Source organism: Flammeovirga sp. SubArs3, assembly GCF_947387565.1.
GTDB classification, from domain to species: domain Bacteria; phylum Bacteroidota; class Bacteroidia; order Cytophagales; family Flammeovirgaceae; genus Flammeovirga; species Flammeovirga agarivorans.
Genome location: NZ_CANDOA010000012.1, coordinates 1 through 57,671, shown reverse-complemented (window position 1 = coordinate 57,671; position 57,671 = coordinate 1). Strand labels below are relative to the sequence as shown.

General features: G+C 34.8%; 42 protein-coding genes and 1 tRNA gene (1 of these 43 running past the window's edge). 15 read left to right on the top strand and 28 right to left on the bottom strand.

Features of this window, described 5'->3' with window-relative positions:
- The 4 genes from glgX to QL232_RS23835 form a co-directional block, all read right to left on the bottom strand.
- Nucleotides 1-50, bottom strand: partial view of a glycogen debranching protein GlgX gene (gene glgX, locus QL232_RS23850; protein ID WP_281616064.1) — the start only. Its footprint begins 2,029 nt before the window's first position; only the first 50 of its 2,079 coding nucleotides appear in the window; the start codon lies at nt 48-50; its stop codon lies beyond the left edge, outside the window.
- A gap of 98 nt (nt 51-148) precedes the next feature.
- Nucleotides 149-1,462, bottom strand: coding sequence for a UDP-N-acetylglucosamine 1-carboxyvinyltransferase (gene murA / locus QL232_RS23845; RefSeq protein WP_281616063.1), 1,314 nt, complete (start codon nt 1,460-1,462; stop codon nt 149-151).
- A 265-nt stretch (nt 1,463-1,727) separates the two neighbouring features.
- Nucleotides 1,728-2,366, bottom strand: coding sequence for a peroxiredoxin family protein (locus tag QL232_RS23840; protein WP_168881974.1), 639 nt, complete (start codon nt 2,364-2,366; stop codon nt 1,728-1,730).
- Between the two features lie 180 nt (nt 2,367-2,546).
- A complete protein-coding gene (locus QL232_RS23835) occupies nt 2,547-3,752 on the bottom strand; it encodes a chorismate-binding protein (protein WP_281616062.1) in 1,206 nt (401 codons plus the stop codon).
- A gap of 173 nt (nt 3,753-3,925) precedes the next feature.
- Between QL232_RS23835 and QL232_RS23830 the strand changes: the two genes are divergently transcribed.
- The 5 genes from QL232_RS23830 (at nt 3,926) to QL232_RS23810 (ending at nt 10,747) form a co-directional block, all read left to right on the top strand.
- Nucleotides 3,926-5,848, top strand: a complete 1,923-nt coding sequence (locus tag QL232_RS23830; RefSeq protein ID WP_281616061.1) for a DUF885 family protein — start codon at nt 3,926-3,928, stop codon at nt 5,846-5,848.
- A gap of 114 nt (nt 5,849-5,962) precedes the next feature.
- On the top strand, nt 5,963-6,718 hold the full coding sequence (locus QL232_RS23825) for an alpha/beta hydrolase (RefSeq protein ID WP_281616060.1): 756 nt from the start codon (nt 5,963-5,965) through the stop codon (nt 6,716-6,718).
- Nucleotides 6,719-6,894: 176 nt separating this feature from the next.
- Nucleotides 6,895-7,566: a CBS domain-containing protein gene (locus QL232_RS23820; protein ID WP_281616059.1), complete on the top strand. Its 672-nt coding sequence runs from the start codon at nt 6,895-6,897 to the stop codon at nt 7,564-7,566.
- Nucleotides 7,567-7,568: 2 nt separating this feature from the next.
- Nucleotides 7,569-8,468, top strand: coding sequence for an NAD kinase (locus tag QL232_RS23815; RefSeq protein WP_168881969.1), 900 nt, complete (start codon nt 7,569-7,571; stop codon nt 8,466-8,468).
- Nucleotides 8,469-8,614: 146 nt separating this feature from the next.
- Entirely contained in the window at nt 8,615-10,747 is a 2,133-nt protein-coding gene (locus QL232_RS23810) for a M3 family metallopeptidase (RefSeq protein WP_281616058.1), read from the top strand.
- Between the two features lie 85 nt (nt 10,748-10,832).
- Here QL232_RS23810 and recQ read toward each other — a convergent pair whose 3' ends face one another.
- The 6 genes from recQ to miaA all read right to left on the bottom strand — a co-directional run bounded on the left by recQ (nt 10,833) and on the right by miaA (nt 18,971).
- A complete protein-coding gene (gene recQ / locus QL232_RS23805) occupies nt 10,833-13,007 on the bottom strand; it encodes a DNA helicase RecQ (protein ID WP_281616057.1) in 2,175 nt (724 codons plus the stop codon).
- Nucleotides 13,008-13,295: 288 nt separating this feature from the next.
- A complete protein-coding gene (locus tag QL232_RS23800; RefSeq protein ID WP_168881966.1) occupies nt 13,296-14,348 on the bottom strand; it encodes a response regulator in 1,053 nt (350 codons plus the stop codon).
- An 11-nt stretch (nt 14,349-14,359) separates the two neighbouring features.
- The gene (locus QL232_RS23795; protein WP_281616056.1) at nt 14,360-16,012 is read right to left on the bottom strand and encodes an ATP-binding protein; all 1,653 of its coding nucleotides are present in this window, start codon (nt 16,010-16,012) and stop codon (nt 14,360-14,362) included.
- Between the two features lie 21 nt (nt 16,013-16,033).
- The gene (locus QL232_RS23790) at nt 16,034-16,462 is read right to left on the bottom strand and encodes a response regulator (protein ID WP_211093230.1); all 429 of its coding nucleotides are present in this window, start codon (nt 16,460-16,462) and stop codon (nt 16,034-16,036) included.
- A 52-nt stretch (nt 16,463-16,514) separates the two neighbouring features.
- Nucleotides 16,515-18,038 (bottom strand): PAS domain S-box protein, encoded by a 1,524-nt coding sequence (locus QL232_RS23785; protein ID WP_281616055.1) that lies wholly within the window; start codon nt 18,036-18,038, stop codon nt 16,515-16,517.
- A 27-nt stretch (nt 18,039-18,065) separates the two neighbouring features.
- A complete protein-coding gene (gene miaA, locus QL232_RS23780; RefSeq protein ID WP_281616054.1) occupies nt 18,066-18,971 on the bottom strand; it encodes a tRNA (adenosine(37)-N6)-dimethylallyltransferase MiaA in 906 nt (301 codons plus the stop codon).
- A gap of 134 nt (nt 18,972-19,105) precedes the next feature.
- Here miaA and QL232_RS23775 point away from each other — a divergent pair, with 134 nt between their 5' ends.
- The 3 genes from QL232_RS23775 (at nt 19,106) to QL232_RS23765 (ending at nt 23,544) form a co-directional block, all read left to right on the top strand.
- Entirely contained in the window at nt 19,106-19,708 is a 603-nt protein-coding gene (locus tag QL232_RS23775) for a thymidine kinase (protein WP_168882098.1), read from the top strand.
- Between the two features lie 63 nt (nt 19,709-19,771).
- Complete coding sequence (locus QL232_RS23770; RefSeq protein WP_281616053.1) at nt 19,772-23,014, top strand: PAS domain-containing protein; 3,243 nt, start codon at nt 19,772-19,774, stop codon at nt 23,012-23,014.
- Nucleotides 23,015-23,073: 59 nt separating this feature from the next.
- Complete coding sequence (locus QL232_RS23765; RefSeq protein ID WP_168881960.1) at nt 23,074-23,544, top strand: peptidylprolyl isomerase; 471 nt, start codon at nt 23,074-23,076, stop codon at nt 23,542-23,544.
- Between the two features lie 151 nt (nt 23,545-23,695).
- Here QL232_RS23765 and QL232_RS23760 read toward each other — a convergent pair whose 3' ends face one another.
- Together QL232_RS23760 and glgP are read right to left on the bottom strand one after the other, a co-directional pair.
- Entirely contained in the window at nt 23,696-24,037 is a 342-nt protein-coding gene (locus tag QL232_RS23760) for a hypothetical protein (protein WP_281616052.1), read from the bottom strand.
- Nucleotides 24,038-24,140: 103 nt separating this feature from the next.
- The gene (gene glgP, locus QL232_RS23755) at nt 24,141-25,799 is read right to left on the bottom strand and encodes an alpha-glucan family phosphorylase (protein WP_168881958.1); all 1,659 of its coding nucleotides are present in this window, start codon (nt 25,797-25,799) and stop codon (nt 24,141-24,143) included.
- 706 nt (nt 25,800-26,505) lie between these two features.
- Between glgP and QL232_RS23750 the strand changes: the two genes are divergently transcribed.
- Both QL232_RS23750 and QL232_RS23745 read left to right on the top strand, forming a co-directional pair.
- Nucleotides 26,506-29,547, top strand: a complete 3,042-nt coding sequence (locus tag QL232_RS23750; RefSeq protein ID WP_281616051.1) for a PD-(D/E)XK nuclease family protein — start codon at nt 26,506-26,508, stop codon at nt 29,545-29,547.
- Nucleotides 29,548-29,652: 105 nt separating this feature from the next.
- Nucleotides 29,653-30,918, top strand: a complete 1,266-nt coding sequence (locus QL232_RS23745) for a tol-pal system protein YbgF (RefSeq protein ID WP_281616050.1) — start codon at nt 29,653-29,655, stop codon at nt 30,916-30,918.
- A gap of 417 nt (nt 30,919-31,335) precedes the next feature.
- Here QL232_RS23745 and ppk2 read toward each other — a convergent pair whose 3' ends face one another.
- The 3 genes from ppk2 to QL232_RS23730 are packed head-to-tail and all read right to left on the bottom strand — an operon-like array spanning nt 31,336 to nt 33,357.
- On the bottom strand, nt 31,336-32,136 hold the full coding sequence (ppk2, locus tag QL232_RS23740) for a polyphosphate kinase 2 (protein ID WP_281616049.1): 801 nt from the start codon (nt 32,134-32,136) through the stop codon (nt 31,336-31,338).
- Between the two features lie 31 nt (nt 32,137-32,167).
- Nucleotides 32,168-32,815 carry a ribonuclease H family protein gene (locus QL232_RS23735; RefSeq protein WP_281616048.1) on the bottom strand — a complete coding sequence of 216 codons (648 nt, stop codon included), beginning with the start codon at nt 32,813-32,815 and terminating at the stop codon, nt 32,168-32,170.
- A gap of 29 nt (nt 32,816-32,844) precedes the next feature.
- Nucleotides 32,845-33,357: a GNAT family N-acetyltransferase gene (locus QL232_RS23730; protein WP_281616047.1), complete on the bottom strand. Its 513-nt coding sequence runs from the start codon at nt 33,355-33,357 to the stop codon at nt 32,845-32,847.
- Between the two features lie 217 nt (nt 33,358-33,574).
- On the opposite strand from QL232_RS23730, the gene QL232_RS23725 reads away from it, so the two are divergent.
- The gene (locus QL232_RS23725) at nt 33,575-33,721 is read left to right on the top strand and encodes a hypothetical protein (RefSeq protein WP_168881947.1); all 147 of its coding nucleotides are present in this window, start codon (nt 33,575-33,577) and stop codon (nt 33,719-33,721) included.
- Between the two features lie 83 nt (nt 33,722-33,804).
- On the opposite strand, the gene QL232_RS23720 is transcribed toward QL232_RS23725, so the two are convergent.
- Together QL232_RS23720 and QL232_RS23715 are read right to left on the bottom strand one after the other, a co-directional pair.
- On the bottom strand, nt 33,805-34,425 hold the full coding sequence (locus QL232_RS23720; RefSeq protein WP_168881946.1) for a response regulator transcription factor: 621 nt from the start codon (nt 34,423-34,425) through the stop codon (nt 33,805-33,807).
- Nucleotides 34,426-34,612: 187 nt separating this feature from the next.
- Nucleotides 34,613-37,579 (bottom strand): two-component regulator propeller domain-containing protein, encoded by a 2,967-nt coding sequence (locus QL232_RS23715; protein ID WP_281616046.1) that lies wholly within the window; start codon nt 37,577-37,579, stop codon nt 34,613-34,615.
- Between the two features lie 188 nt (nt 37,580-37,767).
- On the opposite strand from QL232_RS23715, the gene QL232_RS23710 reads away from it, so the two are divergent.
- Nucleotides 37,768-39,087 (top strand): MFS transporter, encoded by a 1,320-nt coding sequence (locus QL232_RS23710; RefSeq protein WP_281616045.1) that lies wholly within the window; start codon nt 37,768-37,770, stop codon nt 39,085-39,087.
- A 64-nt stretch (nt 39,088-39,151) separates the two neighbouring features.
- On the opposite strand, the gene QL232_RS23705 is transcribed toward QL232_RS23710, so the two are convergent.
- Both QL232_RS23705 and QL232_RS23700 read right to left on the bottom strand, forming a co-directional pair.
- Nucleotides 39,152-40,240 carry a transglutaminase-like domain-containing protein gene (locus tag QL232_RS23705; protein ID WP_281616044.1) on the bottom strand — a complete coding sequence of 363 codons (1,089 nt, stop codon included), beginning with the start codon at nt 40,238-40,240 and terminating at the stop codon, nt 39,152-39,154.
- Nucleotides 40,241-40,437: 197 nt separating this feature from the next.
- Complete coding sequence (locus QL232_RS23700) at nt 40,438-42,123, bottom strand: zinc-dependent metalloprotease (RefSeq protein ID WP_281616043.1); 1,686 nt, start codon at nt 42,121-42,123, stop codon at nt 40,438-40,440.
- A gap of 132 nt (nt 42,124-42,255) precedes the next feature.
- On the opposite strand from QL232_RS23700, the gene pyrH reads away from it, so the two are divergent.
- Nucleotides 42,256-42,960: a UMP kinase gene (gene pyrH / locus QL232_RS23695; RefSeq protein ID WP_168881941.1), complete on the top strand. Its 705-nt coding sequence runs from the start codon at nt 42,256-42,258 to the stop codon at nt 42,958-42,960.
- 47 nt (nt 42,961-43,007) lie between these two features.
- On the top strand, nt 43,008-43,571 hold the full coding sequence (gene frr / locus QL232_RS23690) for a ribosome recycling factor (RefSeq protein WP_168881940.1): 564 nt from the start codon (nt 43,008-43,010) through the stop codon (nt 43,569-43,571).
- Nucleotides 43,572-43,641: 70 nt separating this feature from the next.
- Here frr and QL232_RS23685 read toward each other — a convergent pair whose 3' ends face one another.
- The 6 genes from QL232_RS23685 to mfd all read right to left on the bottom strand — a co-directional run bounded on the left by QL232_RS23685 (nt 43,642) and on the right by mfd (nt 53,800).
- Entirely contained in the window at nt 43,642-44,418 is a 777-nt protein-coding gene (locus tag QL232_RS23685) for a TerC family protein (RefSeq protein WP_281616042.1), read from the bottom strand.
- 112 nt (nt 44,419-44,530) lie between these two features.
- Nucleotides 44,531-45,454 (bottom strand): universal stress protein, encoded by a 924-nt coding sequence (locus QL232_RS23680; protein ID WP_168881938.1) that lies wholly within the window; start codon nt 45,452-45,454, stop codon nt 44,531-44,533.
- Between the two features lie 101 nt (nt 45,455-45,555).
- Nucleotides 45,556-46,380 carry a purine-nucleoside phosphorylase gene (locus QL232_RS23675; RefSeq protein WP_168881937.1) on the bottom strand — a complete coding sequence of 275 codons (825 nt, stop codon included), beginning with the start codon at nt 46,378-46,380 and terminating at the stop codon, nt 45,556-45,558.
- Nucleotides 46,381-46,446: 66 nt separating this feature from the next.
- A complete protein-coding gene (locus QL232_RS23670; protein WP_281616041.1) occupies nt 46,447-48,723 on the bottom strand; it encodes a Tex family protein in 2,277 nt (758 codons plus the stop codon).
- A gap of 325 nt (nt 48,724-49,048) precedes the next feature.
- Nucleotides 49,049-50,278, bottom strand: coding sequence for a gliding motility lipoprotein GldJ (gene gldJ, locus QL232_RS23665; RefSeq protein WP_168881935.1), 1,230 nt, complete (start codon nt 50,276-50,278; stop codon nt 49,049-49,051).
- Between the two features lie 153 nt (nt 50,279-50,431).
- A complete protein-coding gene (mfd, locus tag QL232_RS23660) occupies nt 50,432-53,800 on the bottom strand; it encodes a transcription-repair coupling factor (RefSeq protein WP_281616040.1) in 3,369 nt (1,122 codons plus the stop codon).
- 202 nt (nt 53,801-54,002) lie between these two features.
- Here mfd and QL232_RS23655 point away from each other — a divergent pair, with 202 nt between their 5' ends.
- On the top strand, nt 54,003-55,868 hold the full coding sequence (locus QL232_RS23655) for an LTA synthase family protein (protein WP_281616039.1): 1,866 nt from the start codon (nt 54,003-54,005) through the stop codon (nt 55,866-55,868).
- Between the two features lie 60 nt (nt 55,869-55,928).
- Here the strand turns inward: QL232_RS23655 and QL232_RS23650 are convergent, their stop codons facing one another.
- The 3 genes from QL232_RS23650 to QL232_RS23640 form a co-directional block, all read right to left on the bottom strand.
- The gene (locus QL232_RS23650) at nt 55,929-56,570 is read right to left on the bottom strand and encodes a phosphatase PAP2 family protein (RefSeq protein ID WP_168881932.1); all 642 of its coding nucleotides are present in this window, start codon (nt 56,568-56,570) and stop codon (nt 55,929-55,931) included.
- A 56-nt stretch (nt 56,571-56,626) separates the two neighbouring features.
- A complete protein-coding gene (locus QL232_RS23645) occupies nt 56,627-57,520 on the bottom strand; it encodes a diacylglycerol kinase family protein (protein WP_281616038.1) in 894 nt (297 codons plus the stop codon).
- A gap of 77 nt (nt 57,521-57,597) precedes the next feature.
- Nucleotides 57,598-57,671: transfer RNA gene (locus QL232_RS23640), tRNA-Pro, on the bottom strand.

Below are 57,671 nucleotides of genomic sequence, written 5' to 3'. Positions count from 1 at the left end.
ACAGTAGCTCCTAAAGGGTAGCTCGAACCTTTGGAATGTTTAATGCTCATCGCACAATAATGTTTTAGTTAGTAATTGAGGCGCTTCTTATAAAAACGCCTCAATAAATATTTAGATAGCAAGTTTTATAATTGAATTTTGCTACTTCTTATCTTCTTTCGATTTTAGCTCCAAGAGCTTTTAATCTTCCTTCGATATCTTGGTATCCTCTGTCGATTTGATCAATATTAGAAATAACAGAAGTACCCTCAGCAGAAAGTGCCGCAATTAATAATGCCACACCAGCTCTAATATCTGGAGAACTCATTTTGATCCCTTTAAGATTTGACTGTCTGTTCATACCAATAACAGTAGCTCTATGAGGATCATTTAAAATAATTTGTGCACCCATGTCAATCAGTTTATCAACGAAGAATAAACGCGATTCGAACATTTTCTGATGCACAAGAACAGTACCTTTGGCTTGAATGGCAGTTACCAATACAATACTTAAAAGGTCTGGTGTAAACAATGGCCAAGGACCATCTGCTACCGTTAGAATAGAGCCGTCGATAAAACGATCTAATTGATAAGATTCTTGAGAAGGAATATAGATGTCATCACCTCTAAATTCCATTTGAATACCCAAACGCTTGAATACGGTTGGAATTTGTCCCAACTCATCAATACGACAGTTTTTGATAGTAATCTCAGACTGAGTCATGGCAGCTAAACCAATGAAACTACCAATTTCGATCATATCAGGAAGCATAGTATGAGTAGTGCCGCCTAAACATTCAACACCTTCAATAGTGATAAGGTTAGAACCATAACCGGAGATGTTTGCCCCCATTCGGTTCAACATTTTACACAACTGTTGGATGTAAGGCTCACATGCTGCATTGTAAAGAGTAGTTTTCCCTTTCGCCATTACAGCACCCATAATTACATTGGCTGTACCTGTTACAGATGGTTCATCCAATAAGATGTATGTACCATGCAAATCGGTAGCATCAATTTTAAAATACCCATCTTCAGTATATTCAAATTTTGCTCCTAGCTTTTTGAAGCCTAAGAAGTGAGTATCTAATCTTCTACGACCAATTTTATCCCCACCCGGTTTAGGGATTTTACCCTGTCCGAAACGAGCTAATAATGGACCTAGTACCATAATAGAACCTCTTAATCTTGAAGCCTTTTGTGAATAGTCTTCAGAATGTAAGTGGTCAATATTTATATCTTTGGCTTCAAATTCATAAGAACCTTCACCTAACTTTTCAACTCTTACTCCAAAATCTGCAAGGATGTCAATTAATTTCATGACATCAATAATATTTGGAATATTATGTATAGTCACTTTTTCTTCGGTAAGCAGTACCGCACATAGAATCTGTAGTGCTTCGTTTTTTGCACCTTGAGGAGTAATCTCACCGCTCAAACGGTGTCCTCCCTCAACAATAAATTCTCCTTGTCCTGTTGACATAGTAGTTTATAATTATTTTGAGATGATATCGATTTCAATGAAAATTTGATGAGAATAATGATCTGAATAGGACTCCTACTACTGGGTGAATAGAAAAGAGTACAATCATTATTTATATCAATTTTCTTAGGTTTCTTCTAAACAAAAATGTGAGATACTCAACTTAACGAATATCTCACATCAATATTAATCAATTCATCAATAAAACACTATTTAGTGATTTAAACTTTTAACGAATTCACTCAAAATGTTTAATGTCTTCCTTTTATTCTGATGTTAATGCTTGTACAATGGCTGTAGGCGACATTCTGACAGAATATTGAGGGTTATATTGCTTGGCTATTATTTTCTGATCTTTTCCAATAATATATGTGGCAGGTACCGGCAATGACGCTTGATGTATCGCATTGTTTGCCGCGATATCGGTAAATAAAAAGGTCTTAATTTTCTTCTGATATTTTTCAGTTACTTCGAACGTGACTTTATAGTTGTTCATGATACTCATGTCAACATCTGAGATCATCGGAAAAGTAAAGTTTTTCTTTTTAGCAAAGGCATCTAGGCTTTCTTTTTCTTCAGGACTTACCATAATTATTTTAGCACCAGTAGCATAAATATAGTCTAGAGAATCTCGAATACTTTTAAGATGTTTATAACAAGATGGACACCAACTACCTCTAAAGAAATTGACCACAACAGGACCTTCTTTAATGGCTTCTGATAAGGTAAAAGTATTTCCATCTTGATCAACTCCTGTAAAATCAGGTGCTATATCTCCAACTTCTAATCCTGGTTGTAATGTTTCTACTTCAATTCCATATTTAGCATAAATATCTTTTTCTTGTGCATAAGTAGAATATGTGAAAAGTAATGATAGTAAGATAAACTTGAGTAGTACTTTCATGATCTATGTCTTTAATCTGAATATTTAATGTAGGCACATAATTTATTTATCAATTGACTTAGAAAGATAAATAAAAAGAACCGTAAGTATTAGTTAGACAACTAAAACCACGGTTCCTTACAAAATATCTTGAAATTTATTGATATAAAATATCAACGATCTGATAATCATGATTTAGGATTATGCATTCAAATGCTTGAGCATAGTATCCATTTTTAATTCTGTCTCCTTCCATTCTTTCTCTGGATCTGAGTCAGATGTAATACCTGCACCAGCATAAAGTAATGCATGATCTGTGAATAATTGAAGACACCTTAAATTGACAAAAAGATGCTGCTTATTTTCTAAACCAATAGGCCCAATATATCCACTATAAATGGATCTATTGTAATGTTCATTGTCTAGAATAAACTGTGTCGCAATATCTTTTGGCATACCACAAACAGCAGAAGTAGGATGTAGTAAATCTAACATCACTGTGCCTAATTGTGGGAAGTTTGTAGCTTTTGTATCTACTTTAAAATCCGTTTTTAAATGAAGTAAGTGAGCCGCAGCAACAGTACGAGGCCCTTTTTCTTCAAATTCTCTTAAACGTATTTTCTTAAAACAATTGATGATGTATCTGCTTACTAATGCTTGCTCTTCAATTTCTTTACTCTTCCAAGAAGCGTCCCTTGGGTGTATGCCATTACTTGCTTGAGTACCTGCTAGAGCTACAGTACGGAAAATACCATTTTCGTCAACACTAATTAATGTTTCCGGAGATGCTCCCATCCACAGTCCAACATTAGGAATATAGCACATTGATATAAATGCAGTCGGATAAGCTTCACTTAATCGGTGAAAGAAATCGATAGGGGAAAAATCATCTTTTAATCCAGCTTCTTTTGTTCTTGACAATACTACTTTTAAGAACTCTTCATTTTGCATTGCTTTGACACTCTCACCAACAATATTTACAAAATGTTCTTTGGAGGTTGGTGGGAAATGCTCTTTTAGCATGTTTCTTTTCCACTTTCTAAGTGGCTTAGAGGGATCAAAAGTGTTGATTGCTTTCTCTACTCTAACTTTGGTATCGTAATCATAATCGTTAGAAAAATCGATATGATCCATTTCAGTGGTATAGTAGATGTCAGCGGGGATCAAATAAGCTTTTTTACTTGTATCATGAAAAGGATGTGCTAAAAAACCATTCGGTAACTCTTCTAGATCGGGAGTAACTCTCATGGCTTCCTTTTGCAATGAGACTACGATGCTTTTTGTATTTTCGTTGGGCATTTTCCAAGTAGCAAAGGGCTGTCCACTTTCGAGTGCAACGGATAATAAACTATCGAAGTCTAAAGTCTTTAAAACTATTTGATCTGTATGATGATAACTCTTTTTCAATTTCTTAGTAACGAAGTTCTATATTATTGTAACTTATAATTAATCTATAAGTTCAACTGATTTAAGAATTATTAGCCTAGTATTTGCAAATGTATTAGAATATCATCGATTATTGCTGATGAATCCTTCAATTCTTGTTAATCATCTACAGGATAAGAGTTTTTTAAGAAAAAATGAAATTCAATAAAATATATAAAGAGTTTTACTGGGAAAAAATTAGATTTCATTTCAGAAATCATTGGTTAAGGTATCTTCAATCTGCAATTCTTGTTTTTCTAATTGTATTAGTAAGTGACCGTATTAATACTTGGTTTTTCCGCCCATCCAAGATGTATACTTTATTGGATCGCTTCTTTTATGATTATACATTATCTCATCCTGAACTATTAACAAAAACGAAAGCATTTAAATGGCCTTATGCTTCTTCTTCTTTAGAAGGAAGCTTAAACAATGAGTCATTAATTCAGACTGAAAAAGATTTTGAATACCTGAAAGATGAGTTGGAATTCTTATCAAGATATGACAGAAAAAAATTAACGAAAGACGAAAAACTTTCAAGAGATATATTTGAGTTTTTAATGGAGGTCAATATTCTTGACCGTTGGATTTATGAGCATGTAAAATACCCAATTGATCATATTGAAGGCATTCAAGTCCAATTACCTCTTTTCATGATCAATTGTCATTCCATCGAAAATGTAAATGAAGCTTACAACTACATTTACCGTTTGGAGGAAGCTCAAGATAAAGTTTCAGAATTGATCTCTGGGAAGCCTTTGTTTCCTAGCGAGGTTGAAAACCGACAAACTTCAAAAGGAATTCTCTATAGAAGGGAAAATGAGTCGTTGGAAGAGGCAATACATCACTTTAATATTAACGAAGACCATGCTTTGCCTCCAAAAGTAATCCTAGCTTTAATTCACAAACAATTAGAGGCATTTCTAAGTGTACCATTAGAAGAGAATATCTTTTATAAAGATTTTATGTCTAAAGTGACACAACTGGATAATGATGATATCAAACAGAAACTTCCTGAGCTAGAATATCAATTGAAAAAGGCTATTGAAGGTAGTGTTATTCCCTCTTTTGATGCTTTAATGAGAACTGTCGATGAGGTGTATATGCAAGCCGAAGAAGAAATCACATTAATGCGATTTGAAAAGGAAGGAGATGATTATTACAGACATTTGATACAATATACTTGTGGCCTAAACCAAGAGGAAATTGAAAATGATTTTCGTCCTAGAAACCTTAATTATGAAGCAAGAAAATTAGTTTCTAGAGAAAAGAAAAAATTAGGCGTTTTATTCGATTCTTTAGGCTTAGAAGGAACGACATTGAGAGAGCAATTTGAGTCCTTTTATCAAAAGCAAAATATCGATCAGAAATGGTTTGTCTACAATGATTTTCAGAAGTATTTTCAAGCTGCTCCCTTTATCAAAAATCAACACAAACCAATAGAAATTCGAAGACTCCCTCATTTTATGAGCAACTTCGATCTTGAACCTTTTTACTATGAAGGTAGTTTTGATAGTAGTAGAGCAGGTAGAGTTTATCTATGCGATTCACTGAGTAAATACCAAGAGATGATGATGCCTGTTTTTGCAATATCTTCTGCAGCCCAGGACGAATGGTCAAAGTATAGATTAGAGAATAAAAAACTACCACTTTTTAGAAGAGAATTAAGTTTTAACTACATCGTTGAATTTTGGAAAAATATTTATCTATCCACATATTATAAAAGTGCAACGTTAGAAGAGAGAGCACTTTATCAAATTTGGAGATTAAATAATGCTATCATGATGCGTTGCGATTTGGGTATCCATCACTTTTTATGGACAAAAAGAGAAGCGGTAGAATATGTTTTTGAAAACTCAATATTAAATTTCAGAGATTCTGAAAAAATTGTAGAAAAGTCTACATCTCTTCCTGCAAGCTTTGTTGCTAAAGGCTTTGCTATGAAATTGGTAGATCAGGTTTGTAAAGAACGCAATATATATATTGATAATCAGATAGGTAGAGAGGTAATGAGTGAGTTGTTTATTCAAGGAGGATTAACATATAGTAGCTACAAAGAAATTTTAAAAGCAGAGTAGCTCAGATGATTGTCATCATATTCTTTTTGTCCTATTGATAAATAGTTCACAACTTAAAATTAAATCGTATCTTTGCACGTAATTTTTTAAGCAACGATTACAGTAAGAATTAATATGAATTTAACTGTTCGAGAAAAACACGGATTTAAATATATAGATGAAGGCGAGGGAGAAGTATTAATACTTTTACATGGCCTGTTCGGCGCATTGAGTAACTGGGCAGATGTATTAAGTTACTTCTCAGGGAGATACCGTGTACTCATTCCTATGTTGCCTATCTACGATTCACCAAGAAACGAATCTAATTTAGAAGGACTTGTAACTTACACTGAAAAGTTTGTTGCTGATTTCGAATTGGAAGAGTTCTCATTACTAGGCAATAGCCTAGGAGGACACGTTGCTTTAATGTATACTTTAGCAAATGCTGATAAAGTAAAGAAGTTAATTCTTACTGGATCATCAGGTTTATATGAATCAGGTATGGGATTATCATATCCTAAACGTGGTAGCTACGATTTTATTAAAGATAGAGTAGCTTATACTTTCTATGATCCTGAAGTAGCAGCTAAAGAATTAGTAGACGAAGTGTATGAAGTAACTTCAGATAATGCAAAGTGTTTACGTATTGTATACTATGCAAGATCTGCTCAGAAGCACAACCTTCGTGATGAATTAAAAAACATTTTGTGCCCTACATTGTTAATTTGGGGACTGAACGATACAATTACACCTCCTTCGGCAGGGCATGAATTCAACCGTTTAATACCAAACGCTGAATTACACTTTATTGATAAGTGTTGTCATGCTCCAATGATGGAACATCCGAACAGATTCAACATGTTAGTTGATGATTTCTTGAGAAATAACTAACAATAATGTAGTTTAGAGAAACCTTCACTCGATTTCTCTGGATTTACATCTTGAAATAGAGTCTGTGAGGAAACTCATAGTTTAAAATGGGAGGTAAATGTTGATGTATTTCAACACATTTATCTCCCATTTTACGTATATACACATATCTTTTCATCAAACTACTTATAGATGATATGCAAATAGCGAAAGATTTGTTGACAACGACATTACCAAGCATTACCCCAGATACGAGTTTGGAGTGTGTGTTTTCATATTATGAAGAATTAAATATTCTATCACTGCCGGTTATTAAGGATGATAAATATATCGGTATGGTGATGGAGCAGGATTTCTTTGACCTTGATTTATCTGAAGGAGTAAAATCTGTTAAACTACCATTATCAAACGAAGAAGTATCTGTTTTACCGACAACACATTTGTATGACTGTCTAAGAATAGTTGATGAATTTGATGTAGAAATCATCCCTGTTGTCGATAAAGAAAATAAATACCACGGCACCATTATCGTAAAAGATATGATGGACGAAGTGGCAAGAATGCATGCTGACCAAATTGAAGGCAGTGTTGTAGCATTAAGAATAGAAGCTATCCATTACTCATTGGAAGATTTGAGTAGATGGGTGGAATCAAACAATGTAAAAATATTGTCAGCTTTTGTTGAAGTTGATACAAACGATGCCAAAATGGTAATCGTTACTTTGAAATTAAATACAATGAATGTAGAAGCTGTATTGGCGACATTTGAGCGTTTTAGCATGAATGTGATATTCTCTTCTGCGTTTGCTGAAGGAAAAGACGAAGGTCGTGATCGATTGGACAACCTGATGCGATACTTAGAACTGTAAAAATGAGAATTGCTTTACACAGCCGTAAACTAGAAAAAGAAAGAAGCGAATTTTTAATCAATTCTATTTATGAGATTATTAATCGTCCTGAATTGGAATTAATGATTTCTGATGGATTAGCACTCTATCTTGAAAAAATAGAACCTGAACTTTTCAAACAGCTTGAAGTTTTTAGTACTACAGAAGAATTGAGAGGAATAGATTTCATGATCTCAATTGGAGGTGATGGTACTTTGCTGCAAGCACTTACTTATGTTCAGGAATTGGAAATTCCAATAGTAGGTGTTAATGCAGGTAGATTAGGCTTCTTGGCTTCTATCAGAAGAGAGAATTTTTCTCAAACGATTGATGCTTTGATTAATGGTTATTACTCCATTGAAGAAAGAACAATGCTTACAGTGGTCAGTGATAGAGAAGATCTTTTTGGAGGCATTAAATTTGGTCTAAATGAGTTTACGATTTTAAAAAGAGATACCTCTTCAATGATCGTGGTACATACTTACCTTAATGGTGAGTATCTTAATTCTTATTGGGCTGATGGATTAATCGTATCAACACCATCTGGTTCAACAGGATACTCACTAAGTGTAGGAGGACCAGTAGTAATTCCTGGATCGGAAAACTTTATTATATCACCAGTTTGTCCCCATAACCTAAATGTAAGACCATTGATTGTATCGGATCAAAGTGTAATTTCATTTGAGATCGAAGGACGAACGAAAAACTTCTTAGTTTCATTGGACTCTCGCTCAGAACCGGTAGATGCTACCATTGAATTGGCAGTAAAAAAATGTCCATTTAAAGCAAAATTGGTTAATACTGGCGGAGGTGAAAAATTCTTAGATACCTTAAGGAAAAAACTAAACTGGGGATTGGATAACCGAAATTATGCAAAAGAATAGGTAGATATTACCTGAATGATAATAAAAAAACGAGAAAGAGTCATCTATTATTTATTATGGATGACTCTTTTTATATTCGCCTTATAATCTTTAGTAGATTGAAGTAGCAAACAACCATCGAAACTTATTTTATTATTTAAACCATCATGAGAAAATCAATTTTATCTCTCATTGGAGGCGTGGCTTTGGCATGCTTAACAATAGGGTGTAGTGATCAACAAGAAAATCAGCATTCATCGAACAATATTCTATTACAAGAATGGAAAGGTCCGTATGGAGGTGTACCTGCTTTTGATAAAATGCAGTTATCTGATCTAAAAAGTGCGATTGAAGAAGGAATGGAAATGAAATTGGCAGAAATAGATGCAATTGCCAATAGTACAGAAGAACCTACTTTTGAGAATACCATAATCGAAATGGAAAAGTCGGGGGCAGCATTAGATAGAGCCTTTACTTATTATGGTATTTGGAGATCTAATAAATCCACTCCTGAGTTAAGAAAAATCAGTAAAGAATTAGCACCAAAGATCTCAGCATTCTCCTCTAAAATCAGTCAAAATGAACAACTCTTCAAAAGAGTGAAAGCGGTGTATGAAGCAAGTCAGAAAAAACCTTTAGAAGCAGAAGCTCAAAGAGTAGTAGAGCTTACTTATAAAGGGTTTGTAATGAGTGGTGCAGATCTCGATCCTGCAAAGAAAAAACGTTATGCTGCCATTCAGAGTGAGTTGTCAACTTTGTACACAGACTTTTCTAATAATGTATTAGCTGATGAAGAAAACTATGTTGTTTATCTGAACAAAGATCAATTAAGTGGATTGCCTGATTCATTTATCAAGTCATCAGCAAAGCAAGCAGAAGATAGAGGCCATAAAGGAGAGTATGCAGTACCAAATACAAGATCTTTCATGGAACCGTTCCTTACGTACTCTGACGAAAGAGCTATCCGTAAAGAAGTTTGGACCAACTATATCAAAAGAGGCGATAACAGAGATGAGCATGATAATAATGCCATCATTGCAAAAATCCTTAAGCTAAGAGATGAAAGAGTAAAGCTGATGGGGTATAGTAATTATGCTACATGGCGTTTACAAGATCGTATGGCAAAAACTCCTGATAATGCTATGGATTTGATGGAAAAAGTATGGGAAGCCTCAGTAGAGACAGTTCATCGCGAAGTGGCCGATATGCAAGCTGTAGCCAATAAGAGAGGAGATAAGATTACAATTGAACCTTGGGATTATCGCTACTATGCAGAAAAGGTCAGAAAAGCTAAATATGATTTGGACTCTGATGAGGTAAAACAATATTTACAGCTGGAAAAACTAAGAGAAGGAATGTTCTTTGTCGCAGGGGAGTTATTCAACTTTAATTTTAAAGAACTTCCAAAAGGAGAGATTCCTGTATTTGATGAAGATGTTCGTGTTTGGGAAGTAAATGACAAGTCTTCAGGTAAAGTAATTGGCCTTTGGTATTTAGATCCATATGCAAGAAAAGGTAAACGTTCTGGAGCATGGGCAACAACATACAGAAGTTTTACTTCTTATCAAGGAGAGAAGATTGTATTGGCATCAAATAACTCGAACTTTATTAAGCCAGCACCAGGTGATGTGGCGTTAGTTTCTTGGAGTGATGCAGAAACATTTTTCCATGAATTTGGACATGCACTGCACTTCTTATCAGCAGATGTGAAATACCCTACATCAAATAGCGGAGTAAGAGATTATACAGAGTTCCAATCTCAATTATTAGAAAGATGGTTACCGACTGATAAAGTTATCAATGGTTTCTTGACGAATGTAAAAACAGGTAAACCAATGCCTCAATCATTATTAAAGAAAATTGAAGCAGCATCTACTTTTAATCAAGGGTTTTCGACAACGGAGTATTTGGCATCAGCTTTAATGGATATGAAATATCATACAACAGATCCTAAAAATATTGATCCAGTTACCTTTGAAAAAGAAACATTAGAAGCACTAGGTCTTCCTAAAGAAATTGTAATGCGTCACCGCTCTACGCAGTTCGGTCATATTTTCTCAGGTGAAGGATATGCAGCAGCTTATTATGGATATATCTGGGCAGATGTGTTAACAGCAGATGCTGCAGAAGTGTTTGAAGCATCACCAAATGGATACTATGATAAAGAAATTGCAGATCGATTAGTGAAATACTTATTTGCTCCTAGAAATGCAATGGATCCTTCAAAAGCATACCGTTTATTTAGAGGTAGAGATGCTGATTATAAAGCATTAATGCGTGATAGAGGGTTTATGAACTAAGAATCAATTCAGTTTATATGAAAAAGAGTTACCAATCAATGAATTGGTAACTCTTTTTTTATATTTCAAGAGGTTGAAATTTCTACTAGTTTGCAACTTCAGATAAGAACTTAACACGTACTAGTCGAATTTCATCTTCTCCAATATCTTCATCTAGCTCATCAAAAGCATCATCAATAGAATCGGATTCAGCAGACATGAAATAATCATAAATCTCCTCAATTCGATCATCGTCCATGATGGTTTCTATATAGTAATCAAGATTTAATTTTGTACCAGAATCACAGATGTTTTCAATCTCATCCAATACATCATCAAAAGATACTTTTAAGGATTCGGCAATATCTTCAATATCTTGTTTTCTATCGATTTGCTGAATGATAGCAATTTTAGATTTTGACTTATTGACTGTTGACTTTACTACTACATCTTTTGCCGTAGTAATCTCATTTTGCTCAACATAGTCTGCAATGATATCAATAAAAGGTTTACCAAACTTTTTAGCCTTACCTGCACCAACACCATTAATTTGCATTAATTCTTCATTCGAAACAGGGTAAGTCGTTGCCATTTCTTCCAAAGAAGGTTCTTGGAAAATAGCATAAGGTGGAATACCTTTTTGGTGTGCTAACTTCTTACGTTTTGCTTTTAATAAGTCGAATAACTCTTTATCGAAAGCATTGGTAACAATGGCTTCTTCATTTAAAGCTTCTAACTCTGAAGGCCACTGATAATCCTGAGTGTAATCAATATCAAAAGGACTCTTTTGGAATTTCTTTCCTTTTTCAGAAACCTTTATGATAGTAACATTATCAACATCTTTTCCCATGAAACTGTTGATCATGGATTGTCGGATGATGGATTCCCAATATTGTATATCATGATCGCTTCCTTTACCAAAAGTTTCAAGCTCATCATGATGATAACTGGTTACATAATCCGATTTAGTTCCTGTGATAACATTACAGATATGTTCAATTCCAAAACGTTCTTCTGTTTCCTGGACAGCTTGTATTGCAATAAGGATTTGTTCCTTAGCATTAAAGGAAGCATGTTTTGTTTTACAATTATCACAATGTCCGCAATTGTGCTCCACATCTTCTCCAAAGTAATGTAGAAGTTGTCTAGTACGACAAACAGAAGAGTTTGCATAGTAACTCATTTCCTGTAGGAGTATATGCACATTTTCTCTTTCAGTAACAGATTTGTCTTTGTGGAACTTCTCTAACTTAGAGATGTCATCAGGGCTAAAGAGCATCATACAGAAAGACTCTAAGCCGTCTCTACCTGCTCTACCTGTTTCCTGATAATAACCTTCCAGAGACTTCGGTGCGTCGTAATGTACTACGAACCTCACATCCGGTTTGTCGATACCCATACCAAATGCAATCGTAGCAACTACAACATCACAGTCCTCATTAAGGAAGGCGTCTTGATTCCCCATCCTCACAGAAGATTCCATACCGGCATGGTAAGGAAGTGCATTGATACCATTGATTCTTAAAAATTCAGCTACTTCTTCAACCTTTTTACGGCTTAAGCAGTAGACGATTCCTGATTTATTCTGATGTTTCCGAATAAATTTAATCAGTTGAACTTTAGGATCTTTTTTCGGGTGAACCTCATAATAGAGGTTGTCTCTATGGAAAGAAGATAGGAAGATGTTAGCATCCTCCATCTTTAAGTTTTTCTGAATATCAGCCCTCACTTTAGGAGTTGCTGTAGCGGTTAAGGCAATAATTGGAAAATCACCAATTGCTTCTATTATTTGCTTAATCTTTCTGTATTCAGGACGGAAATCATGTCCCCATTCAGAGATACAGTGAGCTTCATCAATAGCGATAAATGAAATCTTAGACTTTTTAAGAAGTTGAATGTTGTCTTCTTTTGTTAAAGATTCGGGAGCAACATAAAGTAGCTTAGTTTTTCCTTCTAGTGTCTCTTTCTTAACTCTGTTTGCTTCACTTTTTGATAAAGTAGAATTAAGAAAACTAGCATGCACACCTAAAGCTTGAAGTTGGTCTACTTGGTTCTTCATTAATGCAATCAAAGGAGAAATCACAATTGCGGTTCCTTCTTTCATCATTGCAGGAAGTTGGTAACAAAGTGATTTACCAGCGCCAGTAGGCATGATGACAAAAGTATTTTTACCTTCAAGTATGTGCGTAATTATTTTTTCCTGATTACCGCGAAATTGATTGTAACCAAATACTTCCTTCAGTTTATCTTTTAACTGTGATTGTACCTTAGTACTAGCCATATAACTTCGTTGTCAATGAATTATTTGGCAAATAAACATAAGCCAAAATAATTGAATGTCTAATAGTTGTAAGTGGAATAAAAGTGTATTTTTTCTATAATTTCTTCATCCCGCATATGAATATACAAAATCAGTATTAGTTTTCATAGCAGATAATCTTAACCATTTTGAATAGTTGATTTTTTGTTTTGTTAACATTGCCGTTAGTTTAGAAAATGAGAGAACATTAAAAAAGGCTTGTGATAATTATTCACAAACCTTTTTGCTACATCAAATATAATGAAATTATTAATGACTTAGTCTTTCTAATTTCGCTAAATCGATAATTGTAATATTTTTATCCTTGATTTCAATAAGACGCTCATCTTTAAAATCAGATAAAGTACGAATCAACGTCTCTTTTGCTGTACCAACGATTTTAGCCAAATCATCTCTAGTAATCGACATTCTTTCGTTTGGTCCTTGCTGATATCTTTTATCTAATTGAAGTAAAACTTCTGCTACACGTTGTCTTACAGAACCGTAAGCTAACTTTAAAAGTTTTTCTTCTTGCTCGATCACTTCTCTAGTTAATAGTTTAATGAAAGAGTGAGATACGTCTCTATTATTATGAATCAATGAGAAGAAATCTTCTTTTGGAATCATAGTGATTTCACATTCTTCCAATACCATGGCAGACTCTGGGTAAGGAACATCTTTTAGTAATGCTACATAACCTAGGAAGTCGCCAGGTCCATGAATACCTGTGATATATTCTTTACCGTCTTCGTTCGTCTTATAAGTTTTAACTTTACCACTTACAATCTGAAGTAATGCGTTCGGGTGGTCACCTTCATAGAATAAAACACTTTTCTTTTTGTAAGAACGTGATTTTCTATTTTCAGAAAGTTTTTCCAAGTTATTCATACCGCGAGCATCGCTAATAAAAGAGTCAAACCCATCAGCAGACTGCTCGTAGCGTTTTTTCACTATGTCACTTTTCTTTAAACGGCTTTCAATAGCATCTAATAATTCAACATCATCAAAAGGTTTTGAGATGTAATCATCAGCACCATGGCTCATGCCTTTTCTGAAATCAGATTTTTCAGCTTTAGCCGTTAAGAAAATAAATGGTATACTCGCTGTATTCGGATCTTTACTCAAAGCAAAAAGAACACCGTAACCATCTAATTCTGGCATCATAATATCGCAAATAATTAAGTCAGGGTTGGTTGTTCTAGCTCTTTCAACACCCACTTTTCCATTCTCTGCCGTAATAACATCATAATTAGATAACTCCAGAATCTCAGATGTATTCTCTCGCATTTCAGGGTTGTCCTCTATCAGAAGTATCTTTTTCATTTTTATATTAATTAATTCGGTATTTGTATAGTGAAAGTTGTTCCTTCATCCTCTTTGCTTTCAAAAGAAATGTCTCCATTCAGCATTTCGAGATATTTAAGAACAATATTTAATCCTAGGCCAGTTCCTTGAATATTGATGGCATTTTCAGCTCTAAAGAATCGAGAAAATAAGTGTACTTGATCTTTTTTCGGAATTCCCATTCCCTCATCTTTAATACTGATTTTTATGTTGTCCTTACCCATTTCAGAATGAACCCAAATACGGTCACCTATGTTGGAGTATTTTATGGCATTTGACAATAGGTTGATGATAATATTTTTTAGAATTTGAGGGTCTGTTTTTATACTCGATCCTCCTTCATGCGAAATGAGAAATTTTTGCCCTTGTTTAGTCACAGGAATCATCTCATCACAGATACCATCTAAAAATGTATCTATCTGAACAGTTGATAAATGTACCTTTGCTTTTCCTTCCTCTAATTTACTAATAGAAAGGAAATCATTCAAAATTTGTGTAAGATTGTTAACGCTTGATTTGATACGTTTGATATGTTTCTCTCTTTTCTCTAGATGTGACTCTGAAGTATACCTAGAAATCAGTGAAACTGACGATAAAATCGTACTTAAAGGAGTTCTAAATTCATGAGATGCCATTGATACAAAACGACTTTTCAACTCGTTGAGCTCTCTTTCTTTTTTGAGTGATTTTAGAATTTCTGTTTCTGCTTTTCTTTGCTGAGTGATGTTCAACATCACTACCAAAAGTTGTTTAGTTTGTTTCCTACTATTTTTAATAGGAACGATGATCGCAGAATAATTTAGGTCTTTATATCCAAATTCAAAAATGGTTTCCTCACCCGTGGTGATCACATCTTTAGCAAGGAAAAACTTTTGTTTGTATTCTTCTTTTTTAGAAGGGTCGTTACTGCTTAGGAATTGGAAAAACTGTGCACCAATAATTTTTTCACCATCCAATTCAAGGTCTTTAAATCCTTTACCGTCTGCGAAAATGTATTTCAAGTTTTCATCAAGAACAGCAACAATACCGTATGGGAAATTATGTGCGATAATTTTATAGATCGCCTGGCTTTTCAGTAATTCTTCTTCTGCTTTTTTTCTTTCGCTGATTTGAAGCTCAAGATCTTCATTTGAGCGTTGTAAAGTCTTAATGGCTTTGTCCAATTGGCGGGTTCTGTCTTGAACACGTTGTTCCAATTGTTCATTAAGATCTTTAATATGATTGATGTGCTGACTATGTAAAATACTGTGACGAATAGCTCTCTCTAATTGTTGAGGAGTCATCTGTCCTTTTACTAAATAGTCTGAAGCACCTGCATTCATGGCTTCTTCATCCACTTTTACATCACCCTGACCAGTAAGTAAAATAAAAGGGACATGTTGTTCTCTGTCTGACAAAGACTCTTTGATCAGGTCTAAGCCACTTTTCGCACCGAGTAAATAATCAACAACATATACATCGTGAGCACCTTTTTTAATGTACTCTAGTGCCGTTTCATAATTAGAAACCCAATCAAGATGGTATTCTCGATAGGGGATATCGTCCAAAATATCCTCTGTGATGATGTAGTCATCTTCATCATCGTCAATAAGGAGTACTCGAATGGTCGAACTCGGGTGCTCTATTAAATTAGAAAAAGGCATTTATAGTTATCTTTCTTTCAGTTATTTGTTTGGTAATCGAACGATCTGAAACCAGTACTGATTCAAGGATTTAACAATATCAACCATTGAATCAAATGTTACAGGTTTTGTGATGAACGAACTGACCCCTAAGTTATAAGTTTTTAGGACATCTTCTTCATTATTTGAAGTTGTTAATACAACAATTGGAATATTTTTTACTTCCTCGATTTCCTTTATTTCTTTTATACATTCTCTACCATCTTTTTTGGGCATATTCAAGTCCAAAAGAATCAGGTCAGGAAGTGGATATTCTTTTGTATCACTATATTTTCCTTCGTGATTAAGGTACTCCATTAATTCCTCTCCATCCTCTACAAAAAAGAGTTGAGATGCTAATTTACTTTCTTCGAAGGCCTCTTGTGTTAACATTCGATCTTCGGGATCGTCATCAGCATAAAGTATTGTCATTAGATTTTGTGAAAACATTATGAGGGTATATTTAAGTGTAATATTTAAAAAATTATGCGTTAATATCCAGGTTCTGATTCTCCAGGTCTGTTCTTAACGTAATATAAAAAGTGGTCCCTTTTCCTATATTGCTTAGTGCAGTGATATCACCACCATGTCGTTGTGCAATTTTTTTACAAATGGCTAATCCTATTCCTGAACCATTGTATTTTCTACCTTCTAATCGTTGGAAGATTTGGAAAATTCTGTCGCTATATTTCTGATCAAAACCAATCCCATTATCTTTCACAGCAATTTGAATAACGTCTTCACCATGATCTTCTGGTAAGTACTTTACCTCAACAATTGGTTTGGCATCATCTCTTTTGAATTTAATAGCATTGGAAATGAGGTTTTGGAACAATTGTCTCAGCTGAGTACTGTCTCCTTTTAGGTTAGGTAAGTGATCGATACGAATTTCAGCTTCTGCTTCATTAATTGCAATTTCAAGATCAGAAATAACATCAGTTAACACATTGTTGAGATTAATCTGTTCGAAATCTTTGGCTTTTGAAGTGATTCTAGAAAAGCGTAATAAGTCAGAGATAAGTTGTTGCATTCTCTCTGCAGAACTCAACATTCTATCTATATAATCTTGTCCTTTCTCAGAAAGCTTTTCTTTCTCTTTTGTTTTTAGACGATCACCAAAAGCACGGATTTTTCGAAGTGGTTCCTGTAAATCGTGGGAACTCACATAAGCAAAATCTTCTAGCTCTCTATTTTTTGCTATAAGCTCTTGAAGGTAGAGTTTTACCTTCTTCTCATTTTCTACTCTTTCTGTCACATCCTCAGCAAAAACAATAATGCCGCTAATTTCGCGATCATTATTATACCAAGGGTGTGCTTGCCATTCAATACAGGCCGTTTTATTGTCTCTTCGCTTTACATAGTCAAGTTGGATACCTGATTTTTTCCCTTTGACCACTTCTTCAAAAATAGGAATCCATTCTTGAGAAAAATATTCTATAGGATCAAAGATCTTCTTTCCAATTATTTCTTCATTGATGTCCCCTAAAAAGGTTTTTTTCCAACGCGTACTGGCTACAAGATATCTAAAATCTTTATCCAACATCGTAATCGCCGCCGGAGCATAGTCAGCATAATATTCTAAAAGCTGTCTTTGTTCGATTACTTCTTTCTCCGCTTCTTTTCTTTTAGTGATATCATTGATAAACGCAGCAACATGTAATTCTCCATCTAACTGTAATGAACTGATGCTTATTTCAACAACAAACTGATCTTTGTTTTTTCGTTGAGCTAAAAATTCTTTTCCGAGTCCTTTTGTTCTAGTCTTCGGGTTTTTAATATATCCATCTCTTAATCCGACATGCATTTTTTTCATACTATCGGGTAAAAGAATTTCTAATGGTTCATTGATCAACTCACCATCTTCATAACCGAAAATTTTATCGGCCATAGGATTGGCTGTGACAATGATTCCTTTCTTATTACAAATGATAATTCCTTCAGATGCAGCGTTAAATAAAGCTGCTAATGGGTTTGAATCTTGATTAAAAATTGATTTAATGTCGCTCATTATTCAGTGATTGATTTCGTTTATTTATTAGGCTTTGTGGATAAACTCGATAGTCTCTTTTAATTGGTCTGGATGTACCCAAAATGTATTTTCATCTCGTCTAAACCAGGATAATTGTTTTTTAGCATATCTTCGACTGTTTCTTTTAAGTAGCTCAACAGCCTTGTCCCAATCGTGTTTACCATCCCAATGGTCAAATATTTCTTTATACCCTACAGTTTGTAGCGCGTTTTTATCTTTATGGGGCAACATACTTTTTACCTCTTCTACCAAACCATTGTCTAGCATTAAATCCATTCTAAGGTTAATACGATCATATAATTCTTGTCGATCACGATCTAAACCTATCTTGATGATTTTAAAAGGTCTTTTAGCAATGTAAGTACTTCGTTGGCTAGAGTAAGGTTCTCCAGTTATAGCCATTACTTCTAGTGAACGGATAACTCTCTGGTAGTTGGCCCTGTCTACTTTATCGTAATATTCAGGATCTTTTTCTTTAAGCTCCTTTAGTAGCGGTTCTAGTCCTTCTTCCTCATGCTTTTTGTTATAAGCATTTCTGATTGCAGGATCACTAGTTGGCATCGGATCGATACCTTTACACACAGCATCTACATACATACCAGAACCACCAGAAAGTATAACATATTTATGATGTTGGAAAAGTTCTTCTAATAACGCTAAAGCATCTTTTTCATAATGTCCGAAACTGTATTCTTCGTCGATAGATAAGTGTCCAACAAAGTGATGAGGAACACCTTGCATTTCCTCTATAGTTGGCCTTGCTGTTCCGATTTGCATTTCCTTAAAAAATTGACGGGAATCAGCATAAACTACCTCTGTTTCTAATGATTTTGCTAACTGGACACAAAAATCTGTTTTACCTACCGCGGTTGGTCCAACCACTACGACTAATACATTTTCTTTATCTGACATTTAATGTGATTTGATACTGGATTTTTATCATCACACAAAGTTAACAATAACTAGGAAAGCATTTACAAATAATGTGAGGATTGATGCAAACAAAAGTGTACCTTTGCCCACTGAATTTTCAAGATATTAATACTATGTTTGTAGAACCTAGATTCCAAGACCGTACAGAAGAAAAGCAAATAGGTTGGATAGAAGTTGTTTGCGGATCTATGTTTTCTGGTAAAACAGAAGAGTTAATCAGAAGAGTAAATAGAGCAACAATTGCTAAGCAAACGGTTCATATTTTTAAACCTGCAGTCGATACCCGTTACCACGACTCAAACGTCGTTTCTCACAACTCTAATTCAATTATTTCCACTCCGGTTAAAACTGCTGACGAGATTACACAATATGTTAGCGAAAATGAAGTTATAGCTATTGACGAGGCACAATTTTTTGATAACAAACTCGTAGATGTTTGTGTTGAATTAGCCAACAAAGGTCATCGTATTATTGTATGCGGTTTAGACATGGATTTTCAAGGAAAACCGTTTAAACCAATGCCAGAACTTATGGCAATTGCAGAATACGTTACAAAATTGCACGCTATTTGTGTACAATGTGGTGAGCCGGCGTTGTATTCTTATCGCCTTTCTGCTTCAAAAGAACAAGTACTTCTAGGGGAAACAGATTCCTACGAAGCAAGATGTAGAAAGTGCTATCAAAAAGGAATGTCATCACGTCAAGCAGAATCATAATTGCAGAGTCTCAGTTTTCTACCTGATGACTCTACGTTATCAAGCTGAAAAATAGACTTCTCAATGAGAAAACAAATTGATAAAGAGACGCTTAGACGTCAGATAATACGTTATTTTAGTTTTAGGACAATCCAGGGTAGAAATGTGCTATTAACCGCATCCTACCTTCTGATTTTGATCACTTTTACTATTCTTGTAGTTTATCAAAATAAATTGGTAAGTGATGTTGGTGATAGGGTAATTCAAACCAGAAACCCTATCACTGTCATGACTTCAAGAATAAATGCAGGTCTGGATCGTGTTTCTGCGGCTCAAAGAGGTTATTTTCTTACAAAAGACGATAGCTACAAAGATGAAAGAAACTCACTTTGGGATACTGATATCCTGCCAGCATTAGAAAAACTCGAAGAATTAGGAAAACAACTGACTTCACAAGACCGACGTTCAATTGATGCCCTTGGTATCTTATTGAAAGAATACAAACACGGTCAAGATGACTTGGAATTATATTTTGAACAGCATATCACAGATTTTGCTGCTATTCAAGAAGACGTTGAGGAATTAGATTCCTTGACCTTAAGGCTCAAACTAGAAAGTTTTAAAAAGAAAACAGAAGTAGACGAATACATTGTAGACTACCTGTTAAATAATATCTCCCCACTAAAAGCAGAAATTAGAGAATATCTTGGTCCATTATCTCAACAGCAGCAAAAAGCCATGTTGGACGATGTTAAGAGAATTAATGAAGATATCGATAGTGCGAACTCATCGATTGCTTTTGTTACTGCATTCTTCGCTATTTTGGCCATTGGATCATCACTTTTAGTAATCAGAACATTAAATACCTCACTCCAAAAACCAATCGATCAGTTGGATAGATTGTCCGTTGGTGATTTAGGTGAATCAATTGATGAAACCACTGATGAGATGAATGATATCATTCTATCATCTAATAAACTGAGAGATAACTTGGATAGAGCCTCAGCATTTGCATTAGATATTGGTGAAGGGAATTTCGAAGCTAATTTCAATCCTGCTAGTGAGCATGATATGCTAGGTAATGCTCTTGTGCAGATGCGTAGTCGTTTGAAAGATGTAGCTGATGAGGACGAAAAGCGTAACTGGATTACAAAAGGTATGGCTCATTTTGGCGATATTCTTCGTCAGAATTCAGATATTAAAGAATTATCAAATTCCATCATTTCAGAATTGGTAGGTTATTTATCAGCCAACCAAGGAGAGCTTTACTTCATGGAAGAAACGGATGAGGGAGAGCACTTTCTGAACCTTGAAGCCACTTATGCTTTCGAGAGAAAAAGAATTATTGAAAAGAAAATACATATTGATGGCCGTTTTGCTGAAGGTTTACTAGGTCAGTCTTACCTTTTAGGCGAAACTATTTACCTCAATGATGTACCACAAGGATATACAGACATTACTTCCGGCTTAGGTGATGCAACACCAAGAGCAGTGCTTATCGTTCCATTGAAAATCAACGATGAGGTAGAAGGTGTTCTTGAAATTGCGAGCTTTAAAGAAATCGAGAAGTTCGAAGTGGAATTTGTTGAGAAAGTGGCAGAATCAATTGCTTCTACATTAAGAACAGCAAAGAACAACGAAAGAACTAAGACTTTACTACTTTCTTCTCAAGAGCAAAGGGACCACCTAAGAAGCCAAGAGGAAGAAATGAGACAGAATTACGAAGAACTTCAGGCGACTCAAGAAGAAATGGAGCGTCGTCAGAAAGAACTTGAAACACTTCGTAATAATCTTCAAGAGCAGGTAAAAGAAAGAACGACAGAGCTAGAGAAAACATTAGAGCGTTTTGATCTTGCTTTACAAGGAACAACAGAAGGTATTTGGGATGCAGCTTTAATTAATGGAGAGCTAAATAACGATACGCAATTCTGGTGGTCATCAAGATTTGAAGAATTATTGGGTTATGAAGAAGGTGAACTAGAAAATAGCTTGGAAACCTTTATTTCTAATATTCACCCATTAAATAGAGATAAGACTTTAAAAGTATTTAATAGCTTAATTGCAGACCACCTTGGTATTGCACAAAATGCTATCGATGTAGAACTGAGAATGAAAGATGGTACGTATAGATGGTTCCATATTTCAGGAGCAGTAAAACATGATGAAGATGGCAAAGCAACTCGTTTTGCAGGTGCTATTAATGATATTTCTTCGACCAAAGAATTAGAACATAGTCAGAAATTACTTTCTATCAGAGAAGCGAACTTGAAAGCATTCTTGGATGTAACTCATGATTATGTATTAGCAATAGATCAGAAGATGGTCGTTACCTTGGTAAACAATGCCATGAAAGAGGCATTGAAATCAAGAGGCTTACAAATTGTTGAAGGAGAAACAGTAATATTAGATATGGTACGTCCAGAAAATAGAGACAGATACCATACGAATATTAGAAAAGCATTAGACGGTAATATCTTTACCGATGAAATGATTATTCAGGTAGGAACGTCTAAGCAAATTATGGATACAAGATACTATCCAATATATGCTGAAGATGGTTCTATTGTTGGAGCAACAGTAATGTTCCATGATATTACAGATACGAAAAATAGAGAAAGCGAATTAGAAGAATCAAGACGTCAGTTAAAGGCAATTTTTGATACTTATGATGCTGAAGTGTATATGAAAGATCTTGATGGTAAATACATCATGGCAGATCAAACCTATATACAATCTATTGATGTTGATTTTGATATCATTGGAAAAACAGATGTTGAGATCTTTGGACCAGAGAAAGGTGAAGAGATTTGGGAAATTGATGAAGCTATTTCTGAACAAGAAACAGAGATTTCATTTTTAGACTCTCGAGAAGATGGCACAAAATACAAATGTGTGAAGTTCCCAATGGTGAATAGTGCAGGTAAGATTTATGCCATCTGTAGTATTGCTTCTAAGCTGGAATTTGAAGGATCTATGGATTCTGGAGTAGAAAAAGTACCAGTACCAATTATATATAGAGATTCAAATAATCCATCACACATTGTGAAAAATGGTGGTTCTTGGAAAAACTTTTTTGGTGAAGACACTACTTTAGATAGATATGTTTCCTCTAAAGATCAGTTGAGATATGAAGTAGCGATGAATAATATAGCAACTGCAATAGCAAATGGTAAGTCATACTTTGAAACCTACACACTGACTTTAGATAATAATGATAGAATCTTAGTATTGGAAAAAGGAAATTCTGTAGAAAGAACATATGATGATCAGAATGTTGTTGTTTCAGCAATGATTAACATCACACCTTTACGACCAAACCATGGTTAAGCGGTAGAATTTATTACCTTTGCAACGCTATTTTATTAATCATTTATAAAATTTTAGAAATGAAAGCAATCATCAAGACTGAAAAAGGAGACATGACAGCTGAATTGTTTGTGAACGACGCTCCAAACACAGTAGCAAATTTCGTAGATCTTGCAGAGCATAACTTCTATGATGGTTTAAATTTCCATAGAGTAATCCCTAACTTCGTAATTCAAGGTGGTTGCCCTAACGGTGTTGGTAATGGTGGTCCTGGTTACAGAATCGCATGTGAATTAGATGGCGATAACCAATATCACGATAGAGGTGTTCTTTCAATGGCACATGCAGGTAGAAATACAGGTGGTTCTCAATTTTTTATCTGCCACAGCCGTGACCAAACTTCTCACTTAGATCGTAACCATACTTGTTTCGGTAAAGTAATTGAGAATGTAGACATCGTTGATGATGTTCGTCAAGGAGATAAAATTCTTTCTATCGAAATCGTAAGAGAGGAAGGAGATCCTGAATTAGGAGAAGTAAAGAAAATGTAATATCAGCTTATTGATATATCATAAAGATATGAAAGCCGTCTCATTAGAGATGGCTTTTTTTATTTCAACTTATCAACATAATACAACTTATTCACAATTAAGAAAGTGTAAATTGTTTGTGATTTTGTTGATTTTAAAAAGTTATCAACATTTAGAGGTGTTTAAGCCATGAAAAACGATTCCTTGTTGAAAAATAATTGATATTCCCCTCATTTTTGTAAGCTTCTCTTTCAAAACTAATATTTCTGTAAGCCTCATTAGAATTCTTGTGGATAACTAATCGAATGAAATACTCAATGACATACCACAAGTAGAAAAATATCAACAGTAATTCTTTTTGTTGTTCAAAATGTATCTTCTCATGTCTGATAAGTATTTGCCAACGCTCAGAGTGTTGATAACTTTTACACTCTGAACGGACAAATATAAAAGGATAAACAGCCATTGCGGCAAAACCCTTTACAGGAATAAGTTTGTTAAAAACTAAGAACATTTTTCAATTGGGCTGCGAATATAAAAAAAGCGAGCCTAATAAAATAGACTCGCTTAATATTAATAACAAATTGTACGATTTTAGCTTAAAAAACTAATAAATCTTACTCATTGTATAGTTTTTCATAGTACTGTAACGCCATACGGTTAGCGTCGAAGTAAGGAAGAACATCACGCATAGAGTTTTTCACGCGCTCGTTCCACTTTTCTGGCTCATCATAATACATAGGAATGATTTCATTCTCTAAGATATCTAATAAGCTATTTAAATCTTGTTCGTCTTGTTCGTGAACAGGTGCATTCAAGTCAGCTAATGGAAGAACGAATGAGTTCTCACCGTTAGCAAATTCAGGAATCCAACCATCATCAGTAGAAAGGTTGATACCACCGTTCATTGCTGAAGTCATACCCGAAGTACCAGAAGCCTCACGAGGTACACGAGGGTTGTTCAACCATACATCAGAACCTTGCTTTAACTTACGAGATAATTTCAATTCGTAACCTACTAATACAGCCATGTTACCATAGTCCTTAGAAAGGTGTACTAATTGGTTAAATACTGAAACAGCACCGTAGTCCATAGGGTAAGGCTTACCTGCCCAAATGATTTGAACTGGACGATCAGGGTTGTTCATGATACGGTTGAAACGCTCTTTATCACGAGTGATTAAATCAGCACGCTTATAAGCAGCGAAACGACGAGCCCAAACGATAGTTAAGACCTTAGGGTCCATTAATTTACCAGTTTGGTCAGCAACAGTTTCGAATAATTTCGATTTTAAGTATTGCTTACGCTCGATTAATTTATCGTCATCTTCTTTGTGAAGTGCAGAATAAAGTTGCTCATCAGCCCAGTAAGTACGGTTTTGAGCGTTTGTGATAGATGTGATACGGCAAATGTTACCATATTTGTTCCACATATCGTTAGATACCTCACCGTGTAGTTTTGATACACCGTTTGCAACTCTTGCAAGACGAAGACAAGCTAATGAGTGATCAAAAGTATCGCCATCGATGCCAGTAATACGTCTTACTTCATCTAAAGAAATACCATTGAAGTATCCTAATTTATTAAGGAAGTGGATATCGTGCTTTTCGTTACCCGCTTCTTCTGGAGTATGCGTAGTGAATACTAATAAGTCTTTCACTTTTTGCATATCACCATCAAATTTCTTTGTTAAGTGGAATGCAGCAGGAAGAGCGTGAGCCTCGTTGAAGTGGTATACTTCAGCGTTGTACTCTAACTCATCTAATAATTTAGCACCACCTAAACCAAGAAGCATATATTGAGCTACTTTCGCAGATGCATCAGCGTCATAAAGACGGTGAGAAATTGATTGCGATAAGTAATCGTTTTCTGGAAGGTCAGTTGTTAAGAAGAACATCGGCACAGTATTGAATACGCCTGGACGTAAATACTTAGCTGTAACCCAAACTGGGTGACCGTTTACTTGAATAGTAAACTTAATGTTTGTGTCTTCTAAGAAGTTGTTGATTTTCTCTTGGAAAAGAGCATCCATTTCTTGGTTACCCTTACGAACTTGATCGTAGTAACCATATTTCCAAAGGATACCAATTCCGATAAAGTTTTGGTTTAATTCAAAAGCAGAACGCATGTGTGAACCTGCAAGGAAACCAAGACCACCTGAATAGATTTTAAAAGGTTGATCAATGGCAAACTCCATACAGAAATAAGCTACACGCTTTTTATACTTTGGATCGTATGCATATGGGTGTTTGAAGTTTTCTTCGAAACGTGACATATTATTTGAATTAGATGATTTTATGATATTACAAAACAAATTTTGCTAAGAGTTGTCGATTTGACATCTCTTAATGCACTTGCAATTTTTATAAATTTATTCTCTAATGTTATGATGTAGGTCACCAAAAAAAGAAAGATTTCCTGTAACCGGTTGCGAAACCGTTGTAATGTTGAAATACAAACATTTTTTCTAGAAAAATTTACATTTTTAAACATTAACATGATAAAAATTACAAATTTTAATTAATTGGAAATTTATAAATAGATGGAAAATGACATGTATTCACAATCTATTTATGAACTTTTTATTAATACTGGGATTTTTTCATTTTTGAAAGTGGATTGATAGAAGGATTTCACTCTAAAAACTAGCCCAATAATTAAAGCAAGTGTTGTCATAAACGTCCAAGCTACCATTTTCAAAATGTAGTTGATTATATAGTATACAATTCTAAAGATTGGAAGAAGTAGAAAAGATGCAATAACAATGATAATGCTACCTATTATTGTGCTTAAGTTCATGCGATAAGTGAGATGTCATAGTGATTATTAAAGAAACACAATTTTTAGAACGTATATATTTAATTAAAGTTTGGTTTTTTATACAATTTGTTACAAAAATTTAAATCCTTTCCTTTTTTAACTTCAATTCCGGTTCGTATTTTCGATGATTATTTAATTGAAAGACCTTCATACGAATCGATATGTCTCAACCTTATCAAATTCCATTTTTACAAACCGTTGCTCAAAAGATTCTAGATAATCACTCGGGAAATCTAAACAATATCCTTGTTGTGTTACCTTCTAGAAGAGCTGGAATGTATTTTAAGCAGTACTTTGGAAATGTAATTACGAAAGTGACTATAGCTCCTCCTGTTTTATCGATGGAAGGTTTCGCCGAAAGGTTTTCGAAATTGGTAAAGGCAGATAATGTGACCTTACTGTTTGAACTTTATAAAGTATATAAAGAAGAAAATAAGGATATCACAATCGAGAAATTTGCTCCTTTAGGAAAATCATTGCTTTCCGAATTCAACATGATTGATAATAACATGACGGAGGAAGAAGCTCAGAAAATGTTTGAACATTTAAATGAGTCAAAAGCGATAGATCATTGGGCAGAGGGACTTTTAGAAGATGAAGCAGAATCGTTTAAAAAGAATTGGAAAAACTCTAATTCATCGATGACAGATTTTTTAGCCTTTTGGCAAAATTTGTCTTCTTCTTATACCAAGTTTAAAGCGTCATTAGCAGCAAAAGGGATTGCCTATGGAGGCATGCTTTTTAGAGAAGCTTATGACCACTTAGAAGAGAGAATCAATGAGTTAGGAATTGATAAAGTAATATTTGCTGGTTTTTCTCAAATGAGTGGTATTGAACAGAGCATTGTTCAGTATCTAACAGATTTAGGGAAGGCCCAAACCTATTTTGATACAGACAAAAGGTATCATCACTCTAATAAGAAACATGAGGCAGGTTACTATTTAAGAAGGTATGTTAATGGTTTTGCAGCCCAGCACCCTGATTATGCTGTCGATCAATTTTCATCGCATGAAAAGAAGGTCAATTTTAAGGCGGTGAGTAGTATTGTTGGTGAAGTGAAATTTGCAGGAGAATGGCTTGCTTCATTATTAGATACCCCAGATAAAAGAAAAGAGTTTGTAGCAACATTAAATCATACAGCGATTCTTTTACCTGATGAAACGGTTTTACCTGCGTTGCTAAAATCTCTACCTGATATACCGTTTGAGAATGGTAAAACGCTAGCAGAACTTACTAACATCACAATGGGTATGAGTTATGAAAAAACTCCTTTCTTTGATTTGATTACAGAGATTTTTAAGTTAAAAGAAAGAGTGATTTTTAAAGATGGTCAGTATTGTGCTTACTTTAAAAATGTACAGAATATACTCCGTCACCCATTCTTTAATAGTAATTACAGAGAGATTGACGTGATTACAGGTAGCATCCTTGAAGACATCACAAAGAAAAACTATATCAACGTACCTTTAGATTATTTGGTGGAAGCTTCGGGTAATCTTGATATTTTTAAAGTAGTCTTTAAAAATTGGGGTAACGACTATGTCAGTTACATTGAACACTTCCAAGAGTTGATCAATGCATTATTAGAAATGTTTAAGGATGTTTTAAAAATAGAAGCTCCAGATCCTTCTCGATCAATCAAGATTTCTGATTCTACATTTAGTTATGAAGAAGAGTTGTTAAGTATTCTGTATGATCACCTTAAGCATTTGTACAGAGTGTTGCCTGCATTCTTTCCAGAAAAGAAAGAGCTACCCATTTTTGTCTTTAAAACATTACTGATGGAGTTATTACGAGGAACTAAAGTACCTTTTACAGGGGTTCCAATTGCTCCATTACAAATTATGGGTATGCTAGAAAGTAGAGCACTAGATTTCAAAAATGTACTGATTTTATCATGTAATGAAGGAATACTGCCTACCAAAAAATCTGTAGAAGCAATTATCCCATTTGATGTTCGAGCACAATACGGTTTACCAACGTATCAAGATAAAAACGCAGCATTTGCTTATACTTTTTACCGATTATTCCATCGCTCAGAAAATCTAATGTTTAGCTATCTCGATGCCAATGCTGGAAACGACATTGGAGAAATGAGTAGGTTATTATTACAGGTAAAAGAAGAAATGTTGGATGATCCTCAATTTCGCCTAACTACTTCAGATACATCTGCCGCATGGATGTTGGCAAAAGCAGATAAAACTATGGGAGCCCCTGTAGAAATTGTCAAATCCGATGTATTGAAAGAAAAGATTCTTCGACGATTGAAAAGAGGTGTCAGTCCATCTGCCATAAATTCTTTTATTCGAAATCCGCTAACATTTATCGATGAAAAAGTAATTGATCTAAAAGAAGAAGACGAAATCGAAGAAGACTTGGACAACCGTAGTTTTGGTAATCTAATTCACTTGTCTTTGGAATGGGGATTAAGAAGAATGGCAGGGCTAGACGATAAAGATGAAAACACCCCTTTTGTTTTAAGAAAAGAAGACTTTGATAAAGCATTAAAGGATAAAGAGTTTATTCCCAATGTAATTCAAGCAGCAGCTTTAGAAGAAAAGGTGGAGTTGGTGAAAGGGCAGAACTTATTACTTAAGGCTGTAGCAGAGAATTTACTCCAAAGGTATTTTAAAAAGCAAATTGAAGAGATTGAAAAATCGACCTCAAAAGCTATAGGAATTATAGGGCTAGAAAAATACGTGACACATATCTTAAAGGTTGATGTGGAAGGCGAAGAAATTGAAATTCGTCTTTCAGGTATGGCAGATAGAATCGATGTTATAGACGGACAATTAAGAGTGGTCGATTATAAATCTGGGGGCTATCAAAGATCAGATATGGACGTTAGTGATTGGAATGATATTTTGGAGGACGATCATAAGGGTAAGTTTTTACAGCTTTCATTATATCAATATTTGTTGACATCCGCATCGACTGATAAATCTAATGAGGATTTTCATAAATTAATTGGTGCAGCAAACCGTATTTTAGTAAAGAATGGGCTTCCAGAAGTTGACCTATCGCTAGCCATAAAATCAGGTTTTTACTTTTTCAGAAAAATCAATGATGGTTTGATTGTTTGTAAGGAAGGACAACCTATTGGAGGCGAAGAAATGGAGTTTTTACCTAAAACAGAGAAGCTCCTTGAAAATTGGACAAAAAGACTACTTGACACATCATCTATTATAGAAGATGTAATTTGAATTGTAAAAAAACTTAAAATATGACGGGTAGAGGAGGCAATTTTACTTGATTATTGTTTTAAGAATATATCTTGAGTAAGTCTTTGTAGTGACCATCTACCTAATATGTCTTCTATACCTATCGATACATTAAAATGTAAGTATAGTTTTGTCATCTATCTCATCACTTTTCTTGGTGTTTTTTCCTTCCAAGAAGCCAAATCGCAGACGAGTTTACCTGCTTTGGAAGATGTAGACATGCTAATGACGAATTTAACGGTGCAATTAGAAATTACATCGGGTATTGATGCTATGTACAACTTTGACTTTAAAGTTGCAGAAGGACAATTCCATTGGCTAAAAAGCCATTATCCAGAACACCCCCTCCCATACTTTTTATTAGGACTGACTCAATGGTGGAAAATTGTTCCAAATATTGAGAATACGGCCTATGACGAAGCATTTTTTACTTATATGGATTCAGCTATTTATTATGCTGATATCATGTATAAAAAAGACAAAGATGATCCTGAAGCTTTATTTATCCTTGCAGGTACATGGGCTTTTGAAGGACGCTTAAATGGTGAAAGACATAATTGGACTAAGGCAACGTTTTCAGTTCGTAAGGCACTGAATTATTTTGACAAGCTGAAGTCTATGCCTAAATCCGAACTCACACCTGAGCTTTTATATGGTGATGGTCTCTATAATTATTATGTAGAGTGGATTAAAGAAAACTACAAAATGCTTCGAGCAGTAATGTGGATGTTCGATAGTGGAGACAAAGAATTAGGTATCGAGCAATTAGAAACTTGTGGTAAAGAAGCATTTTATACCCGAATAGAAGCGATGTATTATTTAATGAAAGTACATTCTTCGAAAGGAGGAAAGATGATTCGAGCGATTCAGATTTCAGAATACTTGCATGAAAAATATCCCAATAACCCTTATTTCCAAAGGTATTATGCTAGGCTACTTTACTACAGTGGAAGATACCCTCAATTGTATAAAGTGAGTAAATCTTTATTGGAGAGAGTCGAACAACATCAGGTGGGTTACGAAGAAATGAGTGGTCGTTATGCTTGTTTCTATTTGGGTGCTTATTACAGGGACTACCTCGGAGATAGAAAAACGGCAGCAGAATATTATAGAAAAGCCATTGAGTATGTTGAGGCCATTAAAGATTATGGCTCGGGTTATTATCATTATTCATTGGCAGCTTTAGCAAGAGATGCTAAAAAAGATGGAGACTTTGAATTGGCCAATGAATACTATTCTAAACTACAAATGTATGCCGTAGGTAGAAAGAAACTACAAACAGAGGCTAAACAGTTTAAGAAAGAGTATAAGAAGCTTAGAAAGCAAAGAAAAAAAGAAGGGAGGAACAGCTAGTTTATTATCATTTAAATTAGCTGTTTTTTTTATTGATCAATCCACATTTTAAAATGTATTAGCCTTTAATCGGCTTATCATAATTTCGGGTTGTTCTTTTGTCGTTAAAAATACAGCCAACTTACCTCCAAAATGATTTTCGAAACTCTTAATACTTTGAATATTCACAATACAACTTCGGTTAACTCTAAAGAAATCTTATTATAAATGCTCCCATTAGTAGTAATCCAAGTATTTTTTTCATGATTGATATTTTTTGATCTGTCAATATGACGTCTCAAAAGTATCTGAATAGAGGGGAGTATTTTTTTGAAATTCACTGAAGTGATAGAATCGCTAGGTGAAGTGATAGAATTTTGAGTTGAAAAAAATCCTGTAAAATCATCTTTTGACTTTACAGGATTTATTACTGACATATTAATATTTATCTGATACAAATGTTTGTTCATCCATTGGTGGTCGAACATACCCTTCTTTATTAATAGGGGGCAGCTTTATTTTTTTATACTTGATCTCTTTGTAAGGAACTTTTGATAGGAAGTGAGTGATACAATTAAGTCTGGCTTTTTTCTTATCATCTGCTTTAACTACATACCATGGAGATTGTTTGGTATCAGTGTAGGCAAACATGTCGTCTTTTGCTTTTGAATACTCAATCCATTTTGCTCTAGACTCAAGATCCATTTCACTAAACTTCCAACGTTTGATAGATGAATTAATACGCTCAGCAAATCTTTTTTCTTGCTCTTCATCTGAAACTGAGAACCAATACTTGATAAGGATAATACCTGATCGGATCAACATTTTTTCAAACTCAGGACATGTTCTTAAAAATTCTTGATATTGGGTATCTGTACAAAACCCCATCACTCTTTCTACACCTGCTCTGTTGTACCAACTTCTATCAAATAAAACAATTTCACCAGCAGCAGGTAAGTGGGGTACATATCTTTGGAAATACCACTGAGATTTCTCTTTTTCTGTAGGTACACCTAAGGCAACAATTTTCGCTACTCTTGGGTTTAGTTTTTCTGTAATTCTTTTAATAACGCCACCCTTACCAGCAGCATCTCGGCCTTCAAAAATAACTACAACTTTTAATCCTTCTTGCTTTACCCATTCCTGCATTTTTACTAGTTCAGTTTGCAAGTGTTCAAGCTCAGCTTCGTAATAGCTTTTAACGAGTTTTCCTTTTTTGGTGTATTTTTCTTCTTTCATTGTAAGGCAACAGGAATTGATTGATAGAACTTTATTTTCTTCCAAAATCGGCAGGAATTTCACCCCATGCTTTTGTTTCCCATTTTCTGATTGGGTTCATGTAGGTATTGTTTTCTAGCCAATTTATTGCTCTATCAATATACTCAAAAAGAACTGCGTTTTTATCATTTTTAGGTAGGGTAGTTTTAATTTTTTTATCTCTTACCCATTTCATCGCTGTTCTACTATCTGTATAAATGATAGTACTATCATAACCGTGTTGTTTTAGGTAGGCCAATGCATGTACGATGCCTAAAAACTCTCCAATATTATTGGTGCCATCTTCATATGGGCCTTTAATAAACAATTGTTGTCCTGTTTCAATCCATACGCCTCTATACTCCATAGGACCTCTGGCACCGCTGCAGGCAGCATCTACCGCTATACTATTGTTAGTGATAGGAAGACCAACTGATGGATCATAAGCTTTGGGAGCAGTTTTTCCATCTTTCTTTTTAAATATATATTTGGCAGGGTCGCTCTTAAAGGCCAATTCTGCATCTGCTTTGGAGTCAAATGATTTATATTTTGCTCCTTTTACACCTTGAACATGTTTTTGACAGTCTGCCCATGAGGAGTAAATCCCTGGAGTCCCACCTGACCAAACAACATAATATTTCTGTTTCTTACTTCCTGCCATTGTTTTTTTACTTTTGAGCGATGAATTTACTAAAATTCAATTTGATATTGATACCACTCATTTTGATTTTCTTCGAAGGATTTTAAAAATTGAAAACCAAGTTTAGCAATAACCTTTTGCGATGCTATATTTTCATGGTGACATCGAGCAATAATTTTATTGATATTCTGTGATTTACCCCATTCAAGGCAAGAAAGCCCTGCTTCGGTTGCATAACCTTTATTCCAATATTTTCTGATCAACCTAAAACCTAAATCAACTTCTTTTGTATCAGGGTGAAGCTTTAGGCCACACCATCCTAGATAAGCATTATCGCTTTTCCTTCTCACAGTCCATCGTCCCATTTTAAATTCATTGTATGCTGTATATTGAAGTATAAACTTTTTAGCCTCATCAACAGAAATAAAAGGGTGATCACCAGTGTACTTCATCACTTCAGTATCATTGTTCATATCATAAAAAGGACGTGCGTCATCTATGGAGAATTCTGTAAGTAATAGTCTTTCCGTTTCAATTTTGAAGTTATTTTGCTCTGATGTCATCAATTGAAAAGTTAAAAATTAAAGAATAACAATTATTTATTTTCGATAAAATATTGAAAAACAGTAGCATTAAAGCACTTTTGTTTAAAAAAAATGATTTTTTTAGATATCTATTGTGTAAATGACTTGAACAATAGATAGATATAAGTTAAATTTGCACGCTCATAATTTTAGGATTATGATCTAAACTTTGTAATTGATTTAATAAAATATAGTCATGGGATATACAAAACTTATTAGAAAGAGTAGAAGAAACAAGACGATTGCTCTTAAGCGTGTAAATACTATCCAACGTATGAATGCTAAGCCAGTAATCAAGAAAGTTGACGTTGAGGCTGTAAAAGCTGAGTGGGCTGCAAAGTAATTTTTGCTTCTATTCTAAAAAAGCAGTTTGAAAAACTTAATTTTTCAAACTGCTTTTTTTTATGCTTATACTTTTCTTTAGGGCTAAATAAATCCTTCGCTTTTTGCTTTGGTAACTGCTTCGATCTTGTTTGATACTTGCAGTTTTAGGTATATATTTTTAATGTGGAATTTAACGGTGTCCTTAGATACTGAAATTTGATCTGCAATATCCATATAACTTTTACCTTCTGCTAAAAGGTTAAGAACATCTGTTTCCCTACTTGTTAGTGGAGACTCACTTTCTCTTCTAAATGATTTAACTACTAGTTTGGCAATATGTGTACTCATGGGAGCACCGCCTGCAGAAACTTCATCTAATGCTCTTAACAGCTGTGTATGATTACTGTTTTTAGTGATGTAACCTGTGGCACCTGCACACAAAGCATCAAATACATATTGACTATTTTCATGTACCGAAATAATTAAGATGTCTGTTCGAGGTAAATTTTGACGAATATGTCTAGTTCCCTCAATTCCATTCATTCCGGGTAAATCAATATCCATTAATACGATGTCGGGTAAATCAGTTTCAAGGTTTTCAATTGCATCTTCACAAGTATCATAGGCTTTGATAACTTGGTAGTTAGACGTTTTTGTTTCTATTAGCAATTGAAATGCTTCTTGAACATCTTTATTGTCTTCTACGATGATAATCTTTTTCATATCCCTATAGTAATAAAAAAAAAGAGGTGAAACAATTATAGATGTCACCTCTTTTTTGAATTTCAACAATAAGAATGAGTTCCCCAACTCAGTTGAGGGTTATAGTCCGGATTTGTACTGCTTAACGATTCATTATTTCAAAGGTACTTGAATATGCAATACTCCGTACTACCCTTTCGGGTAGTTTTTATTCGTAATTACCGAACTTCCTTGAAAAAGTGATAAAAACTGAAGTGCCTTTACCCTCCTCACTCTCAATATCAAAACTACTTCCAGTTATTTTTTTAGCTCTAGATTTCATGTTTTTTAGGCCATTTCCTTTGCTTTTATCGGGAATGTCGAAACCTAATCCATCATCTTTTACTTCAATTCTTATCATATCATCATCACTCTCAATAATGGATAAATACACATGTTTTGCTTGTGCATATTTGGCGATGTTGGTCATGGCTTCTTTAAAAATCAAGACCAATTGTAAACTCCAAGAATGGGGGAGAGTAAGTTGTTCGGTGTTATGTGAAATATTCTTTTTAGAATGATATCGAATTTCTAACTCATCAAAAAACTCTTCACCAAAATCTTTAATGTAATCGTAGATCATTCCTAGCTCGTCATTTTTCGCATCAATCGACCAGATGAAATCTCGTGTTCCATTATACAATGACTTGGATTGTCCTTCAATTCTAAGAAGGATTTTTTCTGTATCAGCATCTTTTCCTTTTAGTTTCATAGATGCTAAATCGGCAAGCACTGTGATACTAGCGAGTTTATTACCCATCTCATCGTGGAAGTCTTGTGCAATTTCCTTCCTGATCCTTGCTAACTTCTTCTGAGTTTCCGCCCTTGAGCGAATAATTTCTTTCAGCTTATCAGATTTGAGTTTTTCTTCTTTAATCTTAATGTTAGAATAGTAAATAATACCGCTCAGTAAGATCAGAATTATACTCACCTTAAAAATGTTACTTTCCCAGAAATAACCATTAATGATTAGTGCACTTTTAGAAGGTTTACTCCATTCTGAACCAATCGTTTTACCTCTTAAGAAAAGGGGATACTCTCCGGGAGACTTATTGGTAATATTTAATCTGTCGGTATATGTAAAGTTGATCCAGTCGCCTGCTTTTCCAATTTTATATTGCAATCGAATAGACTCCATTTCACTTAATGAATTGGCAACTAGAGGCAGTTGTATAGTACTATATTTACTGTGTGATTTATAAACTTTGTCTTTCCAATGTACCGTTGGAGGAGCAATAGGCAGAGCAATCTTGTTGTTAGGCATCGACATAATTCCTTGGTGTGTACCAATCCAAAGGTTATGATCAGATGACTCAAATATTTCAGTAATGTAATTACTAATAAGACCTGACGACTTGTTATATCGTCTCTTTAAATTTCCGTTTCTTAATACACATAGGCCATTTGAAGTTCCTACCCAAAGCTGCCCAAAGTGATCTTTGTACAGCTTGGTACAGTTTGTATTTTCCATAGAAGAAATTTTCTGTAGTAGAGCTTCTTTAGGGCGATTAGCATCTAATGTATAAAGACTATAATTGGTAGCCACCCACAGCAAAGTATCTTGTGGGTCTAAGAGAATATCATTGATACGTTCTCCACTTTCTAATTGCTCAATCCAAACATTTACAGAAGTCAGCTTATAATTGGGGGAATAATCATAATAACTTAAAGCTCCCTTTGTGGCGATCCATAATGAAGAATCACTAATGATAGCTTGTGATATCTTGGGCTGTGTAATTTTACCTTCAGGAAATTTATGGAAAGCTTTGATGATCTTATTTTTTTGATCAAATACCTTTAAAGTATCTTCTTCTATAAACCAACGGCCTCCATAATTTCTTCCTACATATTTAGAATACTGAATATCGATAGAATCTCCACTTTCAAATATAGACCCTTTATTCGAGGTAAATGCAATAGATTTATCTTCAAAAATATTGACTATGGCTCTTTTAGCAGGATATTTTATTTTAAGTTCTTCTTCGTTAGTGTTGTATTCATAAACTTGGTTGGTAGTAGAGAATAAGATGGTAGAGTCATTTTGCTCATTGATAGAAAGAATGTGAGGTATAGAAAGGTCTTCAATACCAATGTATCTACATTCGGTGTTATGTATAAGAAACAGACCATCACCTTGTGTAGAAACCCAAATACGATCTTTTTTATCAACTAATAATGAAGAACTTGAAGATTTACTTTTGACCAATTTTTCTAGTTCAATAATTTTTTTACTCTTCTTTTTGATCAAAATATTTTTCTGATGATCCATGGTCTTATTAATGGATGCGACCATATCACCAGTAGATAATTCATAGACATCACTAGCATAAAAGGCAGGATCGAAATCGAACGTGTCTTGTATAATGCCTCTTGGTGAGAGTTTGATGATCTTCCCCATTGTACCAACTATCAAGCCTCCATCTTTGGCTTGGTTAGCACAGGATAATACTATATCACCTAAAGCATTTTCAAAGAAGTCGTCAGTTACTTTATTACCGTCCAATACTTTTAAGCCTTGTGTATCATATCCCATGACCAATATTTTATTTTGGAATCGAACAAGATTAATAGGAACTAACGTTGTTTTCTTTATAATATAATGGGGTACGGGTTTATTAACTGAAAAGAATAATTCCTTTTTTCCATTTTCTTGTTTAGAATAGGGTGATAGTTTATATCCTTTTTTTGTATTGGTATTGAAATGATAAATGTAGCTCCATTGCCACCCATAAACGTCATCTGATAATACAATTCCTTTATGAAGTTTATTGGCTGCTTTATGTTGTAGATATGGATAGGTATGTATAGAATCTTGTTCAGTGTTAAATACATGGATACCGCCTTTCCAGGTAAATAAGAAAAGTGAGTCACTATAATTTCTATTAAACCCAATAACATAAGGGGACTTAAGACCATCCTTAGTACTGTAAGTTTTAAACGAATGACCATTAAATATACTTAACCCATCATCCGTACCAATCCATAGCACATTGTTATCTTCTTTTAGATGATAAATGAAGTTGTGTGGTAATCCGTCTTTTGTAGTCCAATGGTGTATGAAAGCATCTTGTGCATTACACCAAAGAGATATAAAAAATACGATATGTAGAAAGCAATATTTGAATTTCACTGGCATATCTACCTAAAATAAAAAATATTTTTTTTAAAACGTTTTATGCAACCCGTTGTTATTTAAAATTATCAATTTATATCCTATTATATGCTAAATATCACTTATTTCAGTGCTTTGACTACATATATTTGTTTGAGAAATGAAAATGAAATAAACAACAGAACTTTAATGCCTATAAATAATTAAATGATATGCTAGAAATACAGAAAAAATTAAAATCTTCATTCTTTGTAATTTTAAGTTTACCATCAACCGCGATGGGTTTTGCTTTATCCATTCAAATAGCCGCATTAAGCTGGATTTTAAATACTAAATATGGTTTTGATATTCATGAAGTAGGTATTGTATGGGCAGCGGGTCCAATTGCAGGTATTATTGGTCAGCCTTTAGCTGGTTTGGCTTCAGATAAAGTGTGGTTTCTAGGCGGTCGACGAAGACCATTTATATTAATTGGGGGTGTATTAACTGCTTTAATGCTATTAGCATTGCCCAATATCCATGTAATTTCAGATGCTTTGGGTTTTGAACCAACAAAAGCTGCCAGTGAGCTTGGAGAAGGACAAGTACCAGCGTCTATTTATGTAGCTATTGCAGTAGCACTAATTTTAGATCTATCTATAAATATTAGCTTTAACCCGACAAGATCAATAATAGCTGATGTAACAACAGATGATACAGTAACAAAAGGGTATACTTGGATGCAAACGATCTCAGGTACTTTTGGTGTATTAGCATATTTCATTGGTTCTGTATTAGGCAACATTGAATTGATCTATGTAGGTGTTATTTTAGTCTTCGTCTTTTCTGTGATTCCGGTATTCTTCATTGAAGAACCAGAAGAGTTAAGTCAAGGTGAAGAAAACAACGAAGAAGGAGGAAGAAAAGAAACAGATATTACAGGTTTTGTAAAGGTATTACTGGCTCATGCACCTACTTGGGTAGGGATTCAAACGATGTTTGTATTTATGTTTGCTTATGTACAACAAGAATACCCGGATTTTAGTAGTAAAGAAGTTGGCTCTGTAATTAACTGGTCTTTTCTAATCTTTAATGCTGTTGCAGCAGTTCTACCGGCCTTCATTTTAGAGCCTATTACACATAAAATAGGTCGAGTGAAAACCCATGCTATTTGTATTGCTATTATGGCTGTTGGATATGCAGGGATGATTTTCCTAGGGGGTACATCAGAATATATGATTTATGGGATGATGGTTATTCTAGGTATTGGTTGGGCAGCAACAGTATCTCTTCCATTTGCGATTATGTCAGAAAAAGTAGCAAAAGCAAAAATGGGCTTCTTTATGGGTATCTTTAACTTATCTGTAGTATTACCACAATTAGCCGTTTCAGCTTTCATTGGTGGTATCTTAGCAGAAGCAGAAGATAAAACGTTGATGTTCTACATTGCGTCCATTTCATTAGCGATTTCAGCTGTATTATGGTTCTTTGTAAAAGATAATGGGCCTGTTGGGAATAGTAATTCGGCTCCATCAGGTGGTGGACATCACTAAGAATAAATTAGAAAAAGGGAGCTTAATTGATTAACATTAAGCTCCCTTTTTTATTCAATAAAGGTTAGATTCCTTTCATATCTTTAATGTATACCAACCCTTCGTCTATCTTTTGTTTTATCTGCTTAAATTTGTCGATGTATTCGTTGATTTTCATTTTTAATTCAGGTTCATCAACGTCGATATTATTGAAGATATCATAAGCGATTTCAATATTATCTTTGGCTTCGACAAGTTTTGCCTTGGCATTTACTGCAGACCACTTTTTTCCTTTAAAGTGTTTATTTCTCGCTTCAACATAGAAGTTGAAACCTTCGATAGCATTACTTCCCGCTTCTTTTCCTTTTTCTAAGAGTTCTCTGTTGCTTGTAACACCATGGATACTCATATTTCGAAGAGTTAACTTTCTCCATTCTTTCACGAGGTTTATCGTATTGCCTAATTCTTCTGATCTAGCTACTTCCGCTTCCATTCTACTCTTATCATCTTTTTTTAGATGCTCTGCTATAAGAGTATTGTAGTCATATTTTGGTTCTTGTGGAGTGGGAATGGTGTTTTTATTGAAGTTTTCATAAGTGTAAGGAGTATCCAATAATTGCCAAATGGGATCATAAGGCATATGTCTTTCAATCATTTTTTCAGGAGCTACATCGTACCAATTGAGATCGTAATTCTGATGAAATTTTTTACCATTCTCTACTGTTCCTGCACCCCAAGTTGGATCGTATAGCTTCCATTCTCCATTCACTTTAATAGCATTCCAAGTATGTCCAAAAGCACCTCCAATCGAACCATCTTTCCTTTTAGTATATCCTTTGATGATATATGATTCATAACCCAGTTCCTTCATAATCACATCCAGTAATAAAGAGTAATCTTGGCATACTCCAGCTTTTTTCTTTACTACTTGATCAATAAGATAAACATTACGCTCATTTGTGGTATAGAACTTCATTTTACCGGTAGGACTTTTACCATTTTTAATTTTCTGAAGTTTGTTGACATCATATTTGATGTTTTTTACGATCCAATCGAATACAGATTTTACTGTATCTTCTTGAATGTCGATTTTTCCAATGGTTTGACTTACTAGTTTGCTTTGTCCAAAAGAAACATGAGAAATTAGTAGACACAATAGTATAAGTTTTTTCATCACTTTTTTGTAAGGTAAAATAATATTGAGTTTCTGAGAGTTTGTGGACGTGAAGATAGGAATGGAAATAAAGAATACAAAATTCATTTCCTGTGTAATGTGCCCTGAGGTAAATGATTTGACTTCGGATGTAAATGCCTTGTTATTGAGATAGCAAAAAAAAAGGCTACCTTTTTAAGATAGCCTGATATATTTTTTTAGTTTTTGATACACCTCTGTGTGAAGATCCCAAGGTCACTACTAAATCGCATAATATAAGTTCCTCTACTTTGCTTGGAAAGGTCAACCTCAATTATCGTCTCATTTACAGAAATATTTCTACTATAAATCACCTTTCCTGTGGTAGAATAGACTTCAAGAAGGCCATTTTGACTTACATAGTCTTGAAGATTGACTGTAAAGATACCTGTGGAAGGATTAGGGTAGATTTTAAATGCATCTTTTGTGATTTTATCTATTCCAACTACACCATTGGTAATGCTAACAACATTAGAACCCATAGAGAAGCCAGATGAGTTTACAGCATATACTTTATATGAAATTTTCTTTGAAGTGTAGCTAGCCGATGGAAGTACATCTTTATATGATCGAATAGTATTGCTTAAGATCGTAGAGATGTATTGATATCCATTACCATCTACTTCTCTTTCTACAATATAACCAGCTATATCAATTTCTGAATTATTGACTTCTGACTGCCAAAAGATTTCATTGTATTCTGTATTCGAAACAGTTTTACTGTCTTCCATGGTGATACTTACATCTGGTGCTCCTTCATTTAATGTTCTACGAGCAGGAGATAAGGTTAATACAGTATCAACTCTGTATCTCTGATCAGAAGTGAAAAGCGTCATACAAGAATCGTTCGTATAATCCATGAAATTTTGATACATCGATGATGAGAAGTTTTCCGTATCACATAAATACTGTGTCAGAAATTCTGTATCCTGATCACAAAAAATGATATTATTTGGATTGTCAGCATGTGTTCCGTTGACTCTTGGTGTGTCATCACAAAAGTCGTCTTTTGGAGTTTTCTCATTTCCGTTTTCATCAACATAGGCATCTCCACCACAGTTACCTGCATTACCAACTCCCCATGGATGTAGGATACCTAAATAGTGTCCTAACTCATGTGTTGTTGTTCTACCTAAGTGAAATGGGTAGTCGAGGTTGTAATCTCCTCCAAACTCATTAGAACCAAAGTATTCCGTATTAATCACAACACCATCAATATCATCTGAAGCTAATTCTCCCTGGCTAACCCATCTTAGTCCACCTAATTCTAGAAAATTCGGAAAATAAGCATAGCCTAATAAATCTCCGGATAATTTGATAACCCAGATATTGATATACTTTTCAGGGTTCCAGATATTATCTGAGATGATTTTATCTACTTCACTTGTAGTAAAATATCCTTTAGAACCAGGGTGTTTGTAGAATCTATTTACACCAGGTTCTTCCATTGTATTTCCACCTTCATCATACAATGCCATTTTGAGGTTGACTTGCATGTTGGATGCGACAGATTTGAATTCTTCTAAAGTTTGCTCTTTGTTGGAATTATCTCTGTTCCAATCTTTGTTAGTTGTTATAATCTGTGACCAAATTTGATCAGAACTAATGTTATCACCGGTTCCAATGTTAGCATTTTCTGTAGTGTAAATAACATGTACAACCGTTGGTAAATTGGCCTGGTAGAAGCGTTCTACGTTCTCAAAATAACGAGCTTGAGAGAAAGTTTGAGGTAAAGCAGATATATGGGTAGGGGCATGTAACGTATTACCACATCTTCTGAATGGTGCTTTCTCTTGAGAAAAAACGGTGAAGTTTGAGATAAAAAACAGAGAAAAAAGCAGTATAAATTTATTAATTGATAACATATTTAAATGGTAACTTGTACGAAAAATGCTATATTATTGTATTGCAATATGATAAGTTTTTAGATAAGGTGCATATTTTATAACATCATTTCCTTGACTTTTTTATATTTGCAAAACTTCAAATTGCCATATATGAAATTCAAAAGAGTTCTCCTTAAGTTAAGTGGTGAAGCCCTAATGGGTGAGCAACAATACGGTATTGATCCAAAGCGTTTGGAACAATATGCAAAAGAAATTAAAAAAGTAGTAGACGAAAAAGTGGAAGTCGCTATTGTAATCGGTGCAGGAAACATTTTTAGAGGCATGCAAGCCGGCAAAATGGGTATCGATAGAGTACAGGGTGACCACATGGGAATGTTGGCTACTGTAATCAACGGTATGGCACTACAAAGTGCTTTAGAAGGCGAAGGTGTCTATACACGTTTGATGTCAGGTATACAAATGGATCAAGTTTGTGAACCTTTTATTAGAAGAAGAGCAGTACGTCACTTAGAAAAAGGTCGTGTTGTTATCTTTGGAGCGGGAACAGGTAACCCATACTTTACAACAGATTCTGCAGCATCTTTGAGAGCTGTTGAAATTGATGCAGATGTTGTATTAAAAGGTACTCGTGTTGACGGTATCTACACTGCAGATCCTGAAAAAGACCCTAATGCAGAAAAAATTGATGAGTTAACTTTTGATGAGGCTCTTCAAAAGAACTTAAAGATCATGGACCTTACAGCGTTTACACTTTGTAAAGAAAATGATTTACCTATCATTGTATTTGACATGAATAAGCCAAACAACTTATTTGAGTTAATGTCAGGAGAGCAAGTGGGTACAATTGTATCGTAAATTAGAATTTTATATAATCGATTTTTATAATCAAAAAAAATATAACAATGGAAGAGGAAATAGGAATGTACCTAGATGACGCGAAAGAAATGATGGATAAAGCCATCAGCCATACTGAAAACGAATTACAAAAAATTCGTGCAGGTAAAGCTTCTGCGTCAATGTTGGATGGTTTAATAGTTAGCTATTATGGTGCTCCAACTCCTATTAACCAAGTAGCTTCAGCTTCTACTCCTGATGCTCACTCTGTAGTGATCAAACCTTGGGAGAAAAATATGTTGGCTGAAATCGAAAAGGCAATCCGTGATTCTGATTTAGGTGTTAACCCAATTAATGACGGTGAGCAAGTTCGTATTAACATGCCTCCTTTAACTGAAGAGCGTCGTCGTGAATTAGTTAAAAAGGTGAAATCTGAAATTGAAAAAGGTAAAATCAGTATTCGTAATGCTCGTAAGGACACTAACGATGGCTTGAAAAAGTTATTAAAAGATGGTGCTTCTGAAGATGCAATCAAAGATGCTGAAGCTTCAGTTCAAGATTTAACAAACAAATACACTGCAAAAATCGATGCTGTATTTGTAGCTAAAGAAAAAGATATCATGACTGTATAATTCAGTTTTGATTCCATATAAAAAGCCCCTGATCTTGATAGGTCAGGGGCTTTATTTTTATGATCATATTCTATGATTCTGTAATGTTATGTTGTTGATGAGCAAGTTTAGTCCTATTTGGGTTTTTCTTTCTACTTCTGATATTTAATAGCTCAACAATAAAGGCAAATGCCATAGCGAAATATACATAGCCTTTTGGAACATGTACCCCAAAGGCTTCGATGACTAATAAGAACCCGATCATTACTAAGAATGATAATGCAAGCATTTTTATGGTAGGGTTACTATCAACAAATTGGGCAATCTTCTTGGAGAAGAAAAGCATTATACCTAATGAGATTACAACTGCAGTAATCATGATTTCAATCTCTTTTACAAGTCCAACAGCGGTGAGGATAGAGTCGAATGAGAATACAATATCAATCATGACAATTTGTAAAACACCACTCCATAGAGACTTGACTCTTTTGACTTGCATTTCTTCTTCAGGGTCTCCTTCTACATTGTTATGGATTTCACTTGTTGTTTTTGCAATTAAGAAGAGTCCACCACAAAGCAAGATTAAATCTCTTCCACTTAATGCTCCGTCTACATCTAAATGCTCAACAAATGGAATGGTAAAAAGAGGGTCCTCTAATCCCACTAACCATGAAATTGAAAATAACAAAGCAATACGTACAAATAAGGCAAGGATAATTCCTAGATTTCTAGCTTTATCCTGTTGTTCTTTAGGTAATTTACTACTGACAATCGAAATGAAAATCACATTGTCAATGCCTAGAACAATTTCTAAAAGAGTTAATGTTACAAGGCTGATTAACCCAGCAGTTGTAAAAAGCGATTCCATAAGAATAGTTGAAAGTTGCAGAAAAAAATATTTACGTTAGTATATAAAAAATAAAACTCTTCAAAATGTAACGACTCACACTTTGAAGAGTTATTTAAAAAGTGTCCTTCGATTATATCTCTAATAATGCACCAAATAAACCTAGGTTTCTCACGCGGTCTTTTACCACTAATGTTGAAACGGTTGTATTATGTTGCTTCATTAAGTTTTCAGTAGTACTGCCAATAAATGTAGCTGCTAATGCAGAACGTCCTCTTGATCCCATAACAATTAGATCAGCATCTTCTACTAGAGAAATATTTGAGATGATCTTCGCTTCATTGTTACCATATAAATCAAAGTGAAGTCTGATTTTATACTTCACACCTTCCATATCAAACTGCTTTAAAAAGTTCTTACACCTCTTTTCGGCATGGAGGTGAAGTACAGAAGCATACTCTTCCGGAGTTTTACCAGAAGTATGATAACCGGTAGGAAGTGCATAGATATGCAAGATGATTAACTCCATATGGTTTCTCTTAGCGATTTCAATACCTTCCAGCATTGCTCTTTTCGACATTTCAGAGAAATCAATAGGAATAATAGCCTTTTTGATAGGTACTTGAGGGTTTTCAGATACCGTAAGTACTGTACAGAAAGCATATCTAGTTAGTAGTCTGGCAATATTACCACTACCCTCTGCGATATTCTTTTTACCTGCTATTATAAGGTCTACTTTATGTTTCTTAGAAGCCTTTAATATTTCAGATGTGACATCTTTAGCTTCTGTTATAATATATTCAAAAGTAATATTACGATCATTCAAATTGGCATGCTTCTCAACAAGGTCACGCATTTTTTGCTCTGCCATGTCTTTTCTTGTAAGCAATTTGCCGTTGTATTCTACCTCTTCACTTGCTGAATTATCAGTGAGGATATGCAATAGAATAATTTTCTCTACTAAAAAAACAGGTGAGGCTGTTAGAGAATATTTGATGATTGCATCATCGATATAAGTAAGGTCAAGAGGCAATAAAGCCGATAATTTCTTATCCATGATTAAGTTTTATGGTATAAGTAGTAAAGAAGTATTGTTCCGTAAACTCTTAGGTTTAACTACGCAATTAACGTGCTTATTTGAATAAGTTAACAATTAATTTAGAATTTTTGTATAATTCCACCAATTAATTTAGACAAATGAGGTTCCGCATTACGAGCGTTTTCTAGGATTTCTTCCAATTGAACAGGTTTTAAAGCTCCTTCGTAACAAAGGTCTGTTACTACAGATACTGCAAACACTGGGAGCTTCATTTGTACGGCAACAATTACTTCTGGTACTGTAGACATTCCGACTACATCCGCACCAATAATGCTTAAGTATTTATATTCAGCTTTTGTTTCCAAGTTAGGGCCTGTTACTGCAGCATAAACGCCTTCATGTACAGGAAGATTATTTTCTTTTACCACTTGGTTGGCAAGCTCTCTTAGTTGAGTGTCGTATGGCTCAAACATATCTGGGAAACGGTCTCCCCATTCATTGATATTAGTACCTGTTAAAGGATTCGCTGTCATTAGATTGATATGATCATTTAAGATCATCAAATCACTTTTATTGTACTTAGGGTTGATACCTCCTGCTGCATTAGAAATAACCAATGCTTTGATTCCTAGTAGTTTTAATACTCGAATAGGGAATGTAACAGTCTTCATATCATACCCTTCGTAGAAATGAAAACGACCCTGCATAGCTACAATCTTTTTACCATTAAAATAGCCAAAGATTAGTCGCCCTTTATGAGACTCAACAGTTGATAATGGAAAATCATTTAGTTTCTCGTAGGCTAAGTCGTATTTTATGTCAAATTCTTCTACTAACCCACCTAGGCCCGTACCTAAAACGATACCTACTTCAGGTTGAAATCCGTCTATTAGTGTCTGTATTTGTTGAACACATGCTTCAACTTTTTCTTTATATGCGATCATATGTTGAGACAGTAAGAGTAATATGAAAAAATGCCTGTACTTTTTAGGCACAGGCATCCTTGTTGTTTATTTGAAACGATTTTGTAACATCGCTAATTTATCAGCCATAGACATGTTTTCGTCGTTTTCTTCTCTCTTATTTTGTCTTTGAGAAGAAGGACGCTTATTTGTATTCGGCTTGCCTTTTGATCCTCTTGAAGCAGATGAGTTACCGTCCATTCCTTTCATAGATAAAGCAATTCTTTTTCTTGCAATATCTACGTCTGTGACTACAACTTGTACCTTTTGGTGTACTTTCACTACTTCATTAGGATCAGAAATATAGCGATCAGCCATTTGACTTAAGTGAACAAGTCCGTCTTGGTGAACACCAATATCTACGAATGCACCGAAGTTTGTAATATTTGTTACAATACCTGGAAGCTTCATACCAATTGAAAGGTCTGAGATTTTTTCAACGCCTTCTTGGAATTGGAATGCTTCAAATTTCTCACGAGGGTCACGGCCTGGTTTGCCTAATTCTTTTAGAATATCAGTTAAAGTAGGAAGACCAACAGTGTCTGTTACGTAATCTTCTAACTTAATCTGCTTATGGAAGTTTTCGTCCGCCATTAACTCCTTAACAGTTACACCAAGATTTCCAGCCATTTTCTTAACTATATCATAGCTTTCTGGGTGAACCGCACTAGAATCCAATGGATTTTTAGCATCTCTGATTCTTAAGAAACCTGCGCACTGTTCGAATGCTTTTGGTCCTAAACGAGGTACTTTCTTTAGTTGTGCTCTAGATGTAAATGCACCATTTTCATTTCTAAAGTCCACAATATTTTTTGCGATACTTGGACCTAATCCTGAAACGTACGAAAGTAATTCTTTACTCGCTGTGTTCACTTCTACACCTACTGCGTTTACACAACTCATCACAACGTCATCCAAACTTCCTTTTAAAGCCGTTTGGTCTACATCATGTTGGTATTGACCTACGCCGATTGATTTAGGATCAATTTTTACAAGTTCAGCAAGTGGATCCATTAATCTTCTACCAATAGAAACTGCACCTCTTACTGTTACATCTTTATCAGGGAATTCATCTCTAGCTGTTTCAGATGCAGAGTAAATAGATGCTCCACTTTCATTGACAACAACTATTTGTACACCTGATAATCCTAAGTTTCTCGCAAAAGATTCTGTTTCTCTACTAGCCGTACCATTACCTATAGCAATCGCCTCGATATTGTGTTTAGCTACTAAATGAGAAATCAATGCAGCAGACTCAGCTACTTTTCTTTGAGGTTCGTTAGGGTAGATTACAGCATCTTCTAACAGTTTTCCTTGACGATCTAAGCAAACTACTTTACAACCTGTACGGAAACCAGGGTCTAATGCCAATACTCTTTTTTGTCCTAATGGAGCTGCTAATAATAACTGACGTAAGTTTTCAGCAAAAACACCAATAGCTTCTTCATCAGCATTTTTCTTTGACGCTAAACGAGATTCTGTTTCCATTGATGGCTTCAGAAGTCTTTTATAAGCATCTTTTACTGCTAATTGAATTTGATCTGCTGATGGAGTTCTCTGATCTACATGTAGATCTTCTAATAAGAATAATGCATCTTCTTCTTCTGGTGAACAATCTAAAGAGATGATCATCTCTTTTTCTGCTCTTCTCATTGCTAAAACTCTGTGTGATGGAGCTTTTTCAACATTTTCTGTCCAGTCGAAGTAATCTTTATATTTTGCACCTTCATTTTCTTTACCAGGAATTACTTTTGCTTTGAAGCTACCTTTTTTCATAAATAGCTTACGCATTTCTGCTCTAGTTTCCTGGTCTTCATTCAGGCGTTCTGCAATAATATCTCTTGCCCCAGCTAAAGCTTTTTCTACATCTGTAACGTCTTTTTCTGGATCGATGTATTTTTTTGCTTCTTCAACAATATCTGTAGATAAGTCTGGTGAAGCAATAGTATCTGCTAAAGGTTCTAATCCTCTTTCTTTTGCGATACTAGCTCTAGTCTTACGTTTTGGTTTGTAAGGAAGGTACAAATCTTCTAGCACTGACATTGTTTCAGTGGCAAGAATTTTATTTTTTAAAGCATCTGTTAGTTTGCCTTGATCTTCAATACTTTTTAGAATACTCTCTTTACGTTTTTCGAGTTCTCTAAGTTGTTGGGCTTTATCTCGGATTTCTGCTACCTGCACTTCGTCCAAACTTCCCGTTACCTCTTTTCTATATCGAGAGATAAATGGAACTGTAGCTCCATCATCTAACAATTCAAGTGTCGCAGACACTTGCTTCTCTGAAATGCTCAGCAGTTGAGCGATTTTTTGTGTGATATTCACCATGGTATACCGCGCTATCCAAAGGTTTTCAAAACAACTTTCTAAAAGTAGAAAGCTACGCTAAATCAATCAAATTTAGCTTATTTACAAACTACGAAAGTAAGGTTTTTCTTATGAAGAATGAAACAATATTAAAGAAGAATTTGAAGAAAAAACGTTAAGAAGAATAGGGGAGTTGGTAATAAAAAATAAATGCTTGAAACTGATGATGTAGAGGAGTAATTACAATTTCTTTCAAAGTGGTTATTTCTTGTACATAAAAAAAAGTCCTTACTCCATTGCTGAAGTAAGGACTCTTATATTTTAATCGCTTTAGGCGATGTGAATTCTAGTTTTCACCCGGGTTGATCATTGCACAACGGAAACCGATAGTTGCTGTTGCTGAATCTTGATCTAAGAAACGACGAGTACCTGCTGCCATCCAGTAAGCAACGTCTTTCCATGAACCACCTTTGTATACACGGATAGAGTTCGAGATGAACGTATTGTACTGACGTACATAACCGTATGATTGGTAGTTGTAACCGTGTTCAGGACCATCTAAGTAGTCATTCTTACGAACTGGGTTTAAATCATCCATATCAGAGTATGAAAGTGGACGGTAGATATCTTCAACCCATTCTGAAACGTTACCAGCCATGTTGTATAAACCGAAATCGTTTGGAGGGTTGTCATAGATCCATGAAGTAATCATCGCACCGTCATTCAACTTACCACCGATACCAGCGTAGTCACCACGACCACGTTTGAAGTTTGCCATCATATCACCCATGTGCTCACCGTAAGGGTTACGAACTGAGTGACCTGACCAAGGGTAGATACGACGCTCAGAGTAGTTTTCGTCGATATCTTGTAAACCAATCAAAGCTTGTGATGCATAATCCCATTCTGCTTCAGTAGGAAGACGGAATGCTGGTAATACAACACCTGACTCTAATGGAATTGGTTCACCGTTTTCTGCAGCTTCTGCTTCTTCATCAGTACCATTGTTAATTGCTAAGTTCTTATTAACAACGTTTGTACGCCATGCACAGAAGTTTTGAGCTTGAGTCCATGTAATACCTACTACTGGGTGGAAACGGAAACCAGGGTAACGTAAGTAGTGATCTACATACTGATCGTTAAATGCTAGTTGTTCTGCCCATACTGTTGTATCTGGAAGTGCCTCTTCGTAAGATACACCTGATACTGATGAGTCAGTACTTACATAATGTAAATATTCTAACCAGTGAACGTTTGCTACTTCTGTTTCATCCATCCAGAACGATGCTACTGATACAGTTCTTTCTACATTATCACGAGATTTCATTAAGTCCTCTTCGTATGAACCTAATACGAAACGTCCACCCTCAATGTAACGCATGTTTGGTACTTCTGGCATACCGTTGTATTGGCGTACAGAGAAAGTATTGTCATCCTTTCCGTTATACTCTAAACCAGTCATTGTACTATAGCCTCCTGGATTGTTAGCGTCAGGTTTTGAACTTTTTGCACATCCTGATACTACAAGTGCAGATATCAATGCAGAAGCCAAATAAAGAAGATTCCTTTTGCTCATGATATTCAGATCTCTATTTTTTAAATACACAGTTAAGTGTAAAGTAATTTCAAAAAAAGCGTTTCCTCACCGTCGTGAAACGTCATCCAAAAACAATTATCCAATAATTGTACCCAAAAAGTAAAAGTGTGAATATTTTTAAAAATAAAGTCCTTATTTCTCTAGAATATGTAATACTTCTAACGCCCTATTTATGTCTGTAACTTCTTCTATATTAAGTATTAAACGCTTTTTTGTCTCCTTTATCTGACAAATTTTTGGATGTGATTGAACATACATCAAAATTTTACCAAATTCTTCAGATTGATAATAAGATGCCTGCGTATGCTCTAATAAATAGGCTTTTAGCATATCATTTTTAAGAATAAGCTTCTCAATTCCCAACTTTTGTGACACCCATCTCATTCTTACGGTTTTTAATAGATCTACTACAGGCTGTGGCATGGGGCCAAATCGATCTTGTAAGTCTTTGGAGAATTTTTCAATCTCTTTTTCATTCTTGAGTTTATCTGCTCTCATGTATAGGTTTAATCTTTCAGAGATACTAGAGACATAAGAATCAGGAATTAAGATCTCAAAGTCGGTTTCAATGACAGTATTTACACTAACAGTTTGTGCTTGGAGCTCTTCTTTAAATAGGTCAGCAAATTCTGTTTGTTTGATTTCTTGAACCGCCTCTTCTAGGATGTGATTAAAAGTGTCGAAACCTAAATCATTAATAAACCCAGATTGTTCCCCTCCTAATAAATCTCCTGCTCCTCGAATGTCGAGGTCTCTCATAGCTACTTTAAATCCATCACCTAAATCAGAGAATTCTTCTAAAGTAGATAATCTTTTACGAGCATCAGAAGACAGTCCGATAGTTGGTGGAGTTAATAAATAGCAGTAGGCTTTTTTATTGGAACGTCCCACTCGGCCTCTCATTTGATGCAAGTCGGATAAACCAAACATATGTGCTTGATTAACGATGATAGTATTTGCATTCGGAATATCTAGACCTGATTCAATAATATTAGTAGAAACCAATACATCATATTCTCCTTGGATAAAGCGTAACATTACTTTCTCTAATGTAGGACCATCCATTTGTCCGTGTGCATAAGTAACTCTTGCATCAGGTACGAGTCGCATAATATTATTAGCAAAGTGTTCGATATCTGCTACTCTATTATGTACAAAAAAGGCTTGGCCGCCTCTCATTAATTCATGATGTACAGCATCTCTAATTACCTCATCGCTAAATGTAGAAATTTTTGTAGTGACCGGCTGCCTGTTTGGTGGTGGTGTTTCGATTACGGATAAATCACGAGCACCCAATAATGAGAAGTGAAGTGTCCTTGGGATAGGAGTAGCTGTCAGTGTTAGTGCATCCACATTTACCCTCATTTCTTTGAGCTTCTCTTTCGTTTTTACACCAAACTTTTGTTCTTCATCGATGATCATTAAACCTAAGTCTTTAAACTCGACATCCTTACTAGTGATCCGATGTGTCCCGATAAGAATATCAACCTTTCCTTCTTTTACCTTCTTCAGCGTTTCTTTGATTTGCTTCGTTGTTCTAAAGCGGTTGATATAATCGATATTACAAGGTAAATCTTGCATTCTTGCAATAAACGTTTTGTAGTGTTGCATAGCGAGAATGGTGGTAGGAACTAAAATAGCTACTTGTTTACTATCACAAACAGCTTTGAAAGCTGCCCTTACCGCTACTTCAGTTTTACCAAAACCAACATCACCACAAACTAATCGGTCCATCGGATATGGCTTTTCCATATCTTCTTTGACTTCTTGTGTCGCTTTTGCTTGGTCCGGTGTGTCCTCGTAGATAAAAGAGGACTCTAGTTCTGCCTGTAAGTATCCGTCTTTATCAAATTGATAACCCTGCGATTCTCTTCGTTTTGCATATAAAGAGATTAATTCAGAGGCAATATCTTTAACTCTTTTCTTGGCTCTTTTCTTTTTATTCTCCCACTCTGGAGATCCTAATTTACTAACCGTTGGTTGTCTACCTTCTTGTCCAGAATATTTTGATATTTTATGGAGTGAATGTAAACTGAGGTAAAGTAAATCATTGTCTCTATACACCAAACGAATACTTTCTTGTTCTCTGCCATTAACTTCCGTTTTTTCCATCCCTGCAAATCGACCCACTCCATGGTCCATGTGTACTACAAAGTCGCCCGCTTTTAGTTCTCTCAACTCTTTAAGCGTCATGGACTTCGATTTGGAGTATTTCTTTTTCGACTTGGCAGCATGGAATCGTTCGAAAATCTGATGATCTGTGAACAGAGCAATATCCATTTGGTTGTCTATAAATCCACCTCTTAAACTTAAGTTTAATTCTTGTACGAATAAATCTGGCTTGATCTCTTCAAAGATGGTTTGCAAGCGTTCTAATTGCTTCGGTAGGTCTGAGGCAATGATATTACGCGTTCCTGCTAACTGTTGTTTTTCTAAAGTTTCTCCAAGTAGATGGAAATTTTTATTGAAAGAAGGCTGTGGTTTAGTATCAAAAGTGATGGTTTGGGCAGAACGTAAGCCTTTTCTATTACCGAAAAGAACTCTGTTTATATTGCTAAGCCTTTTTGTGAAATCTTTTTTCGTTTCAAATATTTCTTCTGGAGAGTTGATAACTTGTGTACCATCACTCATGCTTAATATATCTTCGAAAGTTTCTGTGGCTTTCTCAAAATATTGATCAATGGTATCTACAAGTAACTCGTAGTCTTTGATCCACATTGTAGAAGTAGGAAGAAATTCTAATAATGATTCCCTTACTTCTTGCAATAATTTATTGTGGACGTTGGGAACAATTGGTGCATGATCCTTTTCCCCTTGGGAAAGCTGTGTGATGGGATCGAATGTTCTAATGCTTTCAATTTCATCACCGAACAATTCTATTCTAAATGGCAGTTCATTGGCATATGAAAAAATATCAATGATACCTCCTCTAATAGCAAACTGTCCTGCTTCGTAAACAAAATCAGAAGGTTCAAACCCATACTCTATGAGGAGCTCTCTAATAAAACTTTGGTCGATGTCTTCACCTACTCTTGCGACATAAGTGTTTTCAACTAAAGATTTTTTATTGATTACTTTTTCGGTTAAAGCTGCAGGGTGAGTCACTAAAATTGCTCCCTTGTTTTTTACTTCATTTAGGGCACTGAGTGTTTCAGCTCTTAGTAATACATTGGCGTTTTCTACAACAGTAAATTCAAAAGGTTTTTTGTAAGAAGAAGGAAAGTAAAAAATATCTTCTTTTGGTAGTAAGTTTTGTAGATCGTTGAGGAAATAAATGGCTTCCTCTGCATCATGCATCACAAAAACATGACATCCTTTCAATTCGTTATAAGCTGATGCCGCAATAATAGCATCCAAACTTCCTGCTAAACCTTTTAGGTATGTTGCAGAAGGTTTATCTTCTTTTAATTGATTAATGAGTAATGCGGTATTGCTATCGTTTTTATAAGCTTTGATTAAGTCTTTTAACTCAATCTGACGAATGTGGTGTGACTCTGCCATGAATAACTTTTGATCTGTTGTATACACTATAAGTGTAATGACAAAAATAGGAGAGTTGTTTTAGTTTTAATATCATTTTCTGAATTCTTTTTTTTTACCTTTGAAAGCTTAAACAGGAAATAGAAATTTTCAAATTATTATGCTTCAAAATATAAAATCACAAAACATTTTCGGGGTAACCTTATATCGATTCATACTTATTATGCTCTTGTATACTTTAAGCAGAGCAATCTTTTACCTTTTTAATACTTCTTATTTCCCTGGAGCAGATCTTTTTGAATTATTCTTAGGCGGATTAAAGTTTGATTTGCCTGCAGTTATCTATACGAATGGAGTTTTTATTTTGATGAGTTTGTTGCCTATCACTGCTCGTTATAATAAAACCTATCAAAATGTAATTAAGTGGTTTGTGTATATAGTGAATGCTATAACACTTGCTGCTAACCTAGCAGATGTGATTTTCTTTAGATTTACTTCTAAAAGGACTACTGCTTCTATTTTTGATGAATTTTCTCACGAACAAAATGGAGCAACACTAGCTTTTAGATTTTTATTCGTTGATTACTGGTATATGACGCTAATCTGGGTTGCTTTGATGTTCCTGTTTGTTAAAGCATACTCATTAGTTGATGTAGAAAAACCAAGACGCAGAATCAAGATGTCCTCTTACCTGATGAAGCATGTTTCAATTTTATTGGTTTGTGGCGTATTGATTTTTGGAGGAGCAAGAGGTGGATTTGATGGGACTACCCGTCCGATTTCATTAAATAATGCAGGTGAATTTGTGAAGAAGCCTTTAGAGATGGCGATTGTTTTAAACACTCCATTTTCTGTACTTCGAACTTTAAATAAAAAGGTAGCAAAGAAGCAAGAATTCTTCACTAAAGAACAGTTAGAGGAAGTATATTCAGCATATCATCATGGAGTAACTGGAAAACCACAGAAGAAAATGAATGTGGTAACGATAGTGATTGAAAGTTTCGGTAGAGAGTATGTAAGTACATTAAATCAGAATTCATTAGATGAAGATTATAAAGGTTATACACCTTTTACTGATTCGTTGATTCAACATAGTAGAACATTTGCTAACGCCTTTGCTAATGGTAGAAAATCTATCGATGCATTACCATCAGTAGTTGCCAGTATTCCTGCATTTTATTCACCATATGTACTGTCTCATTACTCTACCAATACTATTAATAGTATGGCCTCGGTTTTAGATAAAGAAGGGTATAAAACAGCATTTTTCCATGGAGCCCCTAATGGTTCAATGGGTTTTCAGGCTTTTATGAATTTAGCAGGATACCAAGAGTATTATGGTATGACCGAGTACAATAATGACGATGATTTTGATGGGACTTGGGGGATTTGGGATGAACCTTTCCTGCAGTTTTTTGCTGAAACAATGAACACTTTTGAGGAACCTTTCCATACTTCTTTATTTACACTTTCATCTCATCATCCTTTTAAGATTCCAGAAGAATACGAAGATAGATTCAAAGGAGGCCCGCTTCCATTAAATAGAGGTACTCAATATACAGATTACGCTTTACAGCAATTCTTTAAAACGGCGTCGAAAATGCCTTGGTTTAAGAATACATTGTTTGTGATTACAGCGGACCATACCAATCAAGTGCATTATCAAGAGTATTCTACTAGTTTAGGCCTCTTTAAAGTTCCAATTATTTATTATGCACCTTCTGATGATGCTTTGGTAGGAATAGATTCAACGGTTACTCAACAAATAGATATCTTTCCAACAGTGATGGATTATTTAGGAGTAGAGCAAGATTTTGTGGCTTTTGGTTCAGATGCTATGGATTCTACAGCATTACATTTTGCTGTGAGTTTTATTGGGCCAAATGTTTTTCAGGTGGTTGAAGGAGATTATGTTTTAGGATTTGATGGGAAGGAAGTGAAGTTTATGTATAATTTCAAAACTGACAGAATGCAAGAGCATGATCTAAAAAATACAGGACTACCTGAAGAGAAAAAACTAACTGACCTTGCTAAAGGTATTATGCAAGAATTTTCATCAAGAGCTATTGATAATAAGATGACACCTTAAGCAAATGAGGTATATATTAAAAAAGGGAAGTGACTTCAAAAATCACTTCCCTTTTTCTATTTATTTTTCCCAAGGTTTTAATTTGATCCAACCTTTTTTATCACAGATATACCAACATAGCCATACAATTGCGAAAGCGGAAATACCTCCAAAAGATACATCAACTAAGAAGTGTTGACCTAGATACATTCTAGAGATAGCTACTATTAATCCATAAGACATCCCAATAACGAAACCTTTCCAGTTGGGGATGATTAACATGAACATGGCACCAATAACAAACCCTGTTGTAGCATGCCCAGAAGGGAATGTATCGATTAAATGCATATGAACATCTAATATCTGATTAAACGCGTCTGCACCATGTAGCCCTGCGGGTCTTAATGCAAAGTCAGTTCCTTTTAAGATAATTTCTTTGCCAACATATACGAAAATACCATGAAGGGCAGAAGCCATTACCAAAACAGACCAATATTCTTTTCTAACGATTAATAATATTACTAAGAACGGGATCAACGCTAGACCATCTCCCAAGTTAGTAGTATACTTAAAGAAGTAATCAAAAAACTCCGTATGGTTATCATTCAGTAGATGTACACACCAGGCATTTTGAGTCTCATGTGTAACTAACGATATAATATAAGGTACAAACATGATCAACATTGAGTAGATCAATAGTTTTGATTCTTTGCTTTGTTGCATTTTCTTGTTTTTAGTGATAGCGTAAATATATTTATCTTTTTATTAATGTGATGAATTTATATCTCATCAGAATTTACAATAACATTTAGTGTTCTTCCTTCATTGATACTAAATTCCAATGGCAAGCTCCACTGATCCGGTTCTCCATCTCTATGGCCGTTGACTACTTTTTCATTTGTTGTAGTGTCAATAGTCAACTTTTTTGTGGAGAAGTATTTTGTATTTGGTCCTTTATGAATGTTTCCCATAAATAAACGGATACCCCAATTCATCGCTGTTATAAGTGATGGTTTCTTCAAGATTGTTACATCTAATTGACCATCTTTGATAGAAGCTAAGGGAGTAATCATCGCTTCGTTGCCATATTGAGCAGCATTACCCACAGTAATCACAAAAGCATGATCAGTTTCTGTTTGATTGTTATACGCTAAAGTGTAGTTGCCGGCTTTGTAGCTTCCATACTCTTTAAAAATGGCTTTAACATAATTCGATAGCCCACGTCCACTCATTTTACTAAAGACATGTGATATATGTGCATCGAAACCTATACCAGCAGTACAAAAAAAGTGTTTTCCATTAATAGTAGGAGTATCAATAGATGTTTTCTTTTCCTTGTCAATACACAGAGCTGCGCTTTTGGTGTTCATTGGAATTTTTAAGTGCCTAGCCAGACCATTTCCAGATCCAGTAGGTATTATTCCAAGTGTTTTGCCTGATTCGATTAAACCTTGAGCAACTTCATTGACAGTGCCATCACCACCTACTGCAACTACAATATCATATTGTTGGCTAAGATTTTGGGCAAGTGTAGTTGCATGGCCTGCATGTTTTGTGTACTCAATATGTACATCATGATTTTTCTGATCCAGTACTTCTTTTGTGAGAAGTGCGGCTTTTTTTGCTTTTCCTTGTCCTGAGATAGGATTGGCAATTAGAACAATCTTTTTCATATGTTTTAGGTTATGGTGCTATGAAAGAGATAGAAGGATATAAAAAAAGCGATCTCCTTACTAGAAGATCGCTTTTGTCGGGATGGCAGGATTCGAACCTGCGACCCCCTGGTCCCAAACCAGGTACACTAACCGGACTGTGCTACATCCC

Excerpts from the sequence above, each read along its gene's own strand:
- QL232_RS23745 (WP_281616050.1), top strand. The coding sequence starts at position 29,653 with ATGTCTTCTATACCTATCGATACATTAAAATGTAAGTATAGTTTTGTC.
- QL232_RS23720 (WP_168881946.1), bottom strand. The coding sequence starts at position 34,425 with ATGAAAAAGATTATCATCGTAGAAGACAATAAAGATGTTCAAGAAGCA.
- QL232_RS23655 (WP_281616039.1), top strand. The coding sequence starts at position 54,003 with ATGCTCTTGTATACTTTAAGCAGAGCAATCTTTTACCTTTTTAATACT.
- QL232_RS23765 (WP_168881960.1), top strand. The coding sequence starts at position 23,074 with ATGAAAGCAATCATCAAGACTGAAAAAGGAGACATGACAGCTGAATTG.
- QL232_RS23770 (WP_281616053.1), top strand. The coding sequence starts at position 19,772 with ATGAGAAAACAAATTGATAAAGAGACGCTTAGACGTCAGATAATACGT.
- QL232_RS23700 (WP_281616043.1), bottom strand. The coding sequence starts at position 42,123 with ATGTTATCAATTAATAAATTTATACTGCTTTTTTCTCTGTTTTTTATC.
- QL232_RS23810 (WP_281616058.1), top strand. The coding sequence starts at position 8,615 with ATGAGAAAATCAATTTTATCTCTCATTGGAGGCGTGGCTTTGGCATGC.
- QL232_RS23675 (WP_168881937.1), bottom strand. The coding sequence starts at position 46,380 with ATGATCGCATATAAAGAAAAAGTTGAAGCATGTGTTCAACAAATACAG.
- QL232_RS23670 (WP_281616041.1), bottom strand. The coding sequence starts at position 48,723 with ATGGTGAATATCACACAAAAAATCGCTCAACTGCTGAGCATTTCAGAG.
- QL232_RS23760 (WP_281616052.1), bottom strand. The coding sequence starts at position 24,037 with ATGTTCTTAGTTTTTAACAAACTTATTCCTGTAAAGGGTTTTGCCGCA.
- QL232_RS23705 (WP_281616044.1), bottom strand. The coding sequence starts at position 40,240 with ATGAAAAAACTTATACTATTGTGTCTACTAATTTCTCATGTTTCTTTT.
- QL232_RS23795 (WP_281616056.1), bottom strand. The coding sequence starts at position 16,012 with ATGCCTTTTTCTAATTTAATAGAGCACCCGAGTTCGACCATTCGAGTA.
- QL232_RS23800 (WP_168881966.1), bottom strand. The coding sequence starts at position 14,348 with ATGAAAAAGATACTTCTGATAGAGGACAACCCTGAAATGCGAGAGAAT.
- QL232_RS23840 (WP_168881974.1), bottom strand. The coding sequence starts at position 2,366 with ATGAAAGTACTACTCAAGTTTATCTTACTATCATTACTTTTCACATAT.
- QL232_RS23715 (WP_281616046.1), bottom strand. The coding sequence starts at position 37,579 with ATGCCAGTGAAATTCAAATATTGCTTTCTACATATCGTATTTTTTATA.
- QL232_RS23830 (WP_281616061.1), top strand. The coding sequence starts at position 3,926 with ATGAAATTCAATAAAATATATAAAGAGTTTTACTGGGAAAAAATTAGA.
- QL232_RS23785 (WP_281616055.1), bottom strand. The coding sequence starts at position 18,038 with ATGAGCGACATTAAATCAATTTTTAATCAAGATTCAAACCCATTAGCA.
- QL232_RS23750 (WP_281616051.1), top strand. The coding sequence starts at position 26,506 with ATGTCTCAACCTTATCAAATTCCATTTTTACAAACCGTTGCTCAAAAG.
- QL232_RS23645 (WP_281616038.1), bottom strand. The coding sequence starts at position 57,520 with ATGAAAAAGATTGTTCTAATTGCCAATCCTATCTCAGGACAAGGAAAA.
- QL232_RS23725 (WP_168881947.1), top strand. The coding sequence starts at position 33,575 with ATGGGATATACAAAACTTATTAGAAAGAGTAGAAGAAACAAGACGATT.
- QL232_RS23815 (WP_168881969.1), top strand. The coding sequence starts at position 7,569 with ATGAGAATTGCTTTACACAGCCGTAAACTAGAAAAAGAAAGAAGCGAA.
- QL232_RS23790 (WP_211093230.1), bottom strand. The coding sequence starts at position 16,462 with ATGACAATACTTTATGCTGATGACGATCCCGAAGATCGAATGTTAACA.
- QL232_RS23730 (WP_281616047.1), bottom strand. The coding sequence starts at position 33,357 with ATGACATCAGAGCAAAATAACTTCAAAATTGAAACGGAAAGACTATTA.
- glgP (WP_168881958.1), bottom strand. The coding sequence starts at position 25,799 with ATGTCACGTTTCGAAGAAAACTTCAAACACCCATATGCATACGATCCA.
- QL232_RS23825 (WP_281616060.1), top strand. The coding sequence starts at position 5,963 with ATGAATTTAACTGTTCGAGAAAAACACGGATTTAAATATATAGATGAA.
- QL232_RS23680 (WP_168881938.1), bottom strand. The coding sequence starts at position 45,454 with ATGGATAAGAAATTATCGGCTTTATTGCCTCTTGACCTTACTTATATC.
- mfd (WP_281616040.1), bottom strand. The coding sequence starts at position 53,800 with ATGGCAGAGTCACACCACATTCGTCAGATTGAGTTAAAAGACTTAATC.
- QL232_RS23820 (WP_281616059.1), top strand. The coding sequence starts at position 6,895 with ATGCAAATAGCGAAAGATTTGTTGACAACGACATTACCAAGCATTACC.
- QL232_RS23685 (WP_281616042.1), bottom strand. The coding sequence starts at position 44,418 with ATGGAATCGCTTTTTACAACTGCTGGGTTAATCAGCCTTGTAACATTA.
- frr (WP_168881940.1), top strand. The coding sequence starts at position 43,008 with ATGGAAGAGGAAATAGGAATGTACCTAGATGACGCGAAAGAAATGATG.
- QL232_RS23735 (WP_281616048.1), bottom strand. The coding sequence starts at position 32,815 with ATGGCAGGAAGTAAGAAACAGAAATATTATGTTGTTTGGTCAGGTGGG.
- ppk2 (WP_281616049.1), bottom strand. The coding sequence starts at position 32,136 with ATGAAAGAAGAAAAATACACCAAAAAAGGAAAACTCGTTAAAAGCTAT.
- QL232_RS23650 (WP_168881932.1), bottom strand. The coding sequence starts at position 56,570 with ATGCAACAAAGCAAAGAATCAAAACTATTGATCTACTCAATGTTGATC.
- pyrH (WP_168881941.1), top strand. The coding sequence starts at position 42,256 with ATGAAATTCAAAAGAGTTCTCCTTAAGTTAAGTGGTGAAGCCCTAATG.
- murA (WP_281616063.1), bottom strand. The coding sequence starts at position 1,462 with ATGTCAACAGGACAAGGAGAATTTATTGTTGAGGGAGGACACCGTTTG.
- QL232_RS23775 (WP_168882098.1), top strand. The coding sequence starts at position 19,106 with ATGTTTGTAGAACCTAGATTCCAAGACCGTACAGAAGAAAAGCAAATA.
- recQ (WP_281616057.1), bottom strand. The coding sequence starts at position 13,007 with ATGGCTAGTACTAAGGTACAATCACAGTTAAAAGATAAACTGAAGGAA.
- miaA (WP_281616054.1), bottom strand. The coding sequence starts at position 18,971 with ATGTCAGATAAAGAAAATGTATTAGTCGTAGTGGTTGGACCAACCGCG.
- gldJ (WP_168881935.1), bottom strand. The coding sequence starts at position 50,278 with ATGAGCAAAAGGAATCTTCTTTATTTGGCTTCTGCATTGATATCTGCA.
- QL232_RS23710 (WP_281616045.1), top strand. The coding sequence starts at position 37,768 with ATGCTAGAAATACAGAAAAAATTAAAATCTTCATTCTTTGTAATTTTA.